Annotated in this window: 54 protein-coding genes; 34 read left to right on the top strand and 20 right to left on the bottom strand. The window is 40.6% G+C overall.

The window, feature by feature from the left end; genetic code table 11:
* Positions 1-162 precede the first annotated feature (162 nt).
* The 7 genes from ACH3Z1_RS00695 to ACH3Z1_RS00665 all read left to right on the top strand — a co-directional run bounded on the left by ACH3Z1_RS00695 (position 163) and on the right by ACH3Z1_RS00665 (position 7,119).
* Positions 163-609, top strand: a complete 447-nt coding sequence (locus tag ACH3Z1_RS00695; RefSeq protein WP_490819919.1) for a single-stranded DNA-binding protein — start codon at positions 163-165, stop codon at positions 607-609.
* Between the two features lie 273 nt (positions 610-882).
* Positions 883-1,179: a hypothetical protein gene (locus ACH3Z1_RS00690; protein ID WP_490819918.1), complete on the top strand. Its 297-nt coding sequence runs from the start codon at positions 883-885 to the stop codon at positions 1,177-1,179.
* 623 nt (positions 1,180-1,802) lie between these two features.
* Entirely contained in the window at positions 1,803-2,555 is a 753-nt protein-coding gene (locus ACH3Z1_RS00685; protein ID WP_490819917.1) for a sensor histidine kinase, read from the top strand.
* A gap of 1 nt (position 2,556) precedes the next feature.
* Positions 2,557-3,225, top strand: coding sequence for a response regulator (locus ACH3Z1_RS00680; protein ID WP_490819916.1), 669 nt, complete (start codon positions 2,557-2,559; stop codon positions 3,223-3,225).
* A 76-nt stretch (positions 3,226-3,301) separates the two neighbouring features.
* Complete coding sequence (locus tag ACH3Z1_RS00675; RefSeq protein ID WP_490819915.1) at positions 3,302-4,384, top strand: Ldh family oxidoreductase; 1,083 nt, start codon at positions 3,302-3,304, stop codon at positions 4,382-4,384.
* A 90-nt stretch (positions 4,385-4,474) separates the two neighbouring features.
* A complete protein-coding gene (locus ACH3Z1_RS00670) occupies positions 4,475-5,794 on the top strand; it encodes an aspartate kinase (protein WP_490819914.1) in 1,320 nt (439 codons plus the stop codon).
* 83 nt (positions 5,795-5,877) lie between these two features.
* Complete coding sequence (locus ACH3Z1_RS00665) at positions 5,878-7,119, top strand: carboxypeptidase-like regulatory domain-containing protein (RefSeq protein ID WP_490819913.1); 1,242 nt, start codon at positions 5,878-5,880, stop codon at positions 7,117-7,119.
* A 9-nt stretch (positions 7,120-7,128) separates the two neighbouring features.
* On the opposite strand, the gene ACH3Z1_RS00660 is transcribed toward ACH3Z1_RS00665, so the two are convergent.
* From ACH3Z1_RS00660 to bioA, 3 genes are all read right to left on the bottom strand, one after another.
* Complete coding sequence (locus tag ACH3Z1_RS00660) at positions 7,129-8,676, bottom strand: kinetochore Spc7 family protein (protein WP_490819912.1); 1,548 nt, start codon at positions 8,674-8,676, stop codon at positions 7,129-7,131.
* 58 nt (positions 8,677-8,734) lie between these two features.
* Entirely contained in the window at positions 8,735-9,226 is a 492-nt protein-coding gene (locus ACH3Z1_RS00655) for a hypothetical protein (RefSeq protein ID WP_490819911.1), read from the bottom strand.
* 167 nt (positions 9,227-9,393) lie between these two features.
* Positions 9,394-10,665, bottom strand: coding sequence for an adenosylmethionine--8-amino-7-oxononanoate transaminase (bioA, locus tag ACH3Z1_RS00650; protein WP_490819910.1), 1,272 nt, complete (start codon positions 10,663-10,665; stop codon positions 9,394-9,396).
* 120 nt (positions 10,666-10,785) lie between these two features.
* Between bioA and ACH3Z1_RS00645 the strand changes: the two genes are divergently transcribed.
* The 4 genes from ACH3Z1_RS00645 to ACH3Z1_RS00630 are packed head-to-tail and all read left to right on the top strand — an operon-like array spanning position 10,786 to position 14,749.
* Positions 10,786-11,346, top strand: a complete 561-nt coding sequence (locus ACH3Z1_RS00645) for an RNA polymerase sigma factor (RefSeq protein WP_490819909.1) — start codon at positions 10,786-10,788, stop codon at positions 11,344-11,346.
* Positions 11,336-12,826 carry a hypothetical protein gene (locus tag ACH3Z1_RS00640; protein ID WP_490819908.1) on the top strand — a complete coding sequence of 497 codons (1,491 nt, stop codon included), beginning with the start codon at positions 11,336-11,338 and terminating at the stop codon, positions 12,824-12,826. The genes ACH3Z1_RS00645 and ACH3Z1_RS00640 overlap by 11 nt, the downstream gene beginning before the upstream one ends.
* Before the next feature lie 49 nt (positions 12,827-12,875).
* On the top strand, positions 12,876-14,129 hold the full coding sequence (locus ACH3Z1_RS00635) for an LVIVD repeat-containing protein (RefSeq protein WP_490819907.1): 1,254 nt from the start codon (positions 12,876-12,878) through the stop codon (positions 14,127-14,129).
* Between the two features lie 23 nt (positions 14,130-14,152).
* The gene (locus ACH3Z1_RS00630) at positions 14,153-14,749 is read left to right on the top strand and encodes a hypothetical protein (RefSeq protein WP_490819906.1); all 597 of its coding nucleotides are present in this window, start codon (positions 14,153-14,155) and stop codon (positions 14,747-14,749) included.
* 37 nt (positions 14,750-14,786) lie between these two features.
* Here the strand turns inward: ACH3Z1_RS00630 and ACH3Z1_RS00625 are convergent, their stop codons facing one another.
* Genes ACH3Z1_RS00625 through ACH3Z1_RS00610 form a run of 4 tightly spaced genes read right to left on the bottom strand, consistent with a single transcriptional unit; the run spans position 14,787 to position 17,215 of the window.
* Positions 14,787-15,068 carry a YdeI/OmpD-associated family protein gene (locus ACH3Z1_RS00625; RefSeq protein WP_490819905.1) on the bottom strand — a complete coding sequence of 94 codons (282 nt, stop codon included), beginning with the start codon at positions 15,066-15,068 and terminating at the stop codon, positions 14,787-14,789.
* Entirely contained in the window at positions 14,971-15,246 is a 276-nt protein-coding gene (locus ACH3Z1_RS00620) for a DUF1905 domain-containing protein (protein ID WP_490819904.1), read from the bottom strand. The genes ACH3Z1_RS00625 and ACH3Z1_RS00620 overlap by 98 nt, the downstream gene beginning before the upstream one ends.
* Positions 15,227-16,171, bottom strand: a complete 945-nt coding sequence (queG, locus tag ACH3Z1_RS00615; RefSeq protein WP_490819903.1) for a tRNA epoxyqueuosine(34) reductase QueG — start codon at positions 16,169-16,171, stop codon at positions 15,227-15,229. The genes ACH3Z1_RS00620 and queG overlap by 20 nt, the downstream gene beginning before the upstream one ends.
* A 15-nt stretch (positions 16,172-16,186) precedes the next feature.
* Positions 16,187-17,215: a serine hydrolase domain-containing protein gene (locus ACH3Z1_RS00610; RefSeq protein ID WP_490819902.1), complete on the bottom strand. Its 1,029-nt coding sequence runs from the start codon at positions 17,213-17,215 to the stop codon at positions 16,187-16,189.
* A 157-nt stretch (positions 17,216-17,372) separates the two neighbouring features.
* On the opposite strand from ACH3Z1_RS00610, the gene clpB reads away from it, so the two are divergent.
* The 4 genes from clpB (at position 17,373) to ACH3Z1_RS00590 (ending at position 21,834) form a co-directional block, all read left to right on the top strand.
* On the top strand, positions 17,373-19,976 hold the full coding sequence (clpB, locus tag ACH3Z1_RS00605) for an ATP-dependent chaperone ClpB (RefSeq protein ID WP_490819901.1): 2,604 nt from the start codon (positions 17,373-17,375) through the stop codon (positions 19,974-19,976).
* A gap of 85 nt (positions 19,977-20,061) precedes the next feature.
* The gene (locus ACH3Z1_RS00600) at positions 20,062-20,586 is read left to right on the top strand and encodes a YdeI/OmpD-associated family protein (protein ID WP_490819900.1); all 525 of its coding nucleotides are present in this window, start codon (positions 20,062-20,064) and stop codon (positions 20,584-20,586) included.
* A 51-nt stretch (positions 20,587-20,637) separates the two neighbouring features.
* Positions 20,638-21,213: a TetR/AcrR family transcriptional regulator gene (locus ACH3Z1_RS00595; RefSeq protein ID WP_490819899.1), complete on the top strand. Its 576-nt coding sequence runs from the start codon at positions 20,638-20,640 to the stop codon at positions 21,211-21,213.
* A 63-nt stretch (positions 21,214-21,276) separates the two neighbouring features.
* Entirely contained in the window at positions 21,277-21,834 is a 558-nt protein-coding gene (locus ACH3Z1_RS00590) for a hypothetical protein (RefSeq protein WP_490819898.1), read from the top strand.
* 52 nt (positions 21,835-21,886) lie between these two features.
* On the opposite strand, the gene ACH3Z1_RS00585 is transcribed toward ACH3Z1_RS00590, so the two are convergent.
* Both ACH3Z1_RS00585 and ACH3Z1_RS00580 read right to left on the bottom strand, forming a co-directional pair.
* Entirely contained in the window at positions 21,887-22,654 is a 768-nt protein-coding gene (locus ACH3Z1_RS00585; protein ID WP_490819897.1) for an NIPSNAP family protein, read from the bottom strand.
* Positions 22,655-22,665: 11 nt separating this feature from the next.
* Entirely contained in the window at positions 22,666-23,964 is a 1,299-nt protein-coding gene (locus ACH3Z1_RS00580; RefSeq protein ID WP_490819896.1) for a M20/M25/M40 family metallo-hydrolase, read from the bottom strand.
* Between the two features lie 337 nt (positions 23,965-24,301).
* On the opposite strand from ACH3Z1_RS00580, the gene ACH3Z1_RS00575 reads away from it, so the two are divergent.
* Both ACH3Z1_RS00575 and ACH3Z1_RS00570 read left to right on the top strand, forming a co-directional pair.
* Positions 24,302-25,186 carry a DUF4382 domain-containing protein gene (locus tag ACH3Z1_RS00575; protein WP_490819895.1) on the top strand — a complete coding sequence of 295 codons (885 nt, stop codon included), beginning with the start codon at positions 24,302-24,304 and terminating at the stop codon, positions 25,184-25,186.
* A 151-nt stretch (positions 25,187-25,337) separates the two neighbouring features.
* The gene (locus ACH3Z1_RS00570) at positions 25,338-26,555 is read left to right on the top strand and encodes a TCR/Tet family MFS transporter (RefSeq protein WP_490819894.1); all 1,218 of its coding nucleotides are present in this window, start codon (positions 25,338-25,340) and stop codon (positions 26,553-26,555) included.
* A gap of 1 nt (position 26,556) precedes the next feature.
* Here the strand turns inward: ACH3Z1_RS00570 and ACH3Z1_RS00565 are convergent, their stop codons facing one another.
* Both ACH3Z1_RS00565 and ACH3Z1_RS00560 read right to left on the bottom strand, forming a co-directional pair.
* Positions 26,557-27,072: a RidA family protein gene (locus ACH3Z1_RS00565; RefSeq protein WP_490819893.1), complete on the bottom strand. Its 516-nt coding sequence runs from the start codon at positions 27,070-27,072 to the stop codon at positions 26,557-26,559.
* A 34-nt stretch (positions 27,073-27,106) separates the two neighbouring features.
* Positions 27,107-28,930, bottom strand: a complete 1,824-nt coding sequence (locus tag ACH3Z1_RS00560; protein ID WP_490819892.1) for a M61 family metallopeptidase — start codon at positions 28,928-28,930, stop codon at positions 27,107-27,109.
* A 228-nt stretch (positions 28,931-29,158) separates the two neighbouring features.
* On the opposite strand from ACH3Z1_RS00560, the gene ACH3Z1_RS00555 reads away from it, so the two are divergent.
* From ACH3Z1_RS00555 to ACH3Z1_RS00510, 10 genes are all read left to right on the top strand, one after another.
* A complete protein-coding gene (locus ACH3Z1_RS00555) occupies positions 29,159-29,362 on the top strand; it encodes a cold-shock protein (RefSeq protein WP_133474974.1) in 204 nt (67 codons plus the stop codon).
* Between the two features lie 130 nt (positions 29,363-29,492).
* Positions 29,493-30,314, top strand: a complete 822-nt coding sequence (locus ACH3Z1_RS00550) for a purine-nucleoside phosphorylase (RefSeq protein WP_490819891.1) — start codon at positions 29,493-29,495, stop codon at positions 30,312-30,314.
* Between the two features lie 65 nt (positions 30,315-30,379).
* A complete protein-coding gene (locus ACH3Z1_RS00545; RefSeq protein WP_490819890.1) occupies positions 30,380-32,413 on the top strand; it encodes a putative porin in 2,034 nt (677 codons plus the stop codon).
* A gap of 56 nt (positions 32,414-32,469) precedes the next feature.
* Complete coding sequence (locus tag ACH3Z1_RS00540) at positions 32,470-32,862, top strand: HYC_CC_PP family protein (RefSeq protein ID WP_490819888.1); 393 nt, start codon at positions 32,470-32,472, stop codon at positions 32,860-32,862.
* A 110-nt stretch (positions 32,863-32,972) separates the two neighbouring features.
* Positions 32,973-33,437, top strand: a complete 465-nt coding sequence (locus ACH3Z1_RS00535) for a hypothetical protein (protein ID WP_490819887.1) — start codon at positions 32,973-32,975, stop codon at positions 33,435-33,437.
* A 66-nt stretch (positions 33,438-33,503) separates the two neighbouring features.
* Positions 33,504-34,013: a heavy-metal-associated domain-containing protein gene (locus tag ACH3Z1_RS00530; RefSeq protein ID WP_490819886.1), complete on the top strand. Its 510-nt coding sequence runs from the start codon at positions 33,504-33,506 to the stop codon at positions 34,011-34,013.
* Between the two features lie 43 nt (positions 34,014-34,056).
* Entirely contained in the window at positions 34,057-34,869 is an 813-nt protein-coding gene (locus ACH3Z1_RS00525) for a hypothetical protein (RefSeq protein WP_490819884.1), read from the top strand.
* A gap of 48 nt (positions 34,870-34,917) precedes the next feature.
* Positions 34,918-35,301, top strand: a complete 384-nt coding sequence (locus ACH3Z1_RS00520) for a hypothetical protein (RefSeq protein ID WP_490819882.1) — start codon at positions 34,918-34,920, stop codon at positions 35,299-35,301.
* A gap of 112 nt (positions 35,302-35,413) precedes the next feature.
* Positions 35,414-39,778 carry a CusA/CzcA family heavy metal efflux RND transporter gene (locus ACH3Z1_RS00515; protein ID WP_490819880.1) on the top strand — a complete coding sequence of 1,455 codons (4,365 nt, stop codon included), beginning with the start codon at positions 35,414-35,416 and terminating at the stop codon, positions 39,776-39,778.
* Position 39,779: 1 nt separating this feature from the next.
* Positions 39,780-40,919 (top strand): efflux RND transporter periplasmic adaptor subunit, encoded by a 1,140-nt coding sequence (locus ACH3Z1_RS00510; protein ID WP_490819879.1) that lies wholly within the window; start codon positions 39,780-39,782, stop codon positions 40,917-40,919.
* A gap of 97 nt (positions 40,920-41,016) precedes the next feature.
* On the opposite strand, the gene ACH3Z1_RS00505 is transcribed toward ACH3Z1_RS00510, so the two are convergent.
* The 3 genes from ACH3Z1_RS00505 to ACH3Z1_RS00495 form a co-directional block, all read right to left on the bottom strand.
* Positions 41,017-41,655 (bottom strand): Pr6Pr family membrane protein, encoded by a 639-nt coding sequence (locus tag ACH3Z1_RS00505; protein WP_490819878.1) that lies wholly within the window; start codon positions 41,653-41,655, stop codon positions 41,017-41,019.
* Positions 41,656-41,735: 80 nt separating this feature from the next.
* Positions 41,736-42,062: a DMT family transporter gene (locus ACH3Z1_RS00500; RefSeq protein ID WP_490819876.1), complete on the bottom strand. Its 327-nt coding sequence runs from the start codon at positions 42,060-42,062 to the stop codon at positions 41,736-41,738.
* A 12-nt stretch (positions 42,063-42,074) separates the two neighbouring features.
* Positions 42,075-43,298: a 4-hydroxy-3-methylbut-2-enyl diphosphate reductase gene (locus ACH3Z1_RS00495; protein ID WP_490819875.1), complete on the bottom strand. Its 1,224-nt coding sequence runs from the start codon at positions 43,296-43,298 to the stop codon at positions 42,075-42,077.
* Positions 43,299-43,465: 167 nt separating this feature from the next.
* Here ACH3Z1_RS00495 and ACH3Z1_RS00490 point away from each other — a divergent pair, with 167 nt between their 5' ends.
* Both ACH3Z1_RS00490 and abc-f read left to right on the top strand, forming a co-directional pair.
* Positions 43,466-44,194, top strand: a complete 729-nt coding sequence (locus ACH3Z1_RS00490; RefSeq protein WP_490819874.1) for a 3-keto-disaccharide hydrolase — start codon at positions 43,466-43,468, stop codon at positions 44,192-44,194.
* A 77-nt stretch (positions 44,195-44,271) separates the two neighbouring features.
* Entirely contained in the window at positions 44,272-46,167 is a 1,896-nt protein-coding gene (gene abc-f / locus ACH3Z1_RS00485; RefSeq protein WP_490819872.1) for a ribosomal protection-like ABC-F family protein, read from the top strand.
* A 63-nt stretch (positions 46,168-46,230) separates the two neighbouring features.
* Here the strand turns inward: abc-f and ACH3Z1_RS00480 are convergent, their stop codons facing one another.
* The 3 genes from ACH3Z1_RS00480 to mqnB form a co-directional block, all read right to left on the bottom strand.
* Positions 46,231-47,331 carry a DNA alkylation repair protein gene (locus ACH3Z1_RS00480; RefSeq protein WP_490819871.1) on the bottom strand — a complete coding sequence of 367 codons (1,101 nt, stop codon included), beginning with the start codon at positions 47,329-47,331 and terminating at the stop codon, positions 46,231-46,233.
* 63 nt (positions 47,332-47,394) lie between these two features.
* Positions 47,395-48,213 carry a 1,4-dihydroxy-6-naphtoate synthase gene (locus ACH3Z1_RS00475; protein WP_490819869.1) on the bottom strand — a complete coding sequence of 273 codons (819 nt, stop codon included), beginning with the start codon at positions 48,211-48,213 and terminating at the stop codon, positions 47,395-47,397.
* A 140-nt stretch (positions 48,214-48,353) separates the two neighbouring features.
* A complete protein-coding gene (mqnB, locus tag ACH3Z1_RS00470) occupies positions 48,354-49,022 on the bottom strand; it encodes a futalosine hydrolase (protein ID WP_490819868.1) in 669 nt (222 codons plus the stop codon).
* Between the two features lie 204 nt (positions 49,023-49,226).
* Here mqnB and ACH3Z1_RS00465 point away from each other — a divergent pair, with 204 nt between their 5' ends.
* The 5 genes from ACH3Z1_RS00465 (at position 49,227) to fabD (ending at position 53,964) form a co-directional block, all read left to right on the top strand.
* Positions 49,227-49,634, top strand: a complete 408-nt coding sequence (locus tag ACH3Z1_RS00465; protein WP_490819867.1) for a 6-pyruvoyl trahydropterin synthase family protein — start codon at positions 49,227-49,229, stop codon at positions 49,632-49,634.
* 444 nt (positions 49,635-50,078) lie between these two features.
* On the top strand, positions 50,079-50,489 hold the full coding sequence (locus ACH3Z1_RS00460; protein WP_490819866.1) for a 6-pyruvoyl trahydropterin synthase family protein: 411 nt from the start codon (positions 50,079-50,081) through the stop codon (positions 50,487-50,489).
* Positions 50,452-51,171: a GTP cyclohydrolase I FolE gene (gene folE / locus ACH3Z1_RS00455; RefSeq protein ID WP_490819865.1), complete on the top strand. Its 720-nt coding sequence runs from the start codon at positions 50,452-50,454 to the stop codon at positions 51,169-51,171. The genes ACH3Z1_RS00460 and folE overlap by 38 nt, the downstream gene beginning before the upstream one ends.
* A gap of 116 nt (positions 51,172-51,287) precedes the next feature.
* Positions 51,288-53,003: a tetratricopeptide repeat protein gene (locus tag ACH3Z1_RS00450; RefSeq protein WP_490819863.1), complete on the top strand. Its 1,716-nt coding sequence runs from the start codon at positions 51,288-51,290 to the stop codon at positions 53,001-53,003.
* Positions 53,004-53,070: 67 nt separating this feature from the next.
* Positions 53,071-53,964, top strand: coding sequence for an ACP S-malonyltransferase (gene fabD / locus ACH3Z1_RS00445; RefSeq protein ID WP_490819861.1), 894 nt, complete (start codon positions 53,071-53,073; stop codon positions 53,962-53,964).
* A 101-nt stretch (positions 53,965-54,065) separates the two neighbouring features.
* On the opposite strand, the gene ACH3Z1_RS00440 is transcribed toward fabD, so the two are convergent.
* The 3 genes from ACH3Z1_RS00440 to ACH3Z1_RS00430 all read right to left on the bottom strand — a co-directional run bounded on the left by ACH3Z1_RS00440 (position 54,066) and on the right by ACH3Z1_RS00430 (position 57,642).
* A complete protein-coding gene (locus tag ACH3Z1_RS00440) occupies positions 54,066-54,515 on the bottom strand; it encodes a GNAT family N-acetyltransferase (protein ID WP_490819860.1) in 450 nt (149 codons plus the stop codon).
* Positions 54,516-54,532: 17 nt separating this feature from the next.
* Positions 54,533-56,353 (bottom strand): serine hydrolase, encoded by a 1,821-nt coding sequence (locus ACH3Z1_RS00435; protein ID WP_490819859.1) that lies wholly within the window; start codon positions 56,351-56,353, stop codon positions 54,533-54,535.
* Between the two features lie 65 nt (positions 56,354-56,418).
* Positions 56,419-57,642 carry a trans-sulfuration enzyme family protein gene (locus ACH3Z1_RS00430; RefSeq protein ID WP_490819857.1) on the bottom strand — a complete coding sequence of 408 codons (1,224 nt, stop codon included), beginning with the start codon at positions 57,640-57,642 and terminating at the stop codon, positions 56,419-56,421.
* Positions 57,643-57,671 lie beyond the last annotated feature (29 nt).

Genomic DNA, 57,671 nt, shown 5'->3' with positions numbered 1-57,671 from the left:
GGCTTACATACCTCTACTGGTTTTCGAAAAACGAAAAACAGTCTGGTTACGGGTACCATTTTCCCGGTCAGCAATCCAATTAAGGCAGGGGAGAGCAAAATTTGCGGGAAATACGGTAATCGTGTATATCCATTTTCCCGATATTTACCGAAACTGTTTGTTATGATAAAATTATTAGTGATCGGAAACTTAGGCAAGGATGCCATTCTGAATAACGTAAATGGTAAAAATGTCATCAATTTTACCGTGGCCCATACTGAGCGATATAAAGATGCACAGGGTACACAAAAAGATCGTACCGTTTGGGTTGACTGTTCATACTGGACCGACCGAACAGGTGTTGTTCCTTACCTGAAAAAAGGAACGCAAGTGTATGTGGAAGGAAACCCTGATGTAAGAACCTATACCACACAGGATGGCCGTAACGGCGCTACGCTTACTCTTCGTGTATTGAGTATTCAGTTAATCGGTACAAAAGGAAACGAAGGGGGAGCACCTCAGTCGCAGAGTAGTTATGGTAATGCACCTGCTGCACCAGCGTATAATAGTCAGCCAGCCGTAAATTCGCCTAACGAGCTTACTGAGCCAATGGATGATTTACCGTTCTAAATTCGTCATGTAACACATTAATTATTAATGTGTTGCTTCAAATATTGCGTAGAACTACGTAAGAAAATGCGTAGTTCTACGTAGTGTTTTTTTTTCCAATCGGGATATTATTGCTGTTGAAAGAAACAGAATAGTTGAAAGAAATATTTGACAAACTGATTCTTGAAAACAGGTCAGCTAGTGCCATTGGAAAAAACGCTAACTGATATTAGAGCGGGTTGGTTCATGGGGGGATCAGCCCGTTCCTGTTTTAATCAAGAATAAGCAAATAATATGAATCATTCTATTTCTTTAGAACAGGCTGTCGCAATGACGAGCCTCTATCGTTCAGCTATACCCGAGGGTATGCCTGTTTCGGAAACTTTCGGTATAACAAGTATGAACGCTTTATTATCGCAAACCGGCTGCACAGCCTTGCGTATTTATCATGGTAAGCAAACAGATGGAACAATTCATGCTATTTTAGTGGGCGTAAATGAAAAAGGGGAGGATATAACTGAAGGAATTCTTTTAGAAGAAGGAAATAGATGTCCGCCATATTGCCCACCAACTTCAATTTTGAGTAAATAAACATTAACTATTTTGGCCGATATATTTTCATATGGTACACTTTTTCTGGCTATTCTCTCAATAGTGTTTTTATACCTGTATAGGAAAAGTATTGATCAATTATTTCTTCCATTTGCAGTATTTACCGGCCTTGCTTTTCTTGGAGATGTAATAATAAAACTGGTTATTGCATCAGGACAACATTCTGCAGTTTATGCGAATTGTTATGTGTTAATTGAATTTCCGGTTTTTTTATGGATGTATTATACCTGGAGCTCAAAAAAAAATGTGCTTTTATTTGTTCTGTTATTTATAATAGGTTTACTTGTTTGGATTTATGATAATTTTATCTATAGTAGTATTACCATTACTACTTCTGTATACAGGATTTATTATTCAATAGTATTAATTTTTTGTTCTGTCAATCAAACCAATAAAATTATTTTTTCAGATCAAGATAATATCTGGAAAGACACCATTTTTATAGTCAGTGTGGTCAGTATAGTGTATTATAGTTTTCGGGCTTTTATTGAAAGCATGTTCTTTTTTCAGACTGAAATGAGTAATCAGTTTATGCGAGATGTGTATCTTATCATGATGTTTGTGAATTTTTTCTCACATTTGATTTATACATTAGCAATTTTATGCATCCCAACGAGGAAAGAATTTACTTTACGGTACTGATTACTGCATCCATCATTGGGCTGATCCTTTTATTTTTTCTTGTTACCATTATCCGGCAACACAGAAAAAGAGTAAAACTTTACAACGAAAAGTTGAGAATGGAAGTAGAACTCCTGGAAACGGAAAGGGCCAGGATAGCTTCCGACTTACACGATGACATCGGCCCCCTGCTCTCAGCTATTAAAATGAATTTGCACCTGCTCGATACCACAGACAAAAATGACCTGATGATCATCGGAAAAACTACCGGGCATATAGATCATACCGCTAAACGGTTGAGAGAAATTTCAAATAATATTATGCCTTATACGCTACAGTCGAAAGGATTGATTAAGGCCATTCAGGAGATGATTGATCTATTGTCTGCAGCCACAGAACTGCGTTTTTCTTTTGATTACCAGCTTCCGGAAATGCCAGTCAGCAAAGAGAAAGAAATACATATCTATCGCTTATTACAGGAAGTATTGAACAATGTAGTAAAGCATGCCAATGCAACACAGATCGATATAAAAATGTACGAAGAAAAAAAGCAATACTGTATTGATATCAGTGATAACGGTGCCGGGTTCGATCAACAGGCGGCGATGGAGCGGAAAAAAGGACTGGGTCTGCAAAATATACTCAGGCGAACCGAAATTTTAAAAGGGAAAGTTTATCTTGAAACGGCACCTGGTAAAGGAACAAGTTATCATTTCAGTATCCCACAATCTTAATATGGAACAGGTTTCACAAATAACCGTAATCATTGCCGATGACCATGATATTTACCGTGACGGGCTTTTCATGTTGTTAACCAAAGACCCCATCATCAAAGTAGTTGGCGATGCAGTAAATGGAAAACAACTGGTTCGCTTGTTCAAAGAATTCCATCCCGATATTGTTTTAACAGACCTCCGGATGCCGGAGTTAGACGGTGTATCTGCTATTCGCGAAATGGTACAATTAAAACCGGATGCAAAAATCATAGCCCTCTCTACTTTCGATAGCGATACCATGGTAACAGATGCACTTGAAGCCGGGGCTATGGGGTATATCGTTAAAAATGCAGAGCGAGGGGAAGTTACAGAAGCCATCAGAATGGTGTATGCAGGCAATCCTTATTACTGTAAAACAACTTCTAACCGGTTAGTACGGTTAATTGCCAAAAGCGACTTTAACCCATATAATATATCCAGCCCCAAACTTTTCTCAGATAAAGAAAGAGAAATCATTAAGCTCATTTGTGAAGAGAAAACAAGTAAGGAAATTGGTGAAATTCTTTTTATGAGTCCCAGAACAGTAGAAGGGCATCGTACAAAGATTCTTGAAAAAATGAATGTCAAAACCACAGCAGGCATCGCAATCTATGCCTTGAAAAACGGGTTTTATTATTTGGAAGACTAGTACGGTCTTCTTCTGTTGTAAACTGTTTACTACTTCAACCCCCTCCTGCAACGCAACAGTTTTGTACCTTGCACATATGGACCAGATTTTTTCTTACGAATCGCTTTACCAGTTTACCTATGGCGTATTAAAAGCCATGCGATGTTCTGATAAAGATGCTACTACTGCAACAACCGTTCTGCTTTCTGCAGACCTCAGGGGTATCGATAGTCATGGGGTAGCGCGGTTAAGTGGTTATGTGCGTTTATGGGAGGTGCAAAGAATAAATGCCACACCGGATATCAAAATTGTACATGAAACACCCTCTACCGCTGTGGTTGACGGCGATGCAGGACTTGGACTCGTAGTGGCACCCTATGCTATGCAGGTAGCTATCGAAAAAGCAAAAATGGCCGGTACCGGATGGGTAAGTGTACGGAATACCAATCATTTTGGTATCGCAGGTTATCATGCGATGATGGCTTTGCAGCATGATATGATTGGTATGGCCATGACCAATGCAAGTGCATTGGTAGCACCAACTTTTTCTATTGAAAGAATGCTGGGAACCAATCCCATTGCTGTAGCCATACCCGCCGGCACAGAACCTGCTTTTGTTGCAGATATGGCAACCACCACTGCTGCCAATGGCAAACTGGAAATCCTACAAAGAAAAGATGCTGAAGCTCCATTGGGTTGGGTACAGGATAAAGAAGGAAATGCGTCAACAGATGCCAATATTTTAAAGAAACAAGGTGCTTTATTGCCTCTTGGAAGTGATCGTGAACATGGTAGTCATAAAGGATATGCATTGGGATCAATCGTCGATATTTTTTCAGCTGTTTTAAGTGGAGGTAGTTATGGTCCCTGGGCACCACCATTCCCCGCCTACGTACCCATGCCGGAGAATATGCCCGGTAAAGGACTGGGACATTTTTTTGGTGCAATGCGAATTGATGCATTCAGGCCAGCAGAAGAATTTAAACAACATATGGATAACTGGATCAATAGATTCAGGAATGCCACACCAGCACCCGGACATGAAAAGGTACTCATACCAGGTGATCCGGAAAGGGAGTATGAGACTGAAAGAAAAGCAAAAGGAATTCCTATTGTGGCATCGGTAGTTGAGGATCTAAAGGCAGTGGGAGAGCGATTTGGGATAAGTCTGGTTAACTAACGGCCGTTATCTAAAATCCTGCAAATTTATACCCACCATCTTTTACCTTTGCCCCTCATTTAACAAACATCTAAACCGGGAGGAGGATTTATGAAAGTAATGAAGTTCGGCGGCACCAGTGTTGGTAAGCCGGAACGTATGCGACAGGTATCACAACTGATTACAAAAGATACTGAATCGAAGATTGTGGTATTGAGTGCACTCAGTGGTACTACCAATGCATTGGTTGATATCAGTAACAGTTTATCAGAAGGAAACAGGGAAGTGGCGAAACAGAAGATAGATCAACTCGAATCACATTACCGGAATTTTGTTCTGGACCTGGTAAAAACAGATCCCCTTCGTACAAAAGCCAATGCAGTAGTTTCAGAACATTTTGAGTTCCTCAATATTATCCTTCGTATTTCCTTTAGTGAAGCACTGAATAAAGACATCCTCGCACAAGGTGAGTTGATGAGTACCAAACTCTTCTGTTGTTACCTGGAAGAACAGGGTATTGAGCATATGTTGTTGCCAGCCCTCGAATTCATGACCATCGATGCAAATGAAGAACCTCAGTTAGCTGTCATCAAAACAAAATTGAACCAGATCCTTCAGCAGCATACGGATAAAAACATATTTATTACACAGGGCTATATCTGCAGAAATGCCAGAGGTGAGGTAGATAACCTGAAACGTGGTGGAAGCGATTATACGGCATCATTGGTGGCAGCAGCCATTAACGGATCGGTTTGTGAGATATGGACCGATATTGATGGTATGCACAATAACGATCCACGTATTGTAAGTAAAACCGTAGCCATTGAACAATTGAGTTTTGATGAGGCAGCGGAACTGGCTTATTTTGGTGCAAAGATTCTGCATCCCACCTGTATCTGGCCGGCACAACAGGAAAATGTACCGGTAAAATTGTTAAATACCATGCAGCCAGATGCTGCCGGAACAGTGATCACCAAAGAAGCAGGTAGTGTAGGCGTAAAAGCTGTAGCAGCCAAAGATGGTATCATCGCCATCAAAATCAAAAGCAGTCGTATGTTATTGGCGTATGGTTTTTTGCGTAAAGTATTTGAAGTATTTGAAAAATACCGGACATCCATTGATATGATCACCACATCGGAAGTAGCTGTATCTGTTACCATTGATACCGATGAAGCCTTAGCAGGTATTGTAAAAGAACTGGAACCCTTCGGAACAGTGGAAGTAGAGAAAAACCAGACCATTGTATCAATTGTAGGTAACGAGATAGCACAAACAGAACTGGTATTACAAAAACTGTTCAATGCCATCCAGGAAATACCGGTAACCATGGTGAGTTATGGAGGAAGTCCACATAATATTTCCCTGCTGGTACCCAGTGAACACAAAACCAAAACATTGCAACTATTAAACAGCGGACTTTTTGGTCTGTAACAATGTTAAAAGAGGTTAATATTTAAGCCATCCATTTTTCCGGATGGCTTTTTTCATTGAAATTGTTGTTTTTAAAACTGGTTATGAGGATTGGATTGTTTTTTCTCCTTTTTTGTTTTGCAATGCAGGCAACAGCACAAAATGTGCTGAAAGGGAAAGTGCTGGCTGCCGATACCAAACAACCCATACACCTGGCCAATGTGTTTCTTAGTAATACCTCTATAGGAACTGTAACCAACGCTGAAGGTTTGTTTACACTGGATCATTTTCCACAGGGCAGGTACGATGTTGTTGTTTCATGTATAGGGTATGAGTCGTATGTGGTAACCATTCAGTATGCACAGTTGCCACTTATCATTGAAGTAAACCTCAAACCAAGAATTAATATCCTTGATGAAGTAATAGTAGAACCATACGAAAAAAACGGGTGGGATAAATACGGTCAGTTTTTCCTTGATAATTTTGTTGGAACATCTGCATTAGCCAAAGACTGTAAACTCAAAAACCCGCAAACAGTTCGCTTCAGATACAATAAAAAAGATAATATTCTCCGGGCTTTTGCCGATGAACCTATTGTACTCGAAAACCGTGCACTGGGTTATATACTGAAATACGATCTCAAAACATTCGAATACAATTACAGTACCCGCATTTTTTATTTCCAGGGTTATCCCTTGTTTGAAGAAATGGAGACGGAAAGAAAAAGGTTGCTGAAAAGATGGGAGGAAAAAAGAGCAGATGCTTATTACGGATCGCTTATGCACTTTATGCGATCTGTATTCAGGAATAAGCTTGTTGAAGAAGGCTTCGAAGCAAGAAAACTCATTAAAATAAGCGAGGAAGAAAAGAAAAGAGTTAGAGCGCTTTTTAACAAACGTGCTTATGCTAATTCAACCGGTAGAATTGTTGTAAATGACAGTATACTTGGACAGGGTAATTTGGACAGTGCACAGTATTATCGAAAAGTAATGAATCAGCCTGAAAAAATGAATGTATTAATCAATAAAGTATTGACTGGCGATAGCATGGCTTTTGCGATAGACAGTTTTACCGCGGGTTTATTCTTTGAAGACTATTTACAGGTAATTTATTTATACAAACAGGTACCGGATGAATACGTACAGGCAAACCGATTGTCTGCCCAACCTAAAACCCCGGTTGTATCAGAGATATCATTACCACGAAAGAAAACCATTGCCGTATTAGCCAATGGTAGCTATTATGAAGGTATTGATTTGATTTCATCAGGTTATTGGGGCTGGTGGGAAAAACTGGCTACCATGCTTCCCTACGATTACAAACCTCCGCCTCGAAAAACCGATTAATAAAATAATTTATTGACCTTTCAGTTTATCAAACCAGTTGGCATTACTCCCCCCTTTAACAGCAGCTTCATCTTCCGGACTCAAACCACGAAGAAAGCTTTTATAGCCGGAAAGCATACTGCCATCTGAAAAAGTAGATTCACAATATGAATTGAAAACATTGGTGCCATAGGGCTTGGCGGAAGCAGCTATATTTTGTACACAGCCTATTACCTGGTTCCAGTCTCCGCTAACTTTACCTCTGATTTCATTGTAAATACTACAGGAAACTTTCTGGGAAGCAGTAAGCATCCGGTACATTTCTTTGTCGATCAGGTTAAAATAGTCTTGCTGTTTAATCCGGTACTCACTTATTTTACTGCTGTAAACTGAACGGGCAGTACTGGCATCTGTACTGCTCTTGGAAATGGCAAGATTGGCCTCTGCTTTCTTGCGGTCGTAAACGGGTTTTAGTTTGGCTATTTCGGCGTCCTGTAATTTGGAAAGATTTACGGTAAGGTCCCACACTTCCTTTTTCAATTGCTGATTTTCTTTTTCCAGAGCAGTGATTTTATTTTTTGTATTTGTCTTGTATGTCAATATATCTTTTTCAATGGCTGTAATATCTCTCACTAACCCTGTCTGCTGAATTTTTAATACCTGCCTGATGCTGTCTTTCAGATTCAAAGCCCGTAATTGCTGATCTACCTTTATTTTTTCACTTTTTAGGATAGAAAGTTTTTCTTCCAATGGATCTATATATTCTTCCTGCTGTTGTTTCAGTGTATAAATATTATTTTCATTGGCTTTTATCTTATCATTCTTCTTCTGTTGTTCGGTTTCAGTTTTCTGTTTAACGGCGTTACGAATTGAATCTGAATCTTTACGAAACTCATTGTCGTAACGAATGATCCTGGCTTTATAAATAGATACTTTATCTTCTGCTATTAAAATATCAGCTACATAGTTCATCAACTCCTGAGCCCACATTTTATGCTTGGCTTTGGCTTCTGCAAATACTTTGGTATCATAAGATTTACTGAGAGCGGTGATATCTTTGCAATAGGTTTGATTGGCTGTTTCCAGATCGGTAATCTGTTTCTGTTTTGCTATTTTACCATTATCTGTTTTCTCATAGTTCTGAATCTGAACTCTTTTCAGTGCAATTCGCTCATTGTATTTTTGTCTGGTGGCTTCCAGTTCTGGTGTGGTAGCAGGAACTGCATAACCTTTCACTTCTCCTAAATGTTTTACAAAATCAATCCCCTGTTTTTCAAATTCAGATTTGTATTTTCCACACTGACTGCATTTGGCGCCTTTTTTCATGTCATCAATCAAAGCGTCGCGTTCTTTTATCAAAGCTGCCAATTCTGCCTGCATCTCACGTAAACGAGCCCTGAATGCACTATCGAGAGAAATGAGTTGAATTTTATATTGCTCGATCCTCAGTTTGTTCTGCTCTATCTGGTTGACCTTGCTTTCAATAGCTGACACATCTCCACTTCCACTTGTTTGCCCGGTTACAGACAAGACAGTATTCACCAGAATTGTACAGATCAGTAAACGAGATGTGCGCATAAAAGCAGATTTTGATATTGGCATATAGAAGTTTGTAATAGCGTAATAAAGGGTTTAATTATTGCCCAAAAGGATCGTCCTCAGCAGCAAGTAAGGCTTTCAAATGATTAAATGCTTTGGAAATTTTCTGGAAATTGTCTGCATCCGCTTTTAAATATGGGAGGTTTCCATAAGCTACACTATTGGTCTGCCCATTGTTATAGTGAATACATACATTGCCTTTTAGAGAGAGGCGGATCTCATTAACTGGTGAATTGGTTCCATTTGTATATTCAGTTACAGCAGTGATCAACTTTGGGTTAAATTCAAAACTGGTGGTTCGCTGATAATCGATTCTGAATTCAATCTTTATTCCCTTTTCAGTTTGGATCACACTTGCAGAAGAAATCTTACCGATTGTGCCGTTATTGTTTGACCAGTTATGCCCAATAGATTCTTTGATTTTTTTATCGAGATACGAAATGGTTTCCCCTTTGGTAAGCGCTGGGGTTTGCGCGTTTAATTGAAAGGCAAATAGTGTAAGTAAAAACCCATAAAATAACTTTTTCATACGATTTGAATTTACCCTGTAATGAATTGAATTTAATACTGTGTTTATTAGGAAAATGCAAATAACGTTATTTGCCGGCTTTACCTGCAAAATTATTGAATCAAAAGACTGACCAAATACACATTAATAGTGATTTCTCGCAGTATTTGCTATTCAGTTACCCAAAATCAAGAAATATCCTGTAATATATCTGTCAAACAGAAATAAGTACTTTCGAGTTCTTCTTTTGTCATACAATATGGAGGCATCAGGTAAACTGTATTTCCCAGCGGGCGAATGTACACGCCCTGTGCCATGGCTTTACTGGTCACCATACCGCTTATCTGGTTCAGGTATTCTTTTTTACCTTCCGTTATTTCAAAAGCGAGGATGGTACCCAAACTACGGATATCGCTGATCGGTAAACAGCTTTTTCTTAAAGTATCAGCCATTTGAAGATTGGCCTCGCTGAGCCAGGCAATCTGCGACTGACAATCTTCTTTTTCCAATAAGTCGAGACTTGCCAGTGCAGCGGTACAGGCCAATGGGTTAGCGGTAAAAGAATGTCCATGAAAAAAAGTTTTTAAAGCATCATCATCAACATAGGCCTGGTAAATTTTGTCGGTACAAGCTGTTACACCTAAAGCCATGGTTCCACCAGTAAGTCCTTTACTTAAACAAATGATGTCAGGTTTTTGCTCCATGTACTCACTTGCAAATAGTTTTCCGGTGCGTCCAAACCCGGTCATGACTTCATCTGCAATGCAGATAATATTATTGTGCCTGGCGATACTTAGTAATTCGTTGAGCAAGGAAGGCTCATAGATATTCATTCCCCCAGCTCCCTGTACTAATGGTTCGTAGATAAATGCGGCGGTATGTGTAGCATGTTGTTGTATGCTCTTTTTAAGATCGTCGATATTATTTTCAGTAGGGGTATCAATAAAAACTACATCAAATAATAGTTCATGAAATGCAAGTGTGAAAACACTTCTGTCACTTACACTCATCGCGCCAAATGTATCGCCATGATAACTGTTTTTAAAAGCTATGATTTTATTGCGTTGTTTTTCTCCTTTGTTCCACCAGTACTGGATCGACATTTTCAATGCCACTTCTGTGGAAGTTGACCCATTATCACTGTAAAATATTCTGGCAAATGGTGCGGGTAATTTTGGTAACAATCGTTCCGCCAGTTCAACTGCCGGACGATGTGTAAAACCGGCAAAAATCACTTGTTCCAGTTCCAGTGCCTGCTGATAAATTTTTTCGGCGATATAGGGATTTCCATGTCCGTGCAAAGTAACCCACCAGCTACTAATGGCATCTATATAACGCTTTCCGTTTTCATCGAACAATAAACTTCCCTTGCCTTTCACGATGGGTAATGGCGGAGCCATGTTTTTTTGCCGGGTAAAAGGGTGCCAGATATACTGCTGATCCTTACTGGTAATACTCATACGGCAAATGTAATATGTAAACGGTAGCAGAGGGGCCTCTCATGGGGGTAGTTTTGCGCAGTTTTATCGGACGATGCAACGCCGGAACAAAGGAATGTGTCAAATCAACGAATTCACTGCATGCAAGACGAGCAAAAATTGGTAAAAGACTGCCTGAAACATCATCCGGCTGCCCAAAAGCAGTTGTATGACTCCTTTGCGGAGCAAATGCTGGGTACCTGTTATCGATATACTAAAAGTATGCATGATGCAGAGGAAGTGTTACAGCAGGGATTCATCAAAGTGTTCCAGAATCTTCACCAGTACCGGTCTGAAGGAGATTTGGGTGCCTGGATCAGGCGTATTATGGTAAATACCGCCATCAATTACCTGAAAAGAAAACCCCGCTACCAGTTGGATCTGGGTTTTGAGGACTCTCAACTTCACCCGGTGGATAATCAACAGCCCGACATTCAGTTACACATGAAGGACTTGTTGAACCTGATCAGGCAATTGCCGGCGGGTTACCAGACCATCTTTAACATGCATGCAGTAGAAGGCTATACACATGTTGAAATTGCCAAGATTCTTGGCATCAGTGAAGGAACCAGCAGGTCGCAATATGCCCGTGCCAGAGGGTTATTGATTAGTTGGTTAGAAAAACATTCTGTAAACGGAAAAAAAGATCGTTATGTCCGATAAGTCTTTTGAACAACAGGTTCGGGAAGAACTTTCTGACTTGCGCATGAAACCCAATGCTGCAGTATGGGAATCTGTGGCCGCCAGTTTAAAGAAAGAGCGCAAACGTCGTTGGGTTTTATGGATGTTTTTTTTATTGGCAGGATTGTCCGGTGCCACTTTATGGTGGCTTACACAGGAGCAAACAGCTACATTTGAGTTAAGCCAAAAAAATAAAACACAGAGTAGGAGAAATTCATCTGTTCAAACATCAGCTTCCGCCAAAGAAGAAAAAGCGATGGTTACTATAGATACACAGGCAGATAAAACCATCAAGCTAAATATTGCACAACAACCGGATAAAAAATTATCATCATATCCTACTCCAACTATCCTTTCACATACCAAAGTAAAACCAATAGCTGAACATCAACCACCAGTTGCTAATATAGTTGTTCGGTCAAATGAAAAATCAAGTTCCGCAAATAAGATTGTTGATAATACACTGAAGGATGAAAAAGAAATACAATCATCAACTACTACGGTAAAAGCAAATACAGGTCTTGATACAGTTACGAATGTAACATTGCAAAATGAAAGACAGACGGAAACAGCTACAGATACAGCTTCACTTGTAATGACACAGAATGTAAGCAAGGATACTATTACAACAAAAGCAGAAGTGGAACCGGTACAACCAATTTTATCCGATTCTTCACTCACAAAGAAACAAACTGTAAAGTCAGGTAAATGGCAATGGCGTATCGGGTTTAATGCAGGAACAAGTGGTGTGAGAAACTCCATTCGTTCTCTTCTGGAGAATACCAATTCAAGGGCTTATGACAATGCGTTTTCAGGAAATGCTGCGCCCATAACTGGTGGAGGAACCGGAGGAGCCGGAGCGGTCACTAATATGAAACCTGTAGTGAGGGATGCATTTTCATTTGGAGCTTTCGTAGAAGTGCAAAAGAAAATGGGAAAGAAGGAGCGTCATGCGCTTGGATTAGCTGCAGGGTATCATTTATACAGTACCAGAACAGGCGTTGGAAGTCTTAATACAGGCACTGTTCAATTCAGTAATATAAACACCTTTAACGATGCGAATAAATATTATAGTGTAAAAGACAGTGCTTCCTATACAACATACTATCATTTTATCCAGTTGGGCCTGCGTTATTACCAGTCGCTGAAATGGTTTAAAAAAGTAGATATGCAGTGGTATGCAGGCGTAGGGGTAAATGCACTACTGGGTAGCAACGGACTTCACCTTGGGTATATGAACACGAACAACTATCTGTTCCAAAACAGATCATTGTTAAGAACCATGCAAATGGATATTTCAGGTGGAGTTGATATTGGCCTGGGGAAATCCAAGCAGATTTATCTCGGACCACAGGTTCAATATATGCTGAGTAATTTATCGAAACAATCAGGTGTAAATCAACATCTTTTCAGGCCATCCGTGCGCCTGTCTTTCCTGCTGGGTCAAAGGAAAAAACCATAATGCAACGTTGTTGAGCAGGGTGGGGTCAGACAAGTACAAAATTATTTGTATGAAAACACTACGCTACTGCTTACTGACACTACCCATTTTATTTGTGTCCTGTATGAAAGACACGGTCAAGGAATCATACAGTTTTTACCGACCTGTTTACCAGACCAAAGATGAGGTAAAAGCCGGTATTAAAAATTCACCGTCAGAATCGATTTCCAAACCCGGTAAAATCGTCTTGATGGGAAATTATTTATTTCTCAATGATATTGATAAAGGTATCCATGTAATCGATCTCTCAGATATTTCTAACCCACAGAAACTAGCTTTTATTCATATCCCCGGATGTGTTGATATTGCCATCAATGGAAATAACCTGTACGCAGATTGTTATACCGACCTTGTAACGATAGATATAACTGATCCCAGAAATGTGAGTGTAAAGCAATTCCTGAATGGTGTATTTCCACATCGTTACTATGGTGCTTTTGCTGCTGATACAGGTAAAGTCATTCAGAAATGGGTAAAAGTAGATACGGTAACAAGCAGAAGGTTGACGGGATCGGCTTCCGGAAATTTCGAATTTGACATTCGAGGGTTATGGGCATCTTCCTTTAGTCTCGCTTCAGCCAGTTTTGCAGGTACTGCTACTACTGGTATTGCAGGCTCAACTGCCCGCTTCGGACTGCAGCAAAGCAGGTTATATACTGTTAGTCACGACGATCTGAAAGTGTTTAATGTTACAAAAGCGGACGCACCTGCCTTTGTAAAAAAAGTAGATCTGACACAAGGTGGAATTGAAACACTTTTCCCCTATAACAACAATCTTTTTATCGGTGGGCAATCGGGCATGTATATCTACAATACGAGCAACCCGGATGATCCACAGAAGCTTGGACAATTTGTTCATGTGCGAGCCTGTGATCCTGTTATTGCAGATGGTGATTTCGCCTATGTAACATTAAAGGGAGGAAGTTTTTGCGGTGGATTCAGTAATCAGTTGGATGTGGTGAATATAAAAAGTCTTACAACTCCTCAACTGATCAAAACTTATCCTTTGAAATCTCCTAAAGGATTATCAAAAGATGGTTCCACACTTTTCATTTGTGATGGTACAGACGGGTTGAAATTATTCAATGCAGCAGATGCTTCCAATATAACCCTCATTAAAACAATTGCAGGCTTTGAGCCGGATGATGTGATAGCTTACCAGGGCTATGCTTTAGCAGTAGCTAAAGATGGCATTTACTTCATTGATTACCATGATCTGGCCAATGCAAAAGTAATCAGCAAAATACAGGTAGCTCAAAATTGATTCGCCACACATAAATGAATAACATGAAGCAATTAGTTTTAATAGCGATTATATTGACTACCTGTGTACAGGTACATGGACAATCAATCCAAAAGAGCAAGTCTTATCTGATGCCACAATTGGGTGTAATGGATGGAGACCGGTCAACCAACCTGCAGTTTCAGGTTGTTGGGGGACTTGTAATAAAAAACTGGCGAATTGGAATGGGTACCGGTCTGGATTATTATTCAGTAAGATCAGTTCCTGTATTTGTTGACCTGCGGAATTACTTTGGCAGGAAAAAGAAAGCTTTCGCATTTGCGAATCTTGGGTACAACATACCCTGGCCCATGGAGAATCAGTATAAAACCATCTTTATACAGGGAGGTGCCAAAAAAAGTGAATTTGAAATGGGATTGTATACCGATGCAGGTCTGGGTTATGATATAGATTTAGGAAAACAAAAAGCAGTTTCCATTAGTATCGGTTATACCATTAAGAAATATAGTGAAAAATACGATGACCGTTTTTCATGGATATGGGGTTGGCCAACGCAGTTTCCAGGAACCGGTCAATCAGAGCGAACAGAAGAATACACATTCAGAAGACTCTCACTGAAAGCAGGATTTCGTTTATGGTAAATGAATAAGGATGGTTCAGTTGTGGTTTTGGTATCAATCAACCCTTTGAAATAGTGGTAATCATTGTTGCCATTCTTTCAATACGGGTTGATTCTTTTTTTACTTGGTATATCCAATCAATATATGCTTTTTGTTTGCCTTCACTTAAATGGATAAAGTTTTGATGTGCAACCTGATCATCTTTTAAGCAGTCGAGTAGTTCTCCTGGTATGCAAACCGGATCATTGTCGGGATATAATGTGACGGTAATATAATCGCCCGCCTTTTTTGCCAATGATTTTCCGGATACTCGCTTTAACAGGTAAAAACAGTTTTCCACTACCCATTGGCATCAGTTTGTATTGACTGATAGCATGCCCGTCAATAGTCCCTTTTACTTTTACCCAGCCAAATGAATGGCTCTTATCCTGTTTAATTTGAGGGATACGTGTAAAGGTCCAGCCCCCTTTACCGGGAAACTTTTCAAGCAGATATTTTTTATTGATGATCGCTTTCATGCTGTAAGAACCGCAGGTTACGTTGAATACCACTGAACTTGCTTCTTTTCAATGGAGAATCTCGGAACAGTTGTTGAAAACTTTCTTCTGATAATAATTCCCATTCTTTTGTACTCAGGTTAAGAATAGCAGGAATGGCATTAAAATCAATTTCACTGTGTGGTTTACTAAAGCGGTTCCATGGACAAACATCCTGGCAGGTATCACAACCAAACATCCAGTTCTCAAATTTCCCTTTCATATCAGCGGGAATCAATGCATCCTTTAATTCAATGGTAAAATAACTGATACACTTGCTGCCATCAATTATTTTATTATCGAGAATAGCTTCTGTTGGACAGGCATCAATACATTTTCTGCAGGTGCCGCAATAGTCTTTAGCAAAAGCATCATCGTATGGAAGTTCAATATCAACAATCAAAGTGGCGATAAAAAAGAATGAGCCATTGTTTTTGGTAATCAGGTTACCATTCTTGCCAATCCAGCCAGCACCGCTTCGTGTGGCCCAGCTTCTTTCAAGTACCGGAGCAGAATCAACAAAGCCCCGGCCCTGTATATCTCCATATTCCTTTCTCAATGCATCAAGAAATTGATTCAGTTGAGAGCGAATGACTTCGTGATAATCTTTTCCCCATGCATATTTTGAAATACGGGGTGCGTGATCTGACTGTGTGTTTGAAGGGTAATAGTTTTTTAAAACAGTAATAACAGATTTTGCTCCCGGAACAAGTTTGGAAGGATCGATCCTCAAATCGAAATGCTTCTCCATGTACTGCATACCACCATGGTGATTTTGATGCAGCCATGCTTCAAGTCTGCGGGCGTCTTCTTCTAAAACAACTGCTTTTGCAATGCCACAATAATCAAAGCCGAGTTTAGTAGCAGTCTGTTTGATAAAATGATTGTATAGTATGGGATCGCTCAAGTAATAACAGTTTCTTTATTTACAGGTTGCAGGAATCACATTATCAATCAACCCTTTCAAATGAAGAAATAATTCTCTTTTTTCTTCATTCAGTTTTCCCTCTGTAAAGAAAATGCAGGCATAGTTTCTGCAACGGTCAATCATGGGCCATGTGCCAAATAAACCTGGAGAGGTAAAAGAAATGCCTTTCCCATTTTCATCTGTTGTCATGATCCATTGTCCAAAACCGTACTGAAAACCCTGGGTGGCTTTGGGTGTATATTTGATCATGTCACTGGTGGTAACCACTGTTTCCATTTGTTCAATGGCGCTTTCGCTCAAAATTCTTTTTCCATTATGCATCCCTTTATTGAGGATCATGGCAAGAAAAGTCATGTAATCACCTGCGGACGATTGGGCCCCGCCGGATGGATTCACTGCATTAAAATTGCTGAAATTGGTATTTCGCATCTGCATGGGACGTGTAATTCTTTCGGCCATGATCTGTTCAAAACCTCGCTTGGTAATCACTTCCAATACCCTTGCAGCCATATTCAAACCGATATTATCATAACGGAACTGTAAACCCGGGTTAGAAACAATTTCCCTGGTAGAAATGATATCTGTAATTTCTTCTTCCAGGTTGGTATATTTTTTTCTGTTGAGTAGTTCCTTCAAACTCTTGATAGGTTCAGATTCTATCCCGGTTAAATGAGCCAGACAATCGCGGATAGTAATGTATCCCTTTGAATATTTGGTGAGTTGTGGAATATACTTACTCACTTTGTCATCAAGCGATAATTTACCCTGGTCAACAAAAGTCATGACCAATGCAGCAGTTAGCCACTGGCTGGCACTCGCAATCGGCGCCTGTGTTTTTGCATTGAAATCGGTACCGATTGCTTTCTGGTAAATCAGCTTACCATCCTTATAAATTAAAGCGACTACATGACCTTCAAGTTGTTTTTTCTCAGCTTCCAGACGACTATCGATGGCACTGAAATCATATTGAGCAAAAAGAGACTGAAAGAATAGCAGGAAAACAAGACCCAGACTGACTTTCATACAGTATAATTTGAATTTTACAGACATAATTTCAGGCTTTTCCGGTTTTATGGATCGTTTAATGACTTAGAATAGTTTTTGCATACAAATTATGACTTCGGGTGCAAATCTGAACAGCAATTTTTATAAGTAGTCGTTAAAACACAACACAGGAAATATGAATCTGAATAATTATACCATCAAGGCACAGGAAACCATACAGGCAGCCCAACAGTTAGCCTACAATGGAAATAATCCAGCCATTGAAACGGAACATTTGCTGAAAGCGTTGCTTTCAGATAAAGAAAGCCCCATTATTTTCTTACTTAAAAAGAACAATGTAGCCATTCCTTTACTGGAAAATAAACTGGAAGAAGGGTTGGCTAAATTACCCAAAAACCAGACTGGTGAACCTGCACAGACTGTCAGCCGTGACCTCAATACTGTTTTTCTAAAAGCCAATGCAAGCCTCAAGAATTTTGGGGATGAGTTCATCAGCCCCGAACATTTTATGCTGGCGTTACTGCAGATAAATGATGGAACTGCAAAAGCTTTGAAAGATGCAGGCGTAACAGAAAAAGGATTGATTGCTGCCATTAAAGATTTAAGAAAAGGTGATACCATTCAATCGCAGACACAGGAAACACAATTCAACGTGCTCAATAAATATGCACGAAACCTGAATGAAGCTGCACGACAGGGTAAACTTGATCCTGTAATCGGCCGCGATGAAGAGATTCGCAGAACATTACATATTCTATCAAGAAGAAGTAAAAACAATCCCATACTGGTAGGCGAGCCGGGCGTAGGTAAAACAGCCATAGCAGAAGGACTGGCCATGCGGATCATTAACGGAGATGTTCCGGAGAACCTGAAATCAAAAACCATTTTTACACTTGATATGGGACAACTGATTGCAGGTGCCAAATACAAGGGTGAATTTGAAGAGCGATTAAAAGGTGTAGTAAAGGAAGTAGCAGCAAGCGATGGTGAAATTATTCTCTTTATTGATGAAATACATACACTGGTAGGAGCCGGTGGTGGTGAGGGAGCCATGGATGCAGCCAATATCCTGAAACCTGCGCTGGCCAGAGGTGAGCTGAGAGCAATAGGTGCCACTACTTTGAATGAATACCAGAAATACTTTGAAAAAGACAAAGCGCTGGAACGTCGTTTCCAGAAAGTAATGATTGAAGAGCCGGGTATCGAAGATGCTATCTCTATTCTGAGAGGACTAAAAGACCGCTATGAAACACACCATCACGTGCGAATAAAAGATGAAGCCATTATAGCGGCAGTAGAATTATCCAATCGTTATATCACCGATCGTTTTTTGCCGGATAAAGCAATAGACCTGATCGACGAAAGTGCAGCCAAGCTCCGTCTCGAAATGAATTCAATGCCGGAAGAGCTTGATACATTGGAACGTCAGATCAGACAACTTGAAATTGAAAGAGAAGCCATCAAACGTGAAGACGATGAAGAAAAGCTGAGGGAACTGAATATTGAAATCAGTAACCTGAGTGTACAACGCGATACACTGAAAGCGAAATGGAGAAATGAAAAAGAGATCGTAGAAAAAATACAACAGGCCAAAGCGGCTATTGAATCGCTAAAGCTGGAAGCCGAGCAGGCAGAAAGAAATGGTGATTATGGAAAAGTAGCTGAAATACGGTATGGTAAAGTAAAAGAACAGGAAGCACAGATCAGCAGTTTTACGGAACAGTTGAACCAGTTGGGAGAACAAAGCCGTAGACTGATGAAAGAAGAAGTTGATGCAGAAGATATCGCAGAAAATGTAGCGAAAGCAACGGGTATTCCTGTGAGTAAGATGATGCAGGGCGAAAGAGAAAAATTGTTAAATCTCGAAGATGAATTACACCAGCGAGTGGTTGGACAGGAAGAAGCGATTGCTGCAGTAGCAGATGCGGTTCGCAGAAGCAGGGCAGGGTTGCAGGATCCACGAAAACCAATTGGGTCGTTTATATTCCTGGGTACAACCGGTGTAGGTAAAACAGAACTGGCCAAAGCACTGGCTGAGTACCTCTTCGATGATGAACACCTGATGACCCGTATAGACATGAGTGAGTACCAGGAAAAACACACCGTTTCGAGACTGGTAGGCGCTCCTCCGGGTTATGTTGGTTACGATGAAGGTGGTCAACTCACCGAAGCGGTGAGGAGAAAACCTTATAGTGTGGTGTTGCTCGATGAAATTGAAAAAGCACACCCCGATGTATGGAATATTCTGTTGCAGGTGCTTGATGATGGTCATCTCACCGATAACAAAGGAAGGACGGTGAATTTCAAGAATACAATCATCATCATGACCAGCAATATCGGAAGCCATCTTATACAGGATGCATTTGAAAATGTAAATGATCAGAATGTTTATGAGGCAACCGAGAAGGCTAAAACTGAGGTAATGGAATTGTTACGTAGAACCATCAGGCCGGAGTTCCTGAACAGGGTAGATGAGATTATTATGTTTAGCCCATTGCTTAAAAGGCAGATCATGGGCATTGTAAAAATTCAATTGAATGGATTAAAGAAAATGGTAGCTGAATCTGGCATACAACTGGAATTCAGTAATTATTTACTTGAATTTTTGAGTGAACAGGGATATGATCCACAAATGGGTGCAAGACCATTAAAAAGATTAATTCAGAAACAAATTGTAAATACACTCAGCAGGAAAATATTGGCCGGCGAAATCGATAAAACGAAGAAAGTGTTGATTGACGCTTTTGACGGAGTAGTTGTTTTTCGGAATGAGGACTAAGTTGTGCCGGTCAATGTATACAATAGGCCCCATTTATGGGGTCTATTTATGTTTGAATGCATCCAAATATGTATTTTGAGCATGAATGATACGTTTTGAAACCATATTGCAACAGTTCGGAGAAAAAGGAGATAAAACAGGCTGGACCTATATACAGGTACCGCAGGATATAGCTGAACAATTGCAACCCGGGTCAAGAAAAACTTTCCGGGTAAAAGGAAAGATTGATGCGTTTGCTATAAAAGGAGTGGCCCTGATGCCAATGGGCGATGGGTCTTTTATGCTGCCGGTGAATGCGGCCATGCGCAAAGGAATTCATAAAAAGAAAGGAGCAATGGTAGACGTATCTATCTCTGTCGATAAAACACCACCTGCCATTCCGCCGGCCTTGAAAGAATGCCTGGATGATGAGCCGGCAGCCATGGAATTCTTTCAGCAACTCACGCTTTCCAACAGGAATTATTTTATCAAATGGGTGGAAGGGGTTAAAAATGAGATGGCACAGGCCAAACGAATTGCACAAATAATTGATGCACTGTTACTTAAGCAGAATTTTGTGGATATGATTCGGGCACATAAGGCGCAAAAGCAGCGGGAGAAAGGTTTATAAGATGTCAAGAATAAAACTTACTATTTAGTAAGTAATCCTTAATTTTAGCTTGTGACCGCAAGAAATACCGATACCAAGGAAGAAATTGTACGTATAGGCACTGCCCTGATCAAAAGTCATGGGTACAATGCATTCAGCTATGCAGACATTGCTGAACAATTGCAGGTACGCAATGCAGCCATCCATTATCATTTTCGTGGAAAAGAGGATTTATTGTCGGAGATCATCGATCAGTATATTGATTTATACAAATCGCTCGATCAACAACTAAAAGCAGTAGGTGCATCTGCTTCGGTTGCGCTGGAGAAGTTTATTGAGCGTTATTCCTGCCTGGTAGATGCAAACAGTATTTGTATCATCGGTTCCATTGCATCGGATTATAATACACTCCCGGCTTCCGTAAAGGAAAAAGTTAATCAGTTAGTGACACTGGTATTAAAACTGGTGGAACAAACCCTGGCTGCAGGAAAGAAGACGGGTGAATTTATGTTCCAGGAAACACCCAGAACCCAAACCCTGTTGCTGATGACAAACCTGGCCGCCGGGGTGCAATTGGCAAGAATTACCGGCAAAAAAGATTATGATACAATAAAGAAAGCGATCATTCGTCAACTGAAACAAGGATAAAATTTTTTTACCCATAAAACTTACTTATTAGTAAGTAAAAATCAGACATCTAAAATCAAAACCATGAAAAAAGCATTCACACTCATCATCGCACTACTGGGTTTATCGACCCTGGTGGTATCTGCTCAAACAGAAGTAAAAGGCACGATTATTACATCTGCTAACGAAACCCTGGAAGGTTCTATCAAAGACCAGATGCAGAAAAAAGGAAATATCCTTTTTACCACATCAACAGGAACAAAAAAATTGTATTCACCTTCAGATCTCAGCAGCTTTACCTTCAATGGAGAAAAGTATGTATCCTATGCCAACGATTTCTACAAGGAAGTCTCCACTGGTAGCAAAGCCAGCTTATTTATCCGCGTAACAGATAACAGCGGTAAAACAATTTATAATGGTGCAGAACCGGTCGTACTTGCAACGGCTGAAGGAAAATCAGGTGATTATTATTTACAGGTGAAATTAGACAGCAAATTCAACCTGGTAAGTAAAAAGAATTTTACTGAAGTAATCGGTAGCTTATGTGCTGATTGCGTAAGTGTACAGTCCAGTATTAAATCTGGTCAGTTGAGCTATGCGCAGATTACCAAAGTAGTGGAGCAGTATAACAATTGTTTATAAATTTCTCTGCAAAACAGATAAAAGAAAAGCCCCGTTAACCGGGGCTTTTCTTTTATAGATCGGAATAACTGGTCGGGTTTAATAAAATAATATCCAGTTTACTTACGGTATGCTGGTATTCAGGCAAAGCCGATATTCTTTTCCATTCGGGATGATCAAAAAATGTTTTCCAGTGTTTATCACGCTCAACCATATTGTCGAAACTGGTCATATACATCAGGTTAGGCATTCTGCTGCCTGCCAGTACTTCTCCATAAAATACAGCGTTGAATGCCAATTTTTTAAACAGTTTGATTTCTCCCCCCTGGTTAAACATCTCCACTTTTTTCCTGTATAATTTCTCCGTAGCTCCTTCATAGCTCCTTAATTCATACACCCTTTGTTCAACAGGACCGGATAGAACCGGTTTTCCCATTTGGGGCATGTCGGAAAATGCACGTAGAAGAAATGTTTCGATTCGGCTATACGCTGGACGATCATATGCTGTCTGAATATAGGCTGACCCAGCCGACAAATATGACTGATCTTTCAATAGTTCATCGTCTAGACGATATACATCATTGAGTGAGGAAAGTGGTATGAATAGGTATATCTTCTTTTTTGTTGACGTATCATTTCCCACCGGTGTAAAAACGCCCACTTGTTTGATACCCTTTTTGTGTACTGCAGGTAACCATGCTTTTTGTAAAAAATCTTCCGTCGTTTTTTGCTGAACTGCATCAGCAAAATGGTATAGTTTAATCAGGTAAAACTGTCTGTTGTTTTGCGCTTGCAGGCTGATGGTACAAAACAATAGCAAGAAAGGGATGAGTTTTCGCATGGTTGACTGTTTTATTCGCTTTGTGTAAGTCTGTAAATAAGTAATGCTGCGCGTTGTATCAGTAAAGGGAATTGTTTCAGGTTAATTGTTTCACCCACAGCATGTGCACCTCTGCCTGAAGCACCTAATCCATCAATGCAATCAATATATTTGGCTACATAGGAAATATCTCCCGCACCCCGCGAACCCGGGTCACCGGCATTGGCGGGTCCTAGGCCCATGTCCCTCGATATTTTGTCTACCCATAAACGTAATGCATCATTACCTTTGGTAGGTTCCATTGAAGGTATACCATCCGTAAAAGAAATTTTAGCGGTACTGCCATTCAAATTTTGGCTGGCAACAATCGCAGCCATTTTTTGTCTCGCTAGATCTCTTTGTTTTTCAGTCAGGAAACGAAGATCACCTTCTACAACAACAGACGGTGAGATGATATTGGTTTTCCCGGAAACAACTGCCCGCATCTTTTCATCATCATATTCCATTTCAGATCCACCGGCTATAATACCCGGATTAAATGTGAGGTATTTTTCATTGCCCAGTTCTTCCCTGAAACGATTGAGTATACGTGCGGTTTCATAAATGGCGCCGTAGCCAGATCCTTGTCCGAATACACCTGCTGAATGTCCTGTTTTAGCAGTTACATCCAGCTTCCAGCTACTAAAACCACGACGCCCGATGGCGATGGTATTCATACCCTGTGCTGTTTCAAATGCCAGTGCGAGGTCTGCATGTTTGGCTCTTTCAATAAAATCTTTTCTGCTAACACTTACTGGTTTACCGGATTCTTCTTCATCACCGGTAAAATACACAACTATAGAAGCGTCTTTCAAAAGGTTCATGGAATGAAGTGCCTGTAAAGCCATTACAACGATTACATCTCCACCTTTCATATCATTTACCCCCTGACCGGTAGCAGTAGAATCGTTGATACGGTTGAAAGGGCCTGCCGGCATATCAGGTTCAAAAACGGTATCTAAATGGCCTATGATAAATATTTTTTTCCCTTTCGTGCCTTTTTTACTGGCAACCAGGTGTCCCGCTCTTTTCAGGGAGTCGGGCAGCGATACCCATTCGGTCACAAGTCCGGCTTTCTGGAGCTCGCGGGCAAAAACTTCACCGGTTTTTTTCACACCGGCAATATTAAATGTGCCGCTGTTAATATTAACGGTCTCTTCCAGCAGCTTTTCTGCTTCGGCTGAGTGGTTCCTGATCCAGTCTACAATCTTTTTTTCGGTGTCGCTAAGTGATTGGGAAAAAATATTATTGAACAGAAGCAACGCGAGCACAAGTGCCAGTATCTTTTTCATGAATTCGGTTTGGTGGCAACCAAGTTAAGTAAGATTTGGCTATCATTCAATAAGACTGGTTCGTCCAACTACTGCTGTTGTTAATGAGTAACGCCTCTTTTACGGGGCACTAATGAAAAAAAATGAAACGATAAATGGCTGCATAGGCAGGGTGGGAATGGTATGTTCTATTGTGTAAGTGAAGCAAACAAATAAAGAGAAAAAATAATTCAAAGACTTAAAATATCCTTTAACAAAACCTTAGTACACAGTTGGCATTCTTTTGGCTCTAATAAAAAAACAGGATGTACAAATTATAATGCCGATGATGTAAATGCTACGCTAAAATCAAGCACACATGAAAACAAAACAAGTATTCCTCGGAGTAATGATGTTCTTCGCCACAGCACTGGCCATAACATCCTGTAAGAAAACCGATTCGGCACAAATTCCAGCCGGTAAACAAAACCTGAGTCTGTATATGACAGATGGCCCTGGTTTTTTTGATAAGGTCTTTGTGGAAATTAAAGCCGTTCAGGTACTGGTAGATACTACCAAAGACACACGTAAGAACGATACCTGTAACTGGGACAGACTGGGTGCCTATATTGGTTCTACCAACGGCAACAGAAAAGATTCAGGTCTTGTTTGGACGAATCTCAACATCAATGCAGGAGTATACGATATCCTGAACCTGCGTAATGGTGTTGATACCTTATTGGCATCAACAGAAATTCCTAAAGGAGCCATTCGTTTGATCAGAATCGAAATCGGTACCAATAATTCTGTGGTAAAAGACAGCGTAACATATCCGTTATACTGGCCCGATAATAAACCCAATTATGTGCTGATCAAACTGAAAGGTCATGAAACAGAAGAGTTCCTGCCCAATAAAATTCGTTTATGGCTTGATTTTGATGTAAGCAGATCGGTAGTGATTGTAAACAATAACAAGTTTTACCTCAAGCCTGTATTTCACTTCTTTGTAGAAAAATCTACAGCCAGTGTTTCGGGTAAAGTAAAACCACAGGATGCAAAAGCAGTGCTTACCTTATTCAACAGCACTGATACAGCCTATGCATTACCCAATAAAAATGGAGAATTCAAAATGCGCGGTCTGAAAAACGGCACCTACTCACTGTATGTAAACGGATCGAATAATTACAAGGATACAACCATCAATAATATCGTGGTTCAGGCACCCAAAAACACCAATGTGGGCGTTATTGAACTGAAACAATAGTAGGGTTTTTCAAGAGCAAGGGTTAAGGAGGGGTTATCGTGCCCCTCCTTTTTTGTTGTAATGATAACTGTAAGAGCACAGCTTTATCTGTATATTACTTTGTTGTTTGAAATAAAACGACAAATTTGCAACCACAAGCACCCTGACTGATATGATCAAAAACCGAAAAGCTGCTATTGGATTTATTTTTATTACCCTGCTGATTGATATTACCGGATTGGGATTGATAATACCTGTTGTTCCAGATTTAATAGAGGAGCTATTACACTCATCTGATAACAGCAGAGCCTCACAGTATGCCGGGTTACTGACACTTGCATATGCAGCGACACAGTTTGTATTTGCTCCGGTTCTTGGTAATTTAAGTGACAAGTATGGAAGAAGGCCTGTATTACTTCTGTCGTTGTTAGGCTTTGGTATCGATTATATTTTTGTTTCATTTGCACCTACTATTGGATGGCTGTTTGTTGGTAGAGTAGTTGCGGGTATTACTGGCGCAAGTTTTACCACAGCATCGGCCTATATAGCTGATATAAGCACCAATGAAAACAGGGCGCAGAATTTTGGTATGATCGGTGCAGCTTTTGGATTAGGTTTTATACTTGGTCCATTACTTGGTGGATTGCTTGGTGAACTAGGCACCAGAGTGCCTTTTTATGTAGCAGCAGGGCTTGCTTTATTGAACTGTTTATATGGTTACTTTATTTTACCGGAATCTTTAGATAAAGAACACAGAAGAGAGTTTGAATGGAGAAGAGCAAATCCAATCGGTTCATTATTACAACTTAAAAAATATCCGGCAGTTGGAGGACTAATCATCTCTCTTATTTTAATCTATATAGCCGGGCATGCTGTTCAAAGTAACTGGAGTTTTTTTAACCGTGAAAAATTTGCCTGGACACCTAAGATGATTGGTATTTCATTAGGAGTAGTTGGATTATTGGTAGGGCTGGTACAAGGTGGGTTGGTGCGGGTAGTGAATCCAAAAATAGGTAACGAAAAAAGCATCTACCTCGGTCTGGGTTTATACGCATTAGGGCTTTTATTGTTTGCCTTCGCCACCCAGGGCTGGATGATGTTTGTATTTCTTGTTCCATATTGTTTGGGAGGAATAGCAGGACCCGCCTTACAGTCGATTATTTCAGGTCATGTACCACCTAATGAGCAGGGCGAATTACAGGGAGCATTAACAAGCCTCATGAGCGCCACCTCCATTATTGGTCCGCCACTGATGACAAGCCTTTTTGCTTATTTCACCAAAGAAGAAGCGCCTGTTTATTTTCCAGGCGCTGCATTCTTTTTGGGTGCTTTTTTGATGATAGCCAGTACCTATTATGCGTACAAGGCATTGCATACAGCAAAAAAATAAATCAGTTTTCTATTTCTACAATCATTTCAATTTCAACGGCCATATTCATGGGTAAAGATGCCATGCCCACAGCACTGCGGGCATGTTTACCTTTATCGCCGAACACAGCCACCATGAGATCAGAAAAACCATTGATGACTTTGGGTTGATCGGTAAAACTATCTGTACCATTCACCATTCCCAATACTTTTACAATACGTTTTACTTTTGATAGATCACCCACTGCACTTTTTAAAGTAGATAATAAGCTGATGCCTGTTTGTTTTGCAGCAGCATAACCTTCTTCTATCGAAAGATCGCGTCCTAATTTTCCTGTAATATAACTGCCATCTGCTTTTACAGGGCCATGACCTGACAGGAAAATAAGGTTGCCGGTTCTTACATATTTTACATAATTCGCTACCGGTGAAGATGGGGCCGGTAATACGATGTTCAGGGCTTTTAATTTTTCTTCGGGTGTTTGTGCAAAAAGGCAATGGACAAATAATGTCATCGCTATCACAAGTACTGATCTCATATGCAAGTATTATAGTCTTAACAAATAAAATACACTATTCAGCTTTTGATGTAAACCAACTGTTCCTGATTTTTTTCATCGAATCGCTGATAGTCTGACCATTGTTTTCTATATCTATGATGGTGAAACTGCTGTTTTCTTTTAAAGTCATCGTGGTTTTCTTTTCTTTTCCACGGTGTTTATATGTAACAACCACAGTTTCACCTGGTTTCTTCTGTGAAAGAAAATTGCTGATATCTGTTGGTGTTTTAACCTGTGTCTGGTCCAACTGTACAATCTCATCATTGATATCAAGCCCGGCTTCATAGGCTGAAGATCCTCTGGTGGTAGAAGAAATCACCATTAATTTACCCTGATCGTTGGCACGGGTGTTCAATCCAATATTTACTTTTCCTTCATTGGCTTTCTTCACTTCATATCCTGCTTTGGCGAAAAGAGACTTGTAATCAACTGCTTCATGTCCGGTAATATGTTTTTTGAAAAACTGCTCGGCAAAGTTTGCATCTGTGATGCCAGCCAGTGTTTTTTGCATGGAAGGAATCGTATAAGGTATTTCGGCTTTTCCATGTGTAAGCCACATGGCTTTCATGAAATCGTCCAGCGATTTATTGGTCTTTGTCAGTAATTCAAGATCCAGTGCCAGTGCCATGGCAGCGCCATATGTATAGTAAGACGTAAACATATTTCCATAATTGTTTTTGTCAATGGAAACAGAAGCGTCAACATAAACGGCATGATTGCTGGCATCTACAGGAGAATAATATACAGCACCTGGGCTGTTTGATTTTGTATTTACCAGGCTACCGGCAATACTGATAAAAGTTTGGGGTGTAATAAGGCCGGCTCTTGCCAGTAGCAGGTTACCATAATACTGGGTAAATCCTTCAGCAAACCAGAGTTCATGGCTCATATTGCTTTTCTCGAAGTTGAAGGGTTCCAAAGTTTTGGGTCTGATTCTTTCTACATTCCAGTTATGAAAGAATTCATGTGAGGTTACACCCTGCAAACCTGCCGGATTAAATACAGCAACAGGAGAAGAAATCATAGTAGAGTTTCTGTGTTCCATACCGTCACCCTGTATATAAGGGTTCGCACTCATGATAAATGTATACGCACCAGTTTCATAATCAGGAAATTCTCCAAAAACTGCTTTCGATTCTGCTACAATCTTTTTGGTTCTGTCTACCAGATCATCCACCTGCTGTGCAGTAGCATCAGCTTCCAGTGCAATCCGGATCGTATATTTTTTTCCATTTGAATTATTTACCTGCCACTCGCGGATGATGAGGTCGCCAATTTTGGTAGGGCTGTCCATGAAATATTGCAAACCTGGTGCAGTAAATCTGTGAGGTTCACTAGTTGGGAATAATTGTGTAGCAACAATGCCCTTATTTTCTTTTGGCAGCTCGAAGCTGATATCTATTGGTGCTTTATCATATCCTTTGATCCACATAAATACGGCGGGCATATTCAAATGAATGCTCTCAGGATCTATTCCGGCATAAGTGCCATCCGCATGATTGGCAAAGAGGGTGTAAGTAACTGTTACAGTACCACTGTGAGCAGGAACTTCATATACATCTCCATCGATGCGATTGATGGTAATGGATTTACCATTTTTATCGGTCGCTTTTACATCATATACATTTTTACCAAACTCATGTGTGGCATACCTGCCCGGCGAGGACCTGCTCATTCTGAAAATGGCGGGTTTATTTTGTATACCACTTGCGGTAACACTGATGACTGCTTCATGATGAACAGCATTCGGGAAAGAAACTTTGTAGGAAATTTTTTGTGCATAGGTGAATGCGCAAATCAATAATAAGCCCAGAACATAACCAGCTCTTTGTAACATGATGATTTATTTGTGTGTATGCTAAGATAACGACTGTCAGGATTTAACAGATCATTCTGAAAAGAGAAGGATGAGCGGTTCACAGGCCTTTTATCCTGATTGTTAACCGTTTAGTATCTTAAAATATGATTAGAAAGAGGGGGGGAAGCCTGTTATTACCTGAATAAATTGGCTGGCGACTTATTTACACGTATCTTTGCAGCCTTATTTATAATTACAATTTTACAAATGAACACACAAATTCAGGGAACTGTAAAGTTCTTCAATGAGGAAAAAGGTTTTGGTTTTATTAAGCATGAAAACTCTAGCCAGGAAACATTCGTACACGCTAACGGTCTGATTGATCAGATTGAAGCAAACGATAAAGTGGTTTTCGACGTGCAGGAAGGTCGTAAAGGCCCTAACGCCGTTAACGTTAAGCGTATCAACTAATCAGTCATACCTCTTAACTTTTCCGAACCATCCCGCCTCAGGCCGGATGGTTTTTTTATGTTCTGTTCTTGCTCAGATTTGTCTGTCAGGCTGTTGTATGGGCTATATTTGCAACCTAAACCTGAAATTGATGTCGACAGTTATGCAACAACTACAAGAAACTACCAGCTTTATCAAAGCCAAAGTGAGCGGTGAAGCCAGTATTGGTATTATCCTGGGTAGTGGTCTTGGGAACCTGGCCAATGAAATTATAACGGAGTTTGAAATAGCCTATAATGATATACCTCATTTTCCGGTAAGTACCGTTGAGGGTCATAAGGGCAAACTGATTTATGGAGAGCTGGGAGGGAAAAAAGTATGGGTCATGGGTGGTCGTTTTCATTTTTATGAAGGGTATACGGCACAACAGGTGGCTTACCCGGTGAGGGTAATGCGTATGCTGGGAGTAGAAACCCTCTTATTGTCTAATGCTGCGGGAGGAGTAAATGCTGCTTTTAAAGTGGGTGATCTGATGATCATCAACGATCATATCAGTTTCTTTATCGTCAATCCTTTACTGGGTAAAAATGAAGAAGCCATTGGCACCCGTTTCCCCGATATGAGTGAGCCCTATGACAAAAACCTGATCAATACAGTGCAGGCTATTGCCAGCAAACACCAGATACCTCTTCACCAGGGTGTTTATACAGGTGTAACAGGGCCTACTTTTGAAACAAGGGCAGAATATAAACTGATTAAAGCTTTGGGTGGTGATGCAGTGGGTATGAGTACCGTGCAGGAAACCATCAGTGCTGTTCATTGTGGTATGAAAGTTTTTGCGATGAGTGTTATTACTGATCTGGGTATCCGTGAAGAAGAAAATGTCATTACCCATGCAGAAGTGCTGCAGGCCGCACATGATGCGGAACCTAAACTGACACTTTTATTTACAGAACTTGTCAAAACACTATAAAGGGTTAGCCAGTTTTAACTTCCTGCAAATAAGCATTCATCTTATTTTGCAGTACATTCAATAACATGCGTGTAATAAAGTACCAGGTCTTAACGGTTGTGTTGATTTCCATCGGACTATGTCTGCATGCACAGACCGGTAATTTTCGTACACGTAGCAGTAGTGGTCAGCGATCAAATATTACAACCGATGCACAGGGTAGACCTATCAGGAGAAATACGGGTAATGATTCTTTGAAAACAAGGAATAGTCTGGCCGATTCAATTACGATCTTTTATCGCTATTTCGATTCAACACGTCCGCGAACCATCGATTCATCTATCAATGATTTTTATACACGGTTCCCTTTGCCTTACCGTTTTCATAGTCTTGGTAATTATGGAACTGCGGCACAATCATTGATTTTTGAACCATTCATGAAAGCGGGTTTTGATCCGGGCTTTCATGCCTATGATATCTATAAGTACACAACTGCAAATACACGTTTGTATCAGACGACGAGACCTTACACAGAACTGTCTTACCTGCTGGGGAGTAAAGCAGAGCAACTGATTAGTTTTTTACACACACAAAACAGAAAAGATAATTTCAATTTTGCAATTGAATATCGTTTTAGTAATGCGCCTGGAGCCGTCAAAAATCAGAACGCAAGCCATAATAATTTCAGGTTTACCACACATTATCGTTCCCCCAATCGCAAGTATGGCATGAACCTGATTTATTTATCAAACAAAGGAGCATCATCTGAAAACGGAGGTTTGCAGGATGTTAAGATGTTAGACAGTCTCCGGCTGAATGACCCATATGAGCTCGAAACAAGATTGGGCAGGCCCGGAACAGCCCGCCGTAACCCTTTTAATACAAATGTTACCACGGGTAATGTGTACAAGGAAACGGTAGTGTTGTTAAGACAATTCTACGATTTCGGGAAAAAAGATTCCATTATTACAGATTCAACTGTGTATAAGATATTCTATCCCCGTTTCAGGGTAGAACATACATTACGTTTTACAGCAAATGATTTCCGGTTTTATGATGAAGTAACAGACTCAGCTCAATACCGCCGATATTTTAGCCGTATTATACCTGATTCCATCAATATAGGCTACCAGGATCGTTGGGCAGATATTACCAATCAGTTCAGTATCCTCACTTTTCCCGACAAGAATAACCAGAGCCAGTTTATCAAGGCCGGCATTGCTATACAAAACCTTGCAGGCAGGTTTGATAGTGTGATCAGAAAAAACTTCTACAATATTTATGCCCTGGGTGAATACAGAAACCGTACGCGTAACCAGGTTTGGGATATTGAAGCAAGGGGTGAACTCTATTTAAATGGATTGAATGCAGGAGACTATGAAGCTTTTATCAGCATGAAACGTTTACTGGGAAAAAAAGCCGGCTATTTAAATGTTGGGTTTCACAATGTAAACAAGTCGCCCTCTTTCATTTTTGATCCATTGAGCCGTTTTCCGATTGATAACAGAACAAATTTTAATAAAGAAAACAGTATCCGTCTGTTTGCCAGATATGAGAATCCGCGTAATGGATTGGTTGTTTCAGGTTCATATTATGCCATCAGTAACTATATGTATTTCGATAGTTTCTTTCACGCAAAACAGGAAGCCACCTTGTTTAATGTAATACATGTTAGGGCTGAAAAGAAATTCAGGTTGTCGCGTTACTGGAACTGGTACACAGAAGTAGATGTACAGCAAACCACCGGCCAGCCTCCTGTTAATCTCCCGCTGATATTAACCCGTAACCGGATCGCTTTTGAAGGTAATTTCTTTGCCAACCTTTTTTTATCAACCGGTCTGGAGCTCAGGTATCATACGGCGTATAAAGCTGATGGTTATTCTCCGTTCCTGGGAAAATATTTCTACCAGAACAGGGAAACCCTTCGGAACCGTCCCGATATCAACCTGTTTCTTCATTTCAGGATCAAGAGCTTTAAAGGATTTATACGCATAGAGAACCTCAATTCGCTGAATACCAGTAAAGGTTTTGAGTTCAGTAAACCCAATATGGTATCGGCACTGTATCCAAACACCGGCCTCTGGACAAGGGTAGGTATATGGTGGAATTTCATCAATTAAAGCCTTAACAGATTTTTTGCCGGATTATAGAGCAGCTTTGCTAATTTTGTACTGTTATGAAAAGGGTACTTACCTCCATCATTGCAATTGTATATTTCGTCATCAGTAGTGGACTGGTGATGAGTATTCATTATTGTATGGGGAAGATCAGTAGTGTAGACCTCAATCATAACACAACTGAAACCTGTATTTGCGGAATGTCTTTAAAGGAAACGTCCAGTAAAGGCTGTTGCAAAACAGAGTTTAAAATGATTAAGCTGGAAGACAACCACAAAGCAACCTATGCTTTTTACGATTTCCAGACGCCTGTTACATTCCTTCCTCAAACCATCAGCATTTTTGATGCTGTAGACCTTTATGCATCTGCGAAAGTGTATGCAGATATTCATGGTCCGCCCCTGTTATCCGAACAGGATACCTATCTCCGTAATTGTGTTTTCAGAATCTGATACCCACCCCCGGGTTATTGAACTGTATTAACTGATAGTTGATACAGCCTATTCTTATTGTGATGCCTTTGGCATAAAACAGATTCATTTATTCAATCAAACAAATTGTTATGAAAACACCATCAATAGTATTAAGCATTTTATTTTCTTTTTTTACAGTCATTGCTGTAGCCCAAACAAAAGCACCTGCGCTGAAATCTGAAGAGATTAAGGTATGGGGCAACTGTGGCATGTGTAAGTCTACCATTGAAAAAGCGGCCAAAGCTGCCGGGGCCAGCTCTGCTATCTGGAATGAAGACACTAAAATGCTGAAAGTAAAATATGCATCTGCCAAAACAAACGGAGCTAAAATACAGCAAAAAGTAGCCGATGCAGGATATGATACCAAAGACCTCACTGCAAAAGATGATGCGTATAATAACCTGCACGAATGCTGTAAATACGATCGTAAAGCATCTGCATCTGTAAAACACGACAAAGACTGCTGTAGTTCAAAAGATTGCACTGCCTCAAAAGACTGTTGCACCGATAAATGTGCAAAAGATGCAAAAGACTGCTGCGCCAAGACTAAATAAATTATTCTTAATAGGCTTGCCGTTGAACATCAATCAGCGGTAAGCCTTACTAATACACAAATAATCATGAAAAAAATTCTCATACTCCTGTTTTTAAGTGTTGGCCTGATTGCAAATGCACAGGTTAAAAAAGTAAATCTGAGAGCCAGTGGTCTTACCTGTGCCATGTGTTCAAAAGCAGTATTTAAATCTATATCTGATGTTCCCTTTGTTGAAAAAGTGCAGGTAGATATACAACAATCAACCTATGAAATATATTTTAAAGAAGGATCTGCCATCAATTTCGATGCTTTAAGTAAGGCTGTTATTGATGCAGGGTTTTCAGTAGACCAGTTAAAAGTGACTTCCAATTTTAACGGACTGAAATTGCAGAAAGATGCAAAAGTAGAATTGGGTAACCAAACACTTCAGTTCATCAATGCTAATGATCAAACATTGAATGGTGAAAAGACTTTTACATTGATTGACAAAAGTTTTGTATCGGCACAACAGTTTAAAAAATACAAATTAACGGCAGGTAAAACCTATGAAACCGGGTTTGCTGCCGGTAAGCGTGTGTATCATGCTGTACTGTAGCAATGCTACAGGTTAGTTTGTATTTAATTATTTAAACTGTATTATGAAAATTAATTTTCTTGTTACTGCATTACTTACAACATTGTGTGTAAGCGCGCAGGAGTTATATGTTTTCTCTGAACCGGCCAGTAATATGCCGGCAAAATCAATCAGCGTTAAACAAACAGCCAAATGGCTTGGCAGTGCTATGTCTGACAGAACAGAAAGCAGGCATACAACAGAGTTAATGTTTGGTATGAACAGAAACCTAATGATACATGCTGCGGCCACATTGTCGGATATGTATAGCAGGTCACAACGCTTTGAAAGCGTAAGAACCTATGCAAAATACAGGTTCCTTACTATCGATGGTATGTATAGTCATTTTCGAATGGCTGCTTTTGCAGAAGCATCTCACAGCCGAAATGTATCGATGTATGATGAGCTGAGTCTCGAAGGCGATCAGAGTGGTGTACAGGCTGGTATTATTGCTACACAGTTGTTACATAAGCTGGCAATATCTACCACCCTTAGTCTTACAGAATCTTTACAAAAAGGGCGTTCACTCCCCGGGCCTAAAGCAGTGCCTTATCAGGCATTCAATTATTCATTGTCGGCAGGCTACCTGGTATTGCCCAAAAAATATACAAGTTATGACCAAACCAATCTTAACCTGTATGTAGAATTACTGGGTCAGCGTACGTACGATAAGAAAAGGTATTTTGTTGACCTTGCTCCGGCTGCACAACTGATTTTCAACAGCCAGGCCAAGCTGAATATGGGCTATCGCTTCCAGTTGGGAGGTAATATGCATCGCATGGCGGAGAAAAGCTGGATGTTGAGTTTCGAATGGTTATTCCTCAATGCCCTTAAATAGTATAAAAATTCAATGATCATGGCTGCCAGAATTCTGTACCTTTAACAGGTGCGAAAACTGGTAGCCATATTATTGGTGGTTGTGTACCTCTTTGGGGCAACTGAGGCAAGTCAATTGCTGAAACTCCCCGTATTGGTACAACACTACTATGAGCATAAAGCCGGTAATGCATCTGTAACACTTGTGAAATTTCTCCATATGCATTATATGGGGCACGATGATAATGATGATGACAACCTCCGCGACATGCAATTGCCATTCAAAACCATGAATGATTGCTGCATGATAGCATTCAATAATCTCCCGCCACAAAAAATACAGATGAATGAAGTGGTAGCGTATGAAGTTCAGCAGGAATTTACTTTGTTGAACGATGCGGCACCTTTCTCCATTTCTGTAGAAGATATTTTTCAACCTCCGCGGTTAGCATGATTTTCTGATCATACATTACTTGTTGATGTATGTTGACTGTGTCTGTCACTAAGTATCAAATAGTGGGCAGCAAGACTATATATTATAATTCTTAGAGAAAATTCATGCGCGCATGTTAAATGCAATTATTCATTTTTCAATCAGGAATAAACTGATTGTAGGACTGATGGTACTGGCACTCGTCATAGTGGGTGTTATTGAAACCACACGTCTTCCTATTGATGCTGTTCCCGATATCACCAATAACCAGGTGTTGGTCATAACCAACGCCCCTAACCTCGGGGCACCTGATGTAGAACGATTCATCACTGTACCCATTGAACAGGTAACAAGAAATGTTCCGGGTATCGTTGAACAAAGAAGTTTTTCCCGCTTTGGCTTAAGCCTTGTAACCATTGTTTTTGACGAGTCTACCGATGTCTACTGGGCACGTACACAGATTAATGAACGACTGGCCCAGGTACGACAGCAGATACCGGCAGGTATGGGTAATCCTGAATTGGGTCCGGTAACAACAGGTTTGGGAGAAATATTTCAGTATGTCATCAGACCCAAACCCGGGTATGAAGGAAAGTATAGTATGGCGGAATTAAGAACCATACAGGATTGGGTAGTAAGAAAACAGTTGCTGTCAACAGAAGGTATTGCCGATGTGAGCAGTTTCGGAGGCGAACTCAAACAATATGAAGTAGCTGTAAAAACGGATAAACTCAGAAGCCTGCGGGTAACTATTGCTGATGTGTTCAAAGCATTGCAGGAGAATAACCAGAACACGGGAGGTGCATATATCGAAAAAGGACCAACGGTTTTGTTTATCCGTACAGACGGGTTAGCAAAGAGTATGGAGGATATCGGAAATATTGTTGTAAAACAGGTCAATGGAATTCCAATTCTGGTGCGTGATCTGGCTGAAGTAAAAATGGGCAGTGCCACACGTTATGGTGCATTGGCCTATAACAATGAGGGTGAAGTAGCGGGTGCCGTTGTGATGATGCTGAAAGGGGAAAACAGTAATAAAGTAATCCGAAATATTAAAAACAAGATCAAACAAATTGAGAAAACCTTACCGGAAGGTGTTGTGATTGATCCCTTTCTCGACAGAACAAAAATGGTGAACAATGCCATTGGTACGGTAGAGACCAATTTACTGGAAGGCGCACTGATCGTTGTTTTTGTGCTGGTATTATTCCTGGGAAATATCAGGGCAGGTTTTATTGTAGCCACCGTTATACCGCTGTCAATGCTGTTTGCCATCATCATGATGAATGCATTTGGTGTAAGTGGTAACCTGATGAGCCTGGGTGCACTCGACTTTGGTTTGCTGGTTGATGGAGCTGTAATCATTGTGGAAGCAGTCATGCATAAAATGTCGAAACAGAATGGCATAACACTTGGCACAAAACTGAGTCGGGAACAGATGAATGCAACTGTGGAAGAGTCCAGTGGTAAAATGATGAATGCAGCGGTATTCGGACAAATTATTATTCTTATTGTATACCTGCCTATTCTTTCGCTGGAAGGTATTGAAGGGAAGATGTTCAAGCCGATGGCGCAAACGGTATCATTTGCCATTCTCGGGGCCTTTCTTTTATCTGTCACCTATGTTCCAATGATGAGTGCTTTTTTTCTCAGCAGGAAAATGGGACACAAGGAAAATATTTCAGACCGGATGATGCAGCAACTGCAATCCTGGTATGCCCCTGTTCTCAAAAAAGCTATAGCCGCACCTGTATGGATTATTTCCGGTTCCGTAATACTGTTTGCTGCAGCACTCATGATCATGAATACACTGGGTGGGGAATTTATTCCCAAACTGGAAGAGGGCGATTTTGCCGTTGAAACACGTGTGCTGACAGGCTCATCGCTTACTACTACATTACAGGAAAGCCAGAAAGCAGTTAAGATTATCCTCAAAGAATTTCCCGAGGTAGAAAAAATTGTTACGAAAGTGGGTACCGGAGAAATTCCAGCAGATCCGATGCCAATTGAATCGGCGGATATGATTGTTGTGTTGAAAGACAAAAAAGAATGGACTTCCGCCAAAACTTTTGATGAACTCGCTGAAAAAATGGGAGAGAAAGTACAGGCGGTACCAGGTGTAACAACGGGTTTTCAGTTTCCTGTTCAGATGAGGTTTAATGAACTCATGACAGGAGCCAGACAGGATGTGGTTTGTAAAATATTTGGGGATGATCTCGACAGTCTTGCAGCATATGCTTCAAAAGTGGGCACTGTCATCGGCACAGTTGATGGTGCAAGAGATCTGTTTGTTGAAACGGTAACAGGTATCCCGCAAATGGTGATTACTTATAACCGCGAAGCCATTGCAAGATATGGTGCAAGTATTGAAGCCATCAATCAAACTGTTCAGGCTGCTTATGCAGGAAGTATTACCGGGCAGGTATTTGAGAATGACAGAAGATTTGACCTCGTGATACGTCTTGACAAACAACAAAGAAACCAGGCAGATGATATCGAAAACCTGTTGATTGGTTTACCCAATGGACAACAAGTGCCCCTGAATTTACTGGCAACGGTAGGCATACAGGATGGCCCCTACCAGATACAAAGAGAAGATGCGCAGAGAAGAATCACCATTGGTTTTAATGTACGCGGCAGAGATGTGCAATCTATTGTGGAAGAATTACAGGCTAAAATTGGTAAGCAGGTACAATTGCCAACCGGATATTTTATTACTTATGGCGGACAATTTGAAAACCTGCAGGAAGCAACCAAACGGTTAACGATTGCTGTTCCTGCGGCATTGCTGCTCATTTTTGTGATGTTGTTTTTTGCGTTCAAAAAATTCAAATATTGTTTACTGATATTCTCAGCTATACCATTATCAGCTATTGGAGGGGTATTTGCTTTGTGGCTGCGAGATATGCCGTTTAGTATTTCAGCGGGTATTGGTTTTATTGCTTTGTTTGGTGTGGCGGTATTAAATGGTATTGTACTCATTACAGAAATGAACCGACTAAGGGAAGAAGGTTTATTGGATCTGAAAGCCATTATATTAGAAGCTACTGAAACCCGGTTAAGACCTGTACTAATGACCGCAGCTGTTGCTTCTTTTGGTTTTTTACCCATGGCATTGAGTAACGGGGCAGGTGCGGAAGTACAAAGACCTTTGGCAACAGTGGTAATAGGAGGATTATTATCAGCCACATTGTTAACCTTATTCGTATTACCTGTATTATACCTTCTTTTTGAAAAAAGAAAAACAACCAGTGCTATGAAACCATTATTGCTGATGATTTGTATGCTAACAGGATCGGTAATGTTTGCGCAAACACCTGTTCGGCAGATGAGACTTAAAGAGCTAACAGAGCTGGCGGCAAAACAGGCACAGATCATAAGGGTAAACCAGTTGCAGGAAAAATATTATGCAGTTTTAAAAGGGTCGGCACGTGAAATACCGAAAACACAGATACTGACTGAACTGGGTAATTATAACAGTTTTAATTTCGACAGTCGTATATCCGTTACGCAAACACTTCAATCAGGTGCTTTGTACCGGAAACAGGAATCGGTGTTAAACAATTATCTCGCAACAGCGAATGCCAATGCCGTGATTCAGCAATCGCAGTTGAAAAAAATGGTTGCCCAGTTATACCTGCAACTACAGTTTTTTTATGCAAGGAAAAAAATCTTTGAAAGAACAGACAGCATTTACAGCAGCTACCAGAAAATGGCGCAATTGCGTTTTGAAAAAGGGGAATCCAACCTGTTGGAAAAAACCACGATTGATAACCAGGTAATGCAGAACAAACAATGGTTGTTGATGAATGAGTCTGATACAAAATCTGTTCAGTTGGAACTGGCTTTACTGATACAGGAAGATATACGAATTGAGCCATTGGATCCACTGGCTGCACAACAGCAATTGTACGATACCGCTTTGCTCAATCGCCATCCGGAACTGAAGATGTACGAAGCTCAGGCGGCAAGGGCAAAATCGGAAACAGAACTGGAGAAAAGCAGGCTCAAACCCGAATGGCTGGTGGGTTATAATAACCAGTCGCTTATGGGTTGGATGACCTACAAAAACAGATCGGAACGTTATTTTGATGCGGGTAACAGGTTTTCGTCTGTAACCCTGGGCATGTCGGTTCCCTTCTTTAATAAATCGAGAAAGGCAAAGATTGAAGCAGCCGGTATCCAGGAAGAAGTAATAAAGGCGGAAGCAGGTATGGCAGTCATTCATTTACGTACCCGACTGGTACAGTGTCTGCAAAACAGGGAAAAGCTGAATGCAAACCTGGCTTATTTTAAAAACAGTGCCATTCCCCAATCCAATACCATTATTCAAACAGCAGGACTTCAATATAAAAATGGCCAGATCAATTATATAGAATGGGGAACACTGGTAACACAGGCATTGGCCATACAGGTACAATATGCGGAAGCGCAACGTGAACACCAGGTTAATGAAATTGAACTGGATTATTTATTGCAAAACAATCAACCATCATAGTATGCGATCATATATTTTAATACCGGTTTTGGCAATCGTTCTATCATGTGGAACAAAAAAACAGGAGACAGCCAAAGAAGCCGGATCGGCAACCATAGAAAAAAATGTGAGCTTAACGGCTGAACAATTCAACAATGCAACCATTGAAGTGGGTACTGCCACAGAAAGCATGATGAGTGCATCGATAAAAGTAAATGGAGTAGTAGATGTACCACCCCAGAGTATGGTATCTGTAAGCTTTCCCTTGGGCGGATACCTGAAAAGCTCGCACCTGCTACCGGGTATGGGGGTAAACAAAGGTGAAGTCATTGCTACACTGGAAGACCAGAGTTATGTACAGCTTCAGCAGGATTACCTGATGGCAAAGGCCCGGATGGATTTTCTTTCAACAGATCTAGACAGGCAAAAAGAATTGAGCAGCCAGGATGCAACCAGTAAGAAAATATACCAGCAAGCGATCGCCGATTATAAAACACAACAGGTGCTGATTAAATCGCTGGAAGAAAAACTACGCATTGTAGGGATTGATCCGGACAAATTAACGGTAAACAATATTTCAAGAACCATCAGTCTGCGGTCGCCCATACACGGATTTGTCACCAAAGTGAACGTGAACATCGGGAAATATGTAAACCCTGCTGATGTTTTGTTTGAACTGGTAGATCCCGATGATATTCATGCAGCACTTACAGTATTTGAGAAAGATATCATGCTGATCAAGAAAGGCATGAGGGCAGAAGTATCACTGGCGGATAAACCGGGAAAAAAATATGAGGTTGATGTTATACTTGTAACAAGAAATGTGGATGAAAACAGGGGAGGGTTGGTACACTGTCATTTTGAAAATGCCAACCATGAATTATTACCCGGTATGTTTTTGAACGGAAATTTTGAACTGGACAGCAAGAAAGTATTTTCTGTTCCTGAGTCTGCAGTGGTGCGTTATGAGGGTAAACAATATGTTTTTCTGGCCAAAGACAGTTTGAATTTTGAAATGACCGAAATAGAAACCGGTATGGTGCAAAACGGCAGGATAGAATTGAAAGACAATGGAACAGTGAACTGGAAAGAACAAAAACTTGCAGTAAAGAATGCGTATAGTTTATTGGGAAAACTGAAGAATAAAACGGAAGAAGAATAGTGTTATGAAAATACCCTGGGAATGTTCAGGGTATTTTTATCAATAACGAAACTTATCATTTCAATTTATTAAACTGCACGCATTATGTTTGGCGTAACTACAATGACCGTTTTAAACGGTTATTAATCGCTATAAAAATGGCGAAAAGAATAAAGAAAAGAGCAGCCACCACCAGGCAGTTTACGATGACACTCGAATACCCAAGCTTATTTACATCCATAAAAGGATAGGGATAGCTATGTACAATAGTTCCCCTGAGTAATGAATAAACGAGATAGGACAACGGAAATATCATCCAATACGCAATCACGCGGAAAGAAAGTTTTTCTTTTGCCCTAATCAATAACCAATACAATAAAAAATAAAGAGGTGTAACCGTATGTAATAATTCATTGGAAATGCGTCCCCAACCGGTAAAAGTCCAGATGCTGCGTAAGCTGATATTGTAGATAATACCTACTACTAAAATATAGGCTGCTATAGCAGTGGCGCTGCTATGCCTACTGAAAAACCTGGACATGCCTGCATCAGATGCAAACACAATAGCACTATAATGCAATGCAACCAGCAAGTTGGTGAGTATGGTAAAGTAGCTGAAGAATTTAATCAGGGCATCCGGTACAGAAGACTGGCGTGTTTGTAATGTATTGTATAACTGAATGCCGATACCTGCCCAGGCCAGGAGACACCCTGCCAGGGCCACCCACCAAAGTGTTGGTTTTATTTTTTCTTGCATATCTTAAATATACAAATTAGTCTTTGTATATACTTTCATCCGAATGGCTGGTTCTTTCCATACTCAGGATGAAACAGGTATTAATGCGATACTGCTTTTAACCCTACAATAGATGCAATCAAAGTGGTGATGAAGAAGAGGCGCCAGAAATCTGCCGGTTCCTTAAAGAAAATAATACCTACGATAACAGTGCCTACAGCACCAATACCCGTCCACACAGCATAGGCAGTGCCAATCGGCAATTCCTGTGTGGCTTTTATGAGTAATAACATGCTGATGGTTAAACAAACCACAAAACCCGTATACCACCAGATAACATGGCTGCCTGTTGCCAGTCTTGCCTTACCCAGACAGGCGGCAAAACCCACTTCAAACAAACCAGCAATGATGAGTATGATCCAGTTCATTTTGTATGAAATTTATGAGGTGATCTGTGCGGCTAATTGTTCTTCCACCTGATAAAAGGAAGCGAGTTTCCTGATAACGGATTCTACTACTGCATCCGGACAACTGGCACCACTGGTCATGAGGATGCGAACCTGGTTTTGTTCGGGCAGATAGTCATGTATACTTGTTTGTTCTTTTGTTCGCCAGTTACGGTTCAGGATTTCCGTTTTACTGATGAGTTTATCTGCGGCATCAATAAAATAAGTGGGTAGTTTCTCTTCACACAATTCAACAAGATGTGAGGAATTACTGCTGTTATAACCACCTATCACAATAGCAAGATCGGCTTCAGTATTGGCCAGCATGCCGGTAACAGCCGTCTGGTTATCATTGGTGGCATAACAAAGTGTATCCCGGGTATCTGCAAAACGATCTGCAATGGTATTGGAATCAAGTTGATAATGCCTGATGAATACCGATTTGAGGTAATCAGATATGGCCTGTGTATCTGTAGCCAGTTGGGTGGTCTGGTTCACCACACCGATACGTTGCAGGTCTTTTTCAATATCAAAACCTGCTGAAAAACGCCCTTTGAATTCGGTATAAAAATCTTCCGGCTTTTTTTCGCCGGTAATATATTTAGCCAGTTCAACAGTTTCTGCCATATCATTTACCACAACGGTAGGTGTATGATAGGAAGCATGAGAAAAAGTGGCCCTGGTTTCTTCGTGCTGGGGTTTGCCATGAACCACAATACTGTAACCTTTCTTAGCAATCTGTTCACTCCTGTTCCATACTTTTTCTACAAAGGGACAAGTGGTATTGTATTTTTCTGTTGGGATACCTTTTTCAGTGAGAATAGATTCAATTTCAAGGGTGGTGCCAAATGCAGGAATGATGACCACATCGTCTTTTGTCAAGGTATCAAAAGCAATCAGTTGTTTTCCTTTGGTATCCTGTAAAAACTGTACGCCCCTTGTCAGCAGATCGGCATTCACCTGGGGGTTATGTATCATTTCGCTCAGGAGAAAAATGCGTTTACCCGGATTTTCCTCAATGGTGCGAAAAGCAATTTCAATGGCATTTTCCACACCATAACAAAACCCGAAATGACGGGCAAGATAAATCTGAAGCGGCCCCAGGTCAAGTAGGGTGGGAGAAAAATCTTTTTTGAGTTTATCCTCCTCTTTTCTTTTCTGTTTGATGCTGCTAATCAGCGGGCTCCTATAACCAACAGGCACATTAAACTGCTTCATGCTGCAAAGATAAGGGATAGCCAATGGCTGATGGTTTATAGCCCATGGTTTTCTAATGCAATTGGTTAAAAATACCTCATTCACCCTTTATCATCTGCTATTCACCAGTGACTATTTGCTATTGACTATTTCTCCCTATCTTCCGCAAACCAAACTAACTGTTGCGCATGTCGAACCATATGTTTCTGCAAGCTTGCCTTATCGTAAGCGGAGGTGTAGTAATAGGTGCTGCACCCAAAGAAAAAACCATTTTTACTGCTGTTTCCCGTCACCGTGATCCACAACAAAAAAACTGGAAGAATTTATTCAATGGTAAAAACCTTACCGGATGGCGGGCATATCAAAATAAACCAACGGGGTCATGGTCGGTGAAAGATGGGATGCTGTATTGCAAGGGTAATAAAGAGGGCAATACACAACATGCTGACCTGATTACTGAAGAACAGTTTGATCATTTCGAGCTCTCTCTTGAGTGGAAAATTGCAGCCGGTGCCAACAGCGGTATTTTATACCTGGTATCAGAAGCTTTTCCTGCTAGCTACCATAGTGGCCCCGAATACCAGTTAATTGATGACAAAGGCTACCCCGCAAAACTCGAGGACTGGCAGAAAACCGCTGCCAACTACGCCATGAATACGCCTGTTGAAGATGCTACCAAACCCGCAGGCGAGTGGAACCATACACGCATCATTGTTGATCATGGTAAAGTGGAACACTGGCTGAACGGGAAAAAAGTGGTGGAATACACTTTATGGGATGATAGCTGGCAAAAAAATAAAGCCAATGGCAAATGGAAGGATGTAGCTGCATATGGCAGCGCACAATCGGGCCATATCGCCTTACAGGATCATGGTGGAGAAGCCTGGTTCAGAGAAATAAGGATCAGGAGGCTGTGAGAAGTGAGTGTGAGGCTGATGCAGATTCTTTATTCACTACTGACTGCTCACTACTCACTCACCCCTATCTTTGCCGCATGCATTACGTGTCTGTAGAAGGGCTGACCAAGAGTTATGGTATCAATCCACTGTTTAGTAATATTTCTTTTCACATTAATGAGGGCGATAAAATTGCACTGATTGCCAGGAATGGGGTCGGTAAATCTACTTTATTACGCATACTGGCCGGTCAGGAAACAGCCGATGAAGGTAAATGCTGGGTCAATAAAGAAGTCACTGTTGCGCTGTTTGAACAGGAGCCTTTATTTGATGAAGACAAATCGGTACTGCAGAATATTTTTCACCTGGAACATCCCATCATCACTGCCATCCGTGCTTATGAAGCAGCCGCTGAATCGGAAGACGGTCACCTGATTGCAGAAACCATTACCCGCATGGATGAATTGGGTGCATGGGATTTTGAAGCAAAAGTGAAACAGATACTGGGGAAGCTGAATATTCACCACCTGCAAAATCCTGTAAAGAGTTTGAGCGGTGGACAGCGTAAACGGGTGGCATTGGCCAAAACATTGATTGATATTGGATTTGAACACCAGCATACTTTGCTGATGATGGATGAACCCACCAACCACCTCGATGTAGAGATGATTGAATGGCTGGAGCATTACCTCAATGCAGAAAACATTACACTCCTGCTGGTTACCCACGACCGTTATTTTTTAGATGCGGTATGTGATGAAATATGGGAACTGGAAAGAGAGAATATGTATGTGTATAAGGGTAATTACGAAAACTACATGGAGAAAAAAGCTGCCCGTATCGACAGTGAACAGGCCAGTATCGACAAAGCCCGAAACCAGTACAGAAAAGAACTGGAATGGATGCGCAAGCAACCCAAAGCACGCACCACCAAAAGTAAAAGCAGACAGGATAATTTTTATGAAGTAGAAGCCAGGGCCAAACAGAAAATTGAAGAGGCAAAACTACAGCTCGATATGAAGATGAGCAGACTGGGTGGTAAAGTGGTGGAGATGAAAAAAGTGTATAAGTCTTATGGCGAACTGCCCATTCTCAAAGGGTTTGACTATACGTTTACCAAAGGCGAAAGAATAGGTGTGATTGGAAAAAATGGTGTGGGAAAATCTACCTTTCTCAATATTATACAGCAACTGGAAACGGCCGACAGCGGTAAAATCAATATTGGCGATACCGTTATTTTTGGCAATTTCTCACAACAGGGGTTACAGATTAAAGAAGACCTGCGTGTGATTGAATATGTAAAAAGTTTTGCAGAGAGTTTTCCATTGGCCAAAGGCGGAAGTTTAAGTGCAGCACAATTCCTGGAACTGTTCCTGTTTCCACCCGATAAACAATATACTTATCTGTCATCCTTAAGTGGAGGTGAGAAGAAACGGCTTCAATTACTGACCATTCTCTTTCGGAATCCCAATTTCCTGGTATTGGATGAACCAACAAATGACCTTGATCTGCCAACACTGGCGGTATTGGAAAATTTTCTCAGCGACTACCAGGGTTGTGTGATGATTGTTTCGCACGACCGTTATTTTATGGACAGACTGGTGGATCATTTATTTGTGTTTGAAGGAGGCGGAGAAGTAAGAGATTTTCCCGGCAACTATACCCAGTACCGCATCTGGCAAAAAGAACAGGAGCAGTTAACCATTGAATCGGCACAGATAGCTGCAGAAAAAAAGCAACAGGATCTGGCCGTAAAAAACAGTGAGACGCAGGAAAAAAAGAAAATGAGTTTTAAAGAGAAAAGGGAATTTGAATTACTCGAAAAGGAAATACCTGCGCTCGAAAAAGAAAAAGAACAGATCACTGAACAGATGAGCCGTGGCGACCTGCCTTTTGAAGATATCTCCAGACTCAGCGATCGTATGATTGCCATTACACATGAACTGGAAGCAAAAGAAATGCGCTGGCTGGAACTCAGTGAAATGAATTCATAAACTACCCTTATTTCATAGCTACGGATTGAAATCCGGAGCTATGAAATAAGAAAGAATTTTCGGTTAAGACAATTCAAACGATTTGGCTTTGCTTTCTTTTCCATTCATGATGATGGACAATTGGTGAATTCCCTTATAGAAAACGCGGGTGGTGATGGGTTTGAAACTTTGTCTTCTGATCACCTGCACTTTTTCACCCGCCGCTAATATTCTCTCACTGATCTTGAATACTTTTTTAGTTAGTGTACCATTGTTTTTAAGATAATGTACAGCATATTCCAGTCGAAGTGTTTGAGCCCTGCTGCTGCTGTTTTCAACCATACACTCAAACTGCAGGTATTCTCCAATGGAGATTTTCGGGGTATTGATGCTGAACCGGCTCAGTTTAAAATGATCGGCCGTAAGTTTATAAAAAGATAAGGCAGTTGGATGGCCGGCTTTCAATAAGGTTCTCAATGCGTGTTTAATGATGGCGTCTGTTTCAGCACCCAGGCCTTTCCACTGTTTGGCTATTTGTAATGCTATGATCGGATTGTCTTTTGAAATATCGTTCAGGTTGTTGGCCACGCTTCGTCTTACCACTTCACAACTGTCTTGTTTCAGGTTTTCGAGTATCGGTAGAATAGCGGAAGGATTTTTTTTGAGTTTGGGTAATGCCATGGCCCATGGTAAACGAGGTCTGGAGCCTTCGCTGGCCAGCCGGCGCACATGGCGGCTTTTATGGGTTGACCATTTGAGCATTTGTGGAATCATTTTTTCTTCATATCGGAGAATGAAATGGCGGATGGCAAATTCGCAGCTAATGAATTGTGTTACTTTCTCCATCACTGTTACAGAGCGACTATAATCATCCAGTCCATACAAATAAATATACTCGGGAATAAAAAGGTATTCGATGCTGCTGGCTACAGGGCCATGTACTTTGATCTGTTCTACCAGTTCACACAATAGAGGCGCAGCAGTTTTATAATCTCCAGGAAAGAAACGATGCAATACATGAGCAGTATGCGCCATTCTTTCTTTTAACTCATAGCTTTCAAATGCAGGTGTAAAAATCTGATCCAGGAATTTCTTTTTGTCAACGGATGGAATCGTTTTTTTTAAAGTGATAACGAACTGGTTGTAAAATGCAGGTGAATATAAATCCTTCAAAAGTGTACTCATGTATAGCAGGTTTTAGACAAGTTCCTGAAATTTTTGTCTTGTATTGGAGAATATAATCAATGGTTAATGCAGAAAAACAGCCTGGGCAGGATCGCCTTTTGCTACTTCCAGTAGTTTCTGTACGGCCGCTTTTCCTTCAACAGAAAGATCAAGGGTGAAATCATTTACATAAAGGTCAATGTGCTGTTTCATTACCTGTTCGCTCATTTCCTGCGCATGTTCTTTTACATAGGATGTAAGATGGGGGTAATGCGCAAATGCATATTCTACACTTTTTCTAATGAGTTCATCTACCTGTATGGCCACCGAATCCAATAAACGGTTGTGTGCTACTATGCCACCCAATGGTATGGGCAAGCCTGTTTGTTCTTCCCAGAAACTACCAAGATCAATGAGTTTGCGTAAACCTTTTTGCTGATAGGTAAAACGGTTTTCATGAATAATAACACCCGCATCAACTGCACCTGATAATACCAGGTCTTCTATTTCATGAAATACATGGAAGCTTTTGTTTAAGGCATTAGGATAAGCAAGTGAAAAAAGTAAATGCGCTGTGGTGTTTTTTCCCGGTATGGCGATAGACAGTTGATCAATATCTTTTAAACCAACTGTGGCATCTTTTGTAATCAGCAAAGGCCCTACGCCATTTCCCAATGCGCCACCGCTGTTGAGTAATTTATACTGGTTCAATGCCAGGGGTAATACTCCATAGCTGATTTTAGATATATCGAGTTTGCCATCAATGGCCCACTGGTTAAGGGTTTGAACATCTTCCAGTATCACTTCAAATGACAATCCCTGTGTATCAATCTTATGATTCACCAATGCATCAAAAATAAAAGTGTCGTTGGGACAGGGGGAGAAACCGAGAGAAATTGTCATGTTAATTTGGAAATTTGGGAATTTGAAAATTTGTCTGAAGGACTCCTATAGAGGAAATGTGTTGTTTTATTTTTTAATGAGTAATTGAATACCGAAATCTTTTTTCACCATTGACCATTCACCATTGACGATTCACCCCCTCACTTCATCTTATACAATTTATCCAGGTACTTGATCAACGTATCATTTAAAGCTTCAAGTGCTTCTTTTATTTTCCAGTTGGCTTTGTTGCGTTCACCAATATAATTGGAGATGGCCCGCATCTGGATAAATGGAATATTGGCTTCACGGCAAACATAATGCAGTGCGGCGCCTTCCATGCTTTCCAGATCGGGGTTGTATTTTTTGGACAGTAATTCTATTCGTTTTGGGTTGGTAGTTATTTCATTGACACTGATGGAACTGAGCTCGGGTAATTTGAGGAGGTTATAAGCAGTAAGCCATTGGTTGGGAAGTCTTCTTTTTTCAAAGGGGTGGTAACTGCTTTTTTCCAGTTTCAGATCGAAGAGGTCCTTCCATTTACCATCTTCTTCAACACCCATATCGCCTAGTATTTCTTCTTTTACCAGTACCACTTTTGTCAGGGGAATTTTAGTATCGAATGTGCCGGCAATGCCGATTTGAATGATCAGGTCGGGTTTTTCTTCGCTCACCAGTCTTGTTAATGATACGGCACTGGCCAGCATGCCCACACCCGACTGGTGAAACCGAACTTTTAGTCGCTGGCTTTCACCTGTATAGAGGGTATTGATGTTGAGAAAGCCGGGCATCCATTCTCCAACAGTGGCAGCGGTGATGATAACGCGCATCTGAGCTTTTTAAATAAGTAATGAGCATTAAAAGTACAGCTTTTGTATAGCTATTTATATCCCTGTATAACCTCTTCATTCTCCACCAATGGAGTTCTTCGGACATTTTCAGTGGTGAATATGATGCTTGAATATTCCCTTAGCGGATAAATACACCCATAAAACCCTTAACTTTCTTAACTTTGCGAAAATTTTTGTGTTTGCATGGTGTATTTAACGAGGCAGGAACATTTTAATGCCGCCCATAAACTATATAACCCCCGCTGGAGTAAAGAGCAGAATGAAGCCGTTTTCGGGGTTTGTGCCAATGAAAACTGGCATGGGCATAATTATGACCTTTATGTTACCATTAAAGGGAATCCCGACCCCGATACCGGTTTTTTATACGATGTTAAAAAACTGAGTAAACTGATCAAGGAGCATGTAATCGACAAACTGGATCATAAAAACCTGAACCTGGATGTGGATTTCATGAAAGACCAGCTTTGCAGCACCGAAAACCTGGCCATTGCCATCTGGCAGCAATTGCAACCCCATATACCACAACAGGTTGAACTTCACTGTATTAAACTTTACGAGACACCCAGGATTTATGTGGAGTACTTTGGGTAAGGGAGGCAGTCAATAGTTTATAGTCCATAGCCCATAAAGGTTTAACTATTGACCATGGACCATCGACTATGGACCATAAACCACTCCCTCGTTTAAGATTTTCTCTGATTGATTAAACAAAATAACATCCTTCCTGTTATTAGTATCGTATGTACCTTTGTTATCAGGATGTCTTGGATACCTGAGGAATATATAAACATGGACGATGGTCCATCTACCATAATCCGAAAGCAGACATTCAAGCGTTGTTATCAATAAACAGGCTCACGAAAGGCCAGGCCACTTGATCAGCACACTTCTGAAACAGTGCCAGGCTATTGATAACTGACTCACTTGATTCAAGGATCATGAACACCTGGGTTTTGTCGCTGAAGTGTGCGACGCAACGAAAGTTGAATAGTGAACTGTTGCCGGTTCAATGATGATCCGGCATAAGAATTGAATATGGAGAAAGTAGCAGTTTTCAGGAAAGAACATTTTAATGCGGCCCATCGTTTGCACAATCCGGCATGGTCGGATGAGATGAACAGGAAGGTGTTTGGTCTTTGTAACAACCCTCATTATCATGGCCACAATTATGAACTTGTTGTGCAATTGAGTGGTGTGCCGGATCCTGAAACGGGTTATGTGTTTGACATGAAACTGCTGAGTGATATTATTCAGGAAGAAGTATTAAAAAGATTTGATCATAAAAATTTGAACCTCGATACAGTTGAGTTCGCAACACTCAATCCTACCGCAGAAAACATTGCGGTAGTCATTTACAAGTTGTTGCGGGTAAAACTGGATAAGGGACTGGATCTAAAAATAAGATTGTATGAAACAGAACGAAACTTTGTTGAATATCCGGCTTAACGGCGAACAGATAGAACTGAGTGATCTGCATATTGATGATATGGGAGATGATCATATCAGCACATCGGTTGAAACACCGATGAAAGCGGATGCATTTGATAAAACAGACGAAGAGAAGATTGTTGCGATTGAACAACATTTCAGGGCGATCATGGAAACACTGGGTCTCGATCTTTCCGATGACAGTTTAAAAGGAACACCACGCCGAGTGGCAAAAATGTATGTCAAGGAAATTTTCCAGGGGCTGAATCCTGCGAATAAGCCTGTGATGGCATTGTTTGAAAACAAATACAAATACAATGAGATGCTGGTGGAAAAGAATATTTCTTTCTACAGCAATTGCGAACATCATTTTGTACCTATCATTGGTAAGGCGCATGTGGCTTATATCAGCAATGGTAAAGTGGTTGGGTTGAGTAAATTGAACAGGCTGGTAGAATATTTTGCGAAACGTCCACAGGTGCAGGAAAGATTAACCATGCAGATTGGTAAAGAATTGCAGAAAGATCTTGGTACAGAAGATGTGGCTATTGTAATTGATGCCAAACATCTTTGTGTGGCAAGTCGTGGTGTAGAAGATGATACTTCTTCTACGATTACTGCATTTTATGGTGGTAAGTTTAAGGAAGAGAAAGTAAAAGAAGAATTTTTGAAATACCTGGAATTAAAAACAGAATTTTAAATCAGGATAAATGATTATTGGAAAGCAGCTTCGGCTGCTTTTTTTATGATAAATACTCAAAACAGGGTATGTAGGAATCGTAAGAAATGAATAATTTTAGCTTGAATAACCTTCCGATGAAAAGAATTACTTTTTTTACCCTTGTTTTATTCCTTCTATCCTTTTCTCCGTTGCTTTCTCTGTCACAGACTGCGGCCGACTATAATAAAATGGCTAAAGAGTGTTATGATAAAAAAGATTATGCAGGTTTAATCAATAATGCAACACTGGCTATTAATATAACTCCCAGCGGCGAAGCCTACTGGTGGCGCGGTTTGGGTAATTATCATTCCAGAAATTATAGAGTGGCGGCCAGCGATTATACAAAGGCCATTACTTACTATACATCCAGCGCTAAATCATCACTGGCAAGTTTGTATGTGTTAAGAGCAGACTGTTATTTTGCTTTGGAAGAATATGACCTAGCTTTTGATGACTATGATGTTGCAATAGTCAACTATGATTACAGTACTAATAAATCGAAAGTGTATAAGCATATGGGTCATTGCCTAAACCGGGAAGGCTACCCTGCGGATGCAATTGATTACTATACAAAAGCCATCGAGTTTACTGCCAACAATATTGAACAAGCTGATCTTTATTTATACCGCGGCGATGCTAAAATGGCGGTTAAAAAATATACCACAAAAGAAATTGTGGCTGATTTTACAAGTGGCATTAATAAAGACAATCAAAATGCAGCTTTGTATTTCAACAGAGGATTTGCCAGGTATCAGGATAAATTATATGTAGAGTCTATGCCCGACTTTCTGGAAACGATCCGGCTTGATCTCAAAAAGATAAATCCCGATTCATCTGTGCTGAAAAGAATAGCACAATGTTATGGTATATGTGGGGGTATTAAAAATTTTCAAGGGAAGCCTGAAGAAGCCAAAGCCGATTATTTGACTGCGCTAAAATATGATACCCGGAACGGTTATGTGTATTGGGACCTGGCAAACATGTTCAAAAAAACGACCAGCTATGCGGATGTAGTTGATTATTACAAGAAAGGGTTAACTTATATAAGCAATAAGAATGATCATATCAATTGTTATTTTGACTACTATCTTTTTGAAAGGAATAAATTGAAATATGGTTCTGCTATTCAGATTCTGAATGATGGCATAAAAACACATCCCGCTACCGAAGCATTTTATTGGGCAAGGGCCTATATGTATAAGCTAAAAAAGGATTATGCCAGTTCAATGGCAGACTATGATAAAGCAATACCGATGTATAAAAAAGATACATTGGCGTTGGTAGATCTTTATATTGAGCGATCGAATGTACTGATCAAGCTGAATAATAACACCGAAGCATTGAGGGATATACAACGGGCTGTTGCACTTAAACCCGGTTATGTAAGTTATTATGCACTGGGTCGTTTTTTTAAAACAACCATGAAACAGCATGAGTTGGGTAATGGGAACCTTCAGAAAGCCATGCAGTTGAGTTTATCTGAATCAAGAATAAAAGATACTACGGCCGACTATGTATATGCTGCAGCCCTGATGGGAGATAAAACAACTACTGAGCGGCTGGTATCCAAACTTATCATTGACGCAAGTGCAAAAGACGGTAAACTGGCTACTGCATTGCACAATGCTGCCTGTATGTTTACTATGTTGGGCAACTATACCAAAGCCCTGGAATATTTAGATCAATCGCTTGCAGCAGGTTATGCCGACTTTGACCACCTCGTATTTGATCCTGATCTTGAAGCATTAACGAACCTGCCAGCCTATAAAACCATACTCGCTAAATACAAAGTGCCTACACCCGTATTATAGGGTTAAGGAAAATAAATTTGGGATATCGGCAGGATTAGGTTTTTTTGCGGTTACTAAAACCTCAATAATGAATAAACATGCCTATATATTCCCGGGACAGGGATCGCAATTCAGCGGGATGGGAAAGAATTTGTATGATAACAATGCCTCTGCAAAAAAATTGTTTGAAAATGCCAATGATATTCTCGGTTTCCGCATCAGCGATATCATGTTTAATGGTACTGATGAAGAATTGAAGCAAACCAATGTAACACAGCCTGCTGTTTTTTTACATTCTGTTGTTGCTTACAGAACCATCGAAGGTGCCACACCACATATGGTAGCGGGTCATTCATTGGGCGAATTTTCGGCACTGGTAGCGAATAATACTTTGAGTTTTGAAGATGCCTTACAACTGGTGAGTATCCGTGCAAAAGCCATGCAGAAAGCCTGTGAACTTGTACCATCTACCATGGCCGCAGTGCTTGCCCTCGATGATGCCAAAGTAGAAGAAATTTGCGCCGCTGTTCAGGGAGAAACAGGGGAAGTGGTAGTAGCGGCTAATTATAATTGTCCGGGTCAACTGGTCATCAGTGGTTCAGTGAAAGGAATTGAAATAGCCTGTGAAAGAATGAAAGCTGCCGGTGCCAAAAGAGCATTGGTTTTACCTGTTGGTGGTGCTTTTCATAGCCCGTTAATGGCACCCGCACGTGAAGAACTGGCTGCGGCTATTGAAGCCACCAGTTTTCATTACCCCACTTGTCCGGTTTACCAGAATGTAGTAGCTACAGCGGTTACAGAGGCTGACATGATTAAACAAAACCTTATTAACCAGTTAACCGGAGCCGTAAGATGGACACAAACTGTTCAGGCAATGGTGGCCGATGGTGCAACCAATTTTACAGAAGCCGGCCCGGGCAAAGTTTTACAGGGACTGGTGCAGAAGATTTATAAAGAAGCGGTGGTGGAAGGGGTGAGTTAATTTGGAAATGAATCAGATTGCTAAGTGAGTAGTGAGTAGTCAGTCAAAATTATCACTCACTACTGACTATTCACTACTCACTTTTTTACTCTCTCCCTATTTTAAAAATCAAGTATCCCATTCACCCATTCCGGATCAAGGTTGGCATTGTATTTTTTGTAGAAGTTAATGGCGGGTTCATTCCATTCCAATACCTGCCATACCATTCTTTTGAAACCTTTTTCTTTGGCTTCCTGAATGGTTCGGTCGAATAATAATTTGCCGGCACCTTTTCCCCTTAGTTTTTCGGTGACTAAAAAATCTTCGAGATACAGACATTGGCCTTTCCAGGTACTGTAACGTATATAATAGAGTGCAAATCCTTCTACTTTTCCATCTATTTCGGCTACAAATGCCCACCATACAGGGTTTTCGCCAAAACCACTTTCTTCAAAATGTTCCAGCGTAACGGTTACTTCCTGTGGGGCTTTTTCATAATCGGCCAGTTCCTGAATCAGCTCCAGCAACCTTTTGCAATCTGTTCTTTCCGCTCTTCTGATATCAATGTTCATAAAATAAATAGTATCGTTTATTTTTTTCTTTTGGCAACAAAGTTTCCATTGGGTTGCTGAAATGTTAACTGGGTTACTTCTTTGTCTTTTACTTCGAACTGCACATAATAGCCAGGTGCTATTTTGAGTGCAAACCTATCATTACCCATTGCCGACATTTCGTATTCAGGTTGTCCGGGTACCAGCGTAAACAGAGTATTGTTTTTGACAGAAACTTTTACAATGGCCCCACCGAGTTCATAATCGCCTGCATATTTCTGGAGATCATCTGCATTGGTTTTAATCGTTCTTGGTGATTTGGTAAATCTCAACGCATCAAGGGTGGGCTCCAGTTTAAGGTTTAGTGCATTGATTTCACCTGATTCATTCATGAAGAACTGAAACTTTAAGGGACTATTTCCGGAAGTATCAATGGTCCCGTCTTTATCTACATTGAATGGCGTAAATACATCATAGTGATAATGTTTTAACCAGGTAACATCGTTACTGGCGATATAACCAAATAAAGAATCGTTACGGGTAATGAGTTCTATGCTTCCATAACCATGATGCGAATAGATGCCTTCATAATCTTTTAAAGCATGACTTGGTTTGGTGTTTTTCTGTTGGTTTGAACTTGTTGTTTTTTCAGCTTCTTTGGCGGCATCTTTTGCTTTTTTGTTACTTTCCAGGATATCCTTGTTCCAGTTGAAATAGGGAAGCTTTAGCAAACGATCGGCGATCATATTCCGAACAATCGATGTAACCGATGACGCATTTTGGTTGGTGAGTACAATGATGCCGATACTGTCGGTCGGAAAGAAACAGGTACTGGCTGAAAACCCATCAATATTACCACCATGTTCTACCCGGTAATGTCCTTTATACGATGAGAGTGACCAGCCCATACCATAACTGGAGAAAAATACATCTGTTCTTTCTTTAGAAGGCAGGCCGGAGCCAGATACCATTTGTGCAGACATAGCAGTACCAACATAACCTGCAGGTACAATTTCTTTTCCCTCGTATTTGCCTCCATTGATCCAGGTGATAACCCACCGTGCCATTTCATTCACACTGCTGTTGATACTGCCGGCAGGTCCCATTGCATTGATGGGGTAATAATCGAGTTTGTCGATGATGCTGTCTTTTTTTACTCCATATCCGATGGCGGCATCAGTATCTTTCATTAAAGCTTCAATACTGGTGTTGGATCTTGTCATACCCAAAGGCTGAAAAATATGTGTACTGATATTCTCTTCCCAGCTTTTACCAGTGAGCTTTTCAGTGATCAAGCCTTGTGTAAGGAACATGAAATTATTATACTGCCATCTTTCCCTGATACCAAATGAAGGCTGCTGGTATCGGATTCTTTGTAGCAGTGTATCCCTTGAATTGGTTTTAAACAGGTACCATGAAAAGTCGTGACGCGGTAATCCTGTTCTATGACTCATCATATCACGAATGCTGATATGTTTATCCATGTCTTCATTATAGAACTTTAAAGAAGGCAGATATTTTACAGCAGGTTCATCGAAATCAATCTTTTTTTCTTTTTGCAGAATACCCAATAGCGATGATGTAAAAGCCTTCGTACAACTACCAATGGCAAAAAGGGTATTGGGTGTTACGGGTAATTTCTTTTCATAATCTCTGAAGCCAAATCCCTTTGCGAATACAATTTTATTTTTTTCTACAACCGCTACAGCAAAACCAGCCGCCACTTGGTCTTTCAATACCCTTTCAAAAGCGGTATCAAGTCCTGCAAAACGATCTGTTGGCGGTGGAACTGTATTCTTTTTTTGTGCATAAGCAACTATTGCCATACAACAGGCAAGCAGCATGAATGTTAATCTCATAGCAGTATATTTTTGAAGGATGATAATAAATCAGTCTACTGAGAAGACAATTTATTACAAGTAGCTTATTTTAATGCCTGTTCCAAGTCATTCAGTATATCGTCTATGTTTTCAATACCCACACTCATACGTATCAAACCATCTGTAATGCCATATTTGATCCTCTCTTCACGGGGTATACCAAAATGACTCATGCTTGCAGGATGAGATACCAGTGTGTCTACAGTGCCTAATGAAATGGCACGTACGCACATTTGTAATTTATTGATGAATTGTTTACCTGCTTCCAATCCACCTTTAAGTTCATAACTCATGACCGCTCCTGGTAAACGCATTTGTTTTGCGCTGACTGCGTAGTCGGGGTGACTTACCAGACCTGTAAAATTTACTTTCGCGATGGCAGGGTGTTGTTCTAGGTATTCTGCTACTTTTTGTGCATTAGCACAATGTCTTTCCATTCTAATTTCCAATGTCTTCATACCCTGTGCCAGCAGAAAAGCATCGAAGGGGTTACTGTTACCACCTAATAATACATGCCATTTCCAGATAGATGTTCTCATTTTCTCCAGGTCCTTTCCAATCAAAACACCACCAATGGCCGTGCCGTGTCCGTTGAGGAATTTGGTGGTGGAATGAAATACAAAGTCAACATCATATTTAAAAGGCTGTTGCAAATAAGGGGTGGCAAAAGTGTTGTCTACGCTCACGATCAGTCCCTTTGTTTTGGCGATCTTAGACACCGCATCAATATCCACACATTGAATGGTTGGGTTGGCGGGTGTTTCTATATGCACCATTTTAATGTTGGCGTGTTGCTGTATGGCTTCTGCTACTTTATTCAGGTCTCGCATATCAACAATAATGGCTTCTATGCCTGTAGCCGCCAATACTTTGGTCATTAATTCCTGTGTACCTCCGTACAATGAATAATGCGATAAGATAGCATCACCCGTTTTTAAATTACCCAGGAAGAGGGTGGTCATGGCGGCCTGACCACTGGCGTGTAAGAGTGCTTTAAGCTGTAAGGGGTTTCCGTTGCTATCTTTCAGACCAAATGCTTCAAGAGCTGCGATGGTTTCTTCCGCAGCAGTGAATGTAGGATTACCCCAGCGGCTGTAGACCCTGGTTTTATCTGTTCCGGCAAAACGATTCATGCCATCTTCAGCGGTATCGAATGTAAAAGTGGAAGTGGCGAAAATAGGGGTAAGGTGTGCATCTTCTGCATTCTGGTGACCAGCAGCATGCATGGCTACAGAACTGATACCGGTAAGTGGGAATTTTTCGGACATTCTTAGTAAATTGTCTGGATAAAATAATT

Source organism: Sediminibacterium sp. FW305-C-49, assembly GCF_058231085.1.
This window is presented reverse-complemented; position numbering and strand designations above follow the sequence as displayed.

Coding starts and splice junctions, on each gene's coding strand:
- ACH3Z1_RS00570 (WP_490819894.1), top strand. CDS start 25,338: ATGATCAAAAACCGAAAAGCTGCTATTGGATTTATTTTTATTACCCTG.
- ACH3Z1_RS00655 (WP_490819911.1), bottom strand. CDS start 9,226: ATGAAAAAGTTATTTTATGGGTTTTTACTTACACTATTTGCCTTTCAA.
- ACH3Z1_RS00680 (WP_490819916.1), top strand. CDS start 2,557: ATGGAACAGGTTTCACAAATAACCGTAATCATTGCCGATGACCATGAT.
- ACH3Z1_RS00660 (WP_490819912.1), bottom strand. CDS start 8,676: ATGCGCACATCTCGTTTACTGATCTGTACAATTCTGGTGAATACTGTC.
- ACH3Z1_RS00475 (WP_490819869.1), bottom strand. CDS start 48,213: ATGACAATTTCTCTCGGTTTCTCCCCCTGTCCCAACGACACTTTTATT.
- ACH3Z1_RS00565 (WP_490819893.1), bottom strand. CDS start 27,072: ATGAGATCAGTACTTGTGATAGCGATGACATTATTTGTCCATTGCCTT.
- ACH3Z1_RS00675 (WP_490819915.1), top strand. CDS start 3,302: ATGGACCAGATTTTTTCTTACGAATCGCTTTACCAGTTTACCTATGGC.
- ACH3Z1_RS00645 (WP_490819909.1), top strand. CDS start 10,786: ATGCAAGACGAGCAAAAATTGGTAAAAGACTGCCTGAAACATCATCCG.
- ACH3Z1_RS00555 (WP_133474974.1), top strand. CDS start 29,159: ATGAACACACAAATTCAGGGAACTGTAAAGTTCTTCAATGAGGAAAAA.
- fabD (WP_490819861.1), top strand. CDS start 53,071: ATGAATAAACATGCCTATATATTCCCGGGACAGGGATCGCAATTCAGC.
- ACH3Z1_RS00695 (WP_490819919.1), top strand. CDS start 163: ATGATAAAATTATTAGTGATCGGAAACTTAGGCAAGGATGCCATTCTG.
- ACH3Z1_RS00665 (WP_490819913.1), top strand. CDS start 5,878: ATGAGGATTGGATTGTTTTTTCTCCTTTTTTGTTTTGCAATGCAGGCA.
- ACH3Z1_RS00435 (WP_490819859.1), bottom strand. CDS start 56,353: ATGAGATTAACATTCATGCTGCTTGCCTGTTGTATGGCAATAGTTGCT.
- ACH3Z1_RS00575 (WP_490819895.1), top strand. CDS start 24,302: ATGAAAACAAAACAAGTATTCCTCGGAGTAATGATGTTCTTCGCCACA.
- ACH3Z1_RS00685 (WP_490819917.1), top strand. CDS start 1,803: ATGCATCCCAACGAGGAAAGAATTTACTTTACGGTACTGATTACTGCA.
- ACH3Z1_RS00440 (WP_490819860.1), bottom strand. CDS start 54,515: ATGAACATTGATATCAGAAGAGCGGAAAGAACAGATTGCAAAAGGTTG.
- ACH3Z1_RS00545 (WP_490819890.1), top strand. CDS start 30,380: ATGCGTGTAATAAAGTACCAGGTCTTAACGGTTGTGTTGATTTCCATC.
- ACH3Z1_RS00530 (WP_490819886.1), top strand. CDS start 33,504: ATGAAAAAAATTCTCATACTCCTGTTTTTAAGTGTTGGCCTGATTGCA.
- ACH3Z1_RS00690 (WP_490819918.1), top strand. CDS start 883: ATGAATCATTCTATTTCTTTAGAACAGGCTGTCGCAATGACGAGCCTC.
- ACH3Z1_RS00580 (WP_490819896.1), bottom strand. CDS start 23,964: ATGAAAAAGATACTGGCACTTGTGCTCGCGTTGCTTCTGTTCAATAAT.
- ACH3Z1_RS00635 (WP_490819907.1), top strand. CDS start 12,876: ATGAAAACACTACGCTACTGCTTACTGACACTACCCATTTTATTTGTG.
- ACH3Z1_RS00585 (WP_490819897.1), bottom strand. CDS start 22,654: ATGCGAAAACTCATCCCTTTCTTGCTATTGTTTTGTACCATCAGCCTG.
- ACH3Z1_RS00480 (WP_490819871.1), bottom strand. CDS start 47,331: ATGAGTACACTTTTGAAGGATTTATATTCACCTGCATTTTACAACCAG.
- abc-f (WP_490819872.1), top strand. CDS start 44,272: ATGCATTACGTGTCTGTAGAAGGGCTGACCAAGAGTTATGGTATCAAT.
- mqnB (WP_490819868.1), bottom strand. CDS start 49,022: ATGCGCGTTATCATCACCGCTGCCACTGTTGGAGAATGGATGCCCGGC.
- ACH3Z1_RS00535 (WP_490819887.1), top strand. CDS start 32,973: ATGAAAACACCATCAATAGTATTAAGCATTTTATTTTCTTTTTTTACA.
- ACH3Z1_RS00430 (WP_490819857.1), bottom strand. CDS start 57,642: ATGTCCGAAAAATTCCCACTTACCGGTATCAGTTCTGTAGCCATGCAT.
- ACH3Z1_RS00490 (WP_490819874.1), top strand. CDS start 43,466: ATGTCGAACCATATGTTTCTGCAAGCTTGCCTTATCGTAAGCGGAGGT.
- ACH3Z1_RS00540 (WP_490819888.1), top strand. CDS start 32,470: ATGAAAAGGGTACTTACCTCCATCATTGCAATTGTATATTTCGTCATC.
- ACH3Z1_RS00610 (WP_490819902.1), bottom strand. CDS start 17,215: ATGAAAGTCAGTCTGGGTCTTGTTTTCCTGCTATTCTTTCAGTCTCTT.
- ACH3Z1_RS00495 (WP_490819875.1), bottom strand. CDS start 43,298: ATGAAGCAGTTTAATGTGCCTGTTGGTTATAGGAGCCCGCTGATTAGC.
- ACH3Z1_RS00550 (WP_490819891.1), top strand. CDS start 29,493: ATGTCGACAGTTATGCAACAACTACAAGAAACTACCAGCTTTATCAAA.
- ACH3Z1_RS00620 (WP_490819904.1), bottom strand. CDS start 15,246: ATGAAAGCGATCATCAATAAAAAATATCTGCTTGAAAAGTTTCCCGGT.
- ACH3Z1_RS00505 (WP_490819878.1), bottom strand. CDS start 41,655: ATGCAAGAAAAAATAAAACCAACACTTTGGTGGGTGGCCCTGGCAGGG.
- ACH3Z1_RS00460 (WP_490819866.1), top strand. CDS start 50,079: ATGGAGAAAGTAGCAGTTTTCAGGAAAGAACATTTTAATGCGGCCCAT.
- ACH3Z1_RS00510 (WP_490819879.1), top strand. CDS start 39,780: ATGCGATCATATATTTTAATACCGGTTTTGGCAATCGTTCTATCATGT.
- folE (WP_490819865.1), top strand. CDS start 50,452: ATGAAACAGAACGAAACTTTGTTGAATATCCGGCTTAACGGCGAACAG.
- ACH3Z1_RS00630 (WP_490819906.1), top strand. CDS start 14,153: ATGAAGCAATTAGTTTTAATAGCGATTATATTGACTACCTGTGTACAG.
- ACH3Z1_RS00525 (WP_490819884.1), top strand. CDS start 34,057: ATGAAAATTAATTTTCTTGTTACTGCATTACTTACAACATTGTGTGTA.
- ACH3Z1_RS00590 (WP_490819898.1), top strand. CDS start 21,277: ATGAAAAAAGCATTCACACTCATCATCGCACTACTGGGTTTATCGACC.
- ACH3Z1_RS00670 (WP_490819914.1), top strand. CDS start 4,475: ATGAAAGTAATGAAGTTCGGCGGCACCAGTGTTGGTAAGCCGGAACGT.
- ACH3Z1_RS00465 (WP_490819867.1), top strand. CDS start 49,227: ATGGTGTATTTAACGAGGCAGGAACATTTTAATGCCGCCCATAAACTA.
- ACH3Z1_RS00560 (WP_490819892.1), bottom strand. CDS start 28,930: ATGTTACAAAGAGCTGGTTATGTTCTGGGCTTATTATTGATTTGCGCA.
- ACH3Z1_RS00640 (WP_490819908.1), top strand. CDS start 11,336: ATGTCCGATAAGTCTTTTGAACAACAGGTTCGGGAAGAACTTTCTGAC.
- ACH3Z1_RS00500 (WP_490819876.1), bottom strand. CDS start 42,062: ATGAACTGGATCATACTCATCATTGCTGGTTTGTTTGAAGTGGGTTTT.
- ACH3Z1_RS00600 (WP_490819900.1), top strand. CDS start 20,062: ATGATACGTTTTGAAACCATATTGCAACAGTTCGGAGAAAAAGGAGAT.
- bioA (WP_490819910.1), bottom strand. CDS start 10,665: ATGAGTATTACCAGTAAGGATCAGCAGTATATCTGGCACCCTTTTACC.
- clpB (WP_490819901.1), top strand. CDS start 17,373: ATGAATCTGAATAATTATACCATCAAGGCACAGGAAACCATACAGGCA.
- ACH3Z1_RS00450 (WP_490819863.1), top strand. CDS start 51,288: ATGAAAAGAATTACTTTTTTTACCCTTGTTTTATTCCTTCTATCCTTT.
- ACH3Z1_RS00515 (WP_490819880.1), top strand. CDS start 35,414: ATGTTAAATGCAATTATTCATTTTTCAATCAGGAATAAACTGATTGTA.